Here is a 56614-nt window from a genome sequence, read left to right as displayed (position 1 = left end):
AAGGCAGCGGCGAGCCGATCATCCTGATTCCCGGCCTGGCTACCTCCGGCGAAGTATGGAAAGATACCGCTGCCCACATGTGCGTCAAGCACCAGTGCCATATCCTGACCCTGGCCGGTTTTGCCGGCGTGCCAGCCCTCTCCGGCGAACACCTGCTGCCAGCCGCCGAGCAGCAACTGGCCGATTACATCACCGCCAACAAGCTGGTCAAGCCAACCGTGATCGGCCACAGCCTGGGCGGTTTCCTCGGCATGAAACTGGCCAGCGATTATCCGGACAAGGTCGGCCGCCTCGTCATCATCGACAGCTACCCGGCACTGGGCGCCACGCGCAACCCGGCCGTCACCAAGGAACAATTGCAGGCAGCAGCTGCCCAAATGCGCGACGGCATGAGCAAACAGGATGACGCCAGCTACGCCGCCGTCCAGCAGCGCATCACCGCCAGCATGGTCACCGCACCGGAAAATGCGCAGCGCATCTTCGAGTGGGGCAAGCAGTCCGACCGCGCCACGGTCGCCGATGCCTTCTACGAGATCATGGCCACCGACCTGCGCGAGGACATCAGCCGCATCAAGGCGCCAACGCTGGTACTGGGCTCCTGGTCGGCCTACAAGGCATACGCACCGAAGGAAGCGGTCGAAGGCCTGTTCAAGTCGCAGTATGCCAAGCTGCCCGGCGTGAAAGTGGAATTGGCCGACACCTCTCGTCACTTCATTATGTACGACGAGCCTGAATGGATGTATGCTCGCATCGACCAATTCATCCAATAATCTGCAAACCATGGCACACACCACGCGTCCGCTGCTGGCAAGGCTTAACTGGTACTGGATCCTTCAGCTGCTTGGCTGGACGCTGGTCGCATGCTTGACCCTCCTGACGTTCGGCCGCCTTCTTGGCCTCGCCGCCGCGTGGGGCGGTGTCAGCGGATTACTGTTGTCGGATCTGTGGCACCGTTTCATCAAGGCTAGGCGCTGGAACACGGGGGCGATCAAATGGCGCATGCTGGCGGTTCCGGTACTGCTTCTTGCGCCTCTGCAGTCGCTCAGCATGGCGCTGGTGATCTACCTCGTGCTGCGCAAGGTCGACGGCCCGAGCGGCTGGCTGCCCGGCGCAATCGTCCTCTGGAGCTGCGTCTTCCTCGCATGGCAGGCCGCTTACCAGGCAGCGCTGGCACTGCGCCGCGCCAACCAGTTTGAAGCGACCGCCCTGCGCATGGAAGTCCAGGCCAAGGATTCCGAACTGCGCGCGCTGCAGGCCCAGGTCAACCCGCACTTCTTTTTCAATAGCCTGAACAGCATCCGCGCCCTGGTGTATGAAGAGCCGGATTCCGCGTCGCAGATGATCGACCAGCTGGCAAGCCTGATGCGCTATGCCTTGCAGTCCGGCCAGTCCGACACTGTGCCGCTGCACAAGGAACTGGCAGCGGTGGAGGCTTACCTCGCCATCGAAAAGATCCGTTTCGAAGAAAGACTGCGCGCCAGCATTGAAGTCGAGCCGGGCCTGGAAGACGTGAGAATTCCTCCCATGTCGCTGCAAACCCTGGTGGAAAACGCCGTCAAGTACGGCGTGGAGATGAGCACCACCGGCAGCGACATCCGCATCACTGCACGCCGTGCCGGCGACAATGCCCTGATCGAAATCGCCAATGCCGGCGCCATCCGCTCCATCGGCGATTCGACCAAGGTTGGCCTCACCAATACCCGCAAGCGCCTGGCCCTGTCGATGGGCGAGGAAGCCAGCCTGCAACTGAGCGAAAGCAGCGGCTGGGTGCGTGCCACCTTGCAATTCCCGGTGGCCGCATGATCCGCACCCTGATCGTCGACGACGAACGCCTGGCGCGCGCCGAACTGCGGCGCATGCTGGCCAAACATCCCGGCGTGGAAATCGTCGGCGAGGCGGCCAATGCGGCCGATGCCGCGCAGATGGTGGCGTCGCTCGACCCCGACCTGCTGCTGCTGGACGTACAAATGCCGGGCGGCAGCGGCTTCGACCTGCTGGCCGCGCTGGAAGATGCGCCGGAAGTGATCTTCACCACGGCCTTCGACCAGTACACCCTGCAAGCGTTCGAAGCCAGCGCGCTGGACTACCTGATGAAACCCATCGAACCGCAGCGCCTGGCCGCGGCGCTGGAACGCGCCGCCGCCCGCCTTGGCCTGGCCCCGACGCCGAGCAGCACGCCGCGCAAGCTGTTCATCCGCGACGGCGACCGCTGCTGGTTCGTGCGGCTGGAGGATATCCGCCTGTTCGAATCGGAAGGCAATTACACCCGCCTCTACTTCGACGGCGCCAGGCCGCTGCTGGCGCGCTCCCTGCTGCAGCTTGAGCAACGGCTGGACCCGCAGCAATTCTTCCGCGCCAGCCGCCGCCATATCGTCAACCTGGCCGCCGTGCGCGGCATCAATAACGAGGAAGGCGGCGGCCTGACCCTGCACCTGGCCGACATGGCGGTGGAAGTGTCGCGCCGCCGGGCCGCCGCGCTCAAGCAGCTGCAGGAATTCTGACTTTTACTTCAGGGCTGGAATGGCCTGCGGCTGCAGCGGCTTGACCGGCTGCTCCTTCAGCTTCTTCTGCAGCATCTCGATCGCCACTTCCAATTGGCGGTCCTGGCCCTGATAGGTGGCGTGCGGCAGGTTGTCCACTTCCACATCTGGCACCACGCCGACGCCCTCGATCAGCCACTGGCCGTCCGCTTCACTGAACTGGCCATTCTCCGCTACCCGCACCATGCCGTTGTCTGCCAGGCGATTGCGGTCGCTCAGCCAGACACCCGCGCCGGCCGTGCGCTTGCCCACCAGCGGCGCCAGTCCCAGCGCCTTGATCCCGGCAGCAAAGGTCTCACCGTCCGAATAGGTCAGCTCATCGACCAGAACCACCAGGTGGCCGCGGAAGGTGTTCTGCATATTCGGATAAGTGCTGCCCGACGGCGGCGCCCAGTAAGCCCAGGCCTTGCGCAGCAATTTCTCGATAATCCAGCTGTCGATATTGCCGCCCTGGTTGCGGCGCACGTCGATGATCAGGCCATCGCGGTTGACGTTGGCATAGAACTCGCGGGCGAAGGTGGCGATATCGTTCGGCCCCATGGCGCGCAGGTGCAGGTAGCCTATGCGGCCCTTGGACGCCTGGTCGACCTGGCGCGCCAGGCCCTGCTCCCAATCGCCGTAGCGCAGCGTGGCCTGGCGCGATTGCGCCACCGGCGTCACGATCACCGAACGCGCCATGCCTTTGGCGGTGGTCACGTTCAGCAGCACCTGCTTGTCGGCCTGGTTCAGCAGCAGGTCGGAAATATCGCGCGCTTCCAGCACCGGCTTGCCGTTGACGGCGGTGATCGTGTCGCCCTGGCGTACGTCGACGTCCGGCTGCGCCAGCGGTGCGCGGGCGTTGGGTTGCTCGGGCTCGGTGCGGTAGACATGTTCGACGCGGTAGCCTTTGTCGCTGCGGGCCAGCACGGCGCCCAGGCCAGCCGGCGTGCCTTCCGGTGCGGGACGCCGTATATCGCCCGGCGCCACCTGCGAATGCAGCGCACCAACTTCCGCCACCATCATGCCGAGAATGTCGTTCAGCTCGGCGCGCTCGCTCACGCGCTCCACCAGCGGAGTGTACTTGGAACGCACGGCATTCCAGTCCACGCCGCGCATTCTGGCGTCGTACAGGAAGTCGCGGTGCATGCGCCAGGCATCGTTGAACATCTGCGTCCACTCCAGGCGAGGATTGGAAATCAGCGTCCAGTCATCGACCCGCACCTTGGCCTTGCTGGTGTCGGAAGGGATTTTGGCGCCGGCTTCCACGATCATCATGTCGCCCGGTCCGCTGGCGGAGAAGGTGCGGTAATACACGTGCTTGTGGTCGGCCGACAGCTCGTAATTGCGCACACCCGCCACAAAAGTTTCCGGCTGCGGGCTGGTGCGGGCAATGGCCAGGGTTTTCAGTGCGAAGCGGCCCTCGTTGCCCTCGCGTTCGAGGAAGTACAGGCGCTTGTCGTCAACCGACAGGTCATCGTAATTGCCGGCTGCCAGCGGCACTTCATACACGCGCTCGGACAAGCCGGCGAACACGATGGCAGGAAGCCTGGCCGGCGCGGCGGACTTGCCGCCGGCCGGCTTCTCAATGGACTTCTCGGCCGCCTTGTCCACTGCTTTTTCCACGGCCTTCTCGGCGGCTTTTTCCTCCGGCGTCTCGGCCGGCTTGGCGGCAGCCTTGCTCAACTCATCGTCCGGCTTGAACGGGAAGCGGTTACCCGGCTGCAGCGCCAACGCAAACACGCCGACGCGCTTGTCGAACACCGGCCCCATGTTGCGGTCGCCCCATGGCGAGCCGTTGGCCAGGGCGAAATTGCGGGCCGACAGGAAGTACAGCCAGCGGCCATCCGGGGAAAACGCCGGCGAGGTGGACGGATAACGGTCGCCGGTAACGAAGGCCAGCTGCTTGTCCGCCACCGAGTAGAGGCCGATCTGGCTGCGCTGCGCGCTGGTATCGGAGCGTACAAAAGCCAGGTTGCGCCCATCCGCGGACCACACGGCGCTATCGTGCTGGTCCACGCCCGCTTTGCCGGCATCGTCGATCAGCGTGTTCGCGCGCGAGGCCAGGTCCAGCAGCCACATACGCCCTTTCTTGTCGGTGTGCGCCAGCCATTTTCCGTCTGGCGAAGGATACAGCGCCCAGCGATGGTTATTGCCGTCCGTGGTCAGGCGCTCGCCCTTGCCGGAACCGTCGGCGGCAAACTTCCAGATCTCGTTCTCGCCGCTGGTGTCGACAATTGCAAACACCGACTTCTCATCGTGGCTGAAAACAGCATCGCGGGCGCGCGCGCCTTCCGGAATCGCGATCTCCACCCGGCGCAGGCTGCCGGTGCCGGCAATGCTGACGCGGCCGCGCGCCGTGATCACCACGCGCTCCTCGCGCGCGGACAAGGCGGTGCTGGTCAGCGCTTCCAGCGGCGAACGGATCTGGCGCGTGCGCTGCTGGTCGAAATCCGACACCAGCGACACCTTGAGCGGCCGCGTAGCCCCGCTCGCCAGGTCCAGCACCTGCACGTCCGCACCAAGCTGGTAGACGATGCGGCCGTCTCCCAGCGCTGCATTGCGCACGTCCCAATCCTTGTGGCGCGTATGTTCGCGCAGGTCGCCGCCATTCGCGTCGCTGGACCAGATATTGTCGGAACCATCGCGGTCGCTGATGAAATACAGGCGCCCGTTCCACCACATCGGGCGCTTGTTGTTGCCCGCATCGGCGCCGAACACCTGGCGCGCCTCGCTGCCGCCGTCGATATCGTAACGCCAAAGCTGGGCGTGCGCGCCGCCGCGGTAGTGGCGCACATTATCGCCCGTCATCACCAGGCCGAGACGCGTGAAGTAGAGGGTCTTGCCCGCATCGTCCAGCACGGCGTCGTTGGCATCGGCCACCTGGAAAGTGCGGCGCGCCAGCGTGGCCGGCTTGACTGCCGATACTTCCCACTGATTGCGCGGTCCCACTTGCGCCGGCAGCGCCACCAGCACCTCGCCTTGCGCAGTCCAGCCCAGCACGCGCACGTTCTCATTGGCAAAAGTCAGGCGCTTCGGCAAGCCGCCGGAAACCGGCATCACATACGCTTCCGGCGTCCCCTCGTAGCTGCCGACGAAGGCCAGCCACCGGCCATCCGGCGAGATGGCGGCCATGGCCTCGGTGCCGGCATGGGTGGTCAGGCGCTGCGCTGCGCCGCCTTGCAGGCTGGTCTTCCATAGATCGCCTTCGGCGGTAAAGACCACGGTGTCGCCGCGCACGGCTGGGAAACGGAGATAGGGGTCGGCGGCGTGGGCCGCGCTGGCCAGGAGGCCAAGCGAGAGCATGAGGGATGTTTTCATGCCCGCGATTGTGCAATAAAAAACCCGCTCAGTGAGCGGGTTGTGCTGATTTTCGGTGCTGCAGTGCAGCGCTTCGATCAAGCCTTGCGGCGGCGGCCGTAGGCCAGTGCGATCGCGCCGATGCCGACCAGCGGCAGCGAACCTGGCAGCGGCACGCTCTGCGCTGGAGTGAGCTGCTCCAGGCCGTACGCCGCGACACCGCCGCGCACGTTGAAGGCATAGCGGCCGCTCAGGCCGACATTGCTGCCCTTGACCAGCGATTGCTTGCCGGAGTCGATCACCTTGCCAGGATTGCCCGAACCATCGAACTCGAAGTCTGCGGCAGTGCCCTGCAAATGGAAGCCAGCGTGCGCCTTGTCGGAATTGCTGGTCGAATCCCACTGGATCGAACCGTAGTTGTAGTAGAAGTCGAAATTGTTTGCGCCGGTATCGGAACGATCTACCAGCACCAGCTGGAAGGTATTCTGCAAATCGTTCTTCTTGTTGTAATAGCCGACGTTGGACCAGGTGACGGCCATTGCATTGTGGCCTTCGAACATGGTGTTGCCATAGCCGATGCTGCCATGGTTGTCGCGGATGTCGACGTCACCAAAGAACGGCGCCAGGAAATCGTGGCCAAACGAATCGCCATTGAATGCGCCCGGCGCATAGGTGCTCAGGCCCTGGCCGAAGGACACATTGCCATTGGTGTTGACGTACAGGCTGCTGTACGTCGCGCCGTTCAGGCCCAGCTTCAAGCCGTTGGCCAGGTTGACCAAGGTGCTGCCGTCATCCTCGGCAGCCACGGTGGTCTGGCTGAAACCGCTCAGGATCGGGGCAACGCCAGCATGGGCGGAGGCGCTGAAAGCCAGCGCGGCGGCGCAAAACAAGGTAGTCAGTTTGGTCACAGTCTTCTCTTCCAGGCAAAATGAGCTGCAATTATACAAACAAACTTAACTATTAGTAAATATCCTTTGCGCAAAAAAAGCCCGCTCGAGGGAGCGGGCTTCAGGTCTCGGCGGCGGGCCGCTTATTCGACTTCGACGGTTTCCGGCGGCGGGGTTGGCGCCGCGTCCGGTTCCGGGAACTCCAGCTTGATCGCTTCCGCATCGTCCAGGTCGACGATCACGCGGCCGCCGGAGACCAGGCGGCCGAACAGCAGCTCGTCGGCCAGCGCCTTGCGGATCATGTCCTGGATCAGGCGCGACATCGGCCGTGCGCCCATCAGCGGATCGAAGCCCTTCTTCGCCAGGAACTTGCGCAGTTTCTCGCTGAAGATCGCCTCCACCTTCTTCTCGTGCAGCTGCTCTTCCAGCTGCATCAGGAATTTGTCCACCACGCGCAGGATGATTTCTTCGTCCAGTGCGCGGAAGCTGATGGTTGCGTCCAGGCGGTTGCGGAACTCCGGCGTGAACATGCGCTTGATGTCCGCCATCTCGTCGCCCGCTTCCTTGCTGTCGGTGAAGCCGATCGAACGCTTCTGCAGGCTTTCCGCACCCGCATTGGTGGTCATGATGATGATCACGTTGCGGAAGTCCGCTTTGCGGCCGTTGTTGTCGGTCAGCGTGCCGTGGTCCATCACCTGCAGCAGGATATTGAAGATATCCGGATGCGCCTTCTCGATTTCGTCCAGCAGCAGCACGGCGTGCGGCTTCTTGGTGATCGCCTCGGTCAGCAGGCCGCCCTGGTCGTAGCCCACGTAGCCAGGAGGCGCGCCGATCAGGCGGCTGACCGCATGGCGTTCCATGTATTCCGACATGTCGAAGCGGATCAGCTCAATGCCCAGGATGAAGGCCAGCTGCTTGGCCACCTCGGTCTTGCCGACGCCGGTCGGACCGGAGAACAGGAAGGAGCCGATAGGCTTGTCCTGCTTGCCCAGGCCGGCGCGCGACATCTTGATTGCGGACGCCAGCGCTTCGATCGCAGGATCCTGGCCGAACACCACATTGCGCAGGTCGCGGTCAATGGTGGCCAGCTTGCTGCGGTCGTCCTGGTTGACGGTCTGCGGCGGGATGCGGGCGATCTTGGAGATGATTTCCTCGATCTCGGTCTTGCCGATGGTTTTCTTCTGCTTCGACTTCGGCAGGATGCGCTGGGCAGCGCCCGCCTCGTCGATCACGTCGATGGCCTTGTCCGGCAGGTGGCGGTCGTTGATGAAGCGCGCAGCCAGTTCGGCCGCGGTCGACAGCGCCGACGAGGAATACTTCACGCCATGGTGTTCCTCGAAGCGCGACTTCAGGCCGCGCAGGATCTGCACGGTCTGTTCCACGGTCGGCTCGTTCACGTCGACCTTCTGGAAGCGGCGGGAGAGCGCATGGTCTTTCTCGAATACGCCGCGGAATTCCGTGAAGGTGGTCGCGCCGATACACTTCAGCTGGCCATTCGCCAAAGCTGGTTTCAGCAGGTTGGACGCGTCCAGCGTTCCGCCCGACGCCGAGCCGGCGCCGATGATGGTGTGGATCTCGTCGATGAACAGGATGCCGTTCGGATTGTCCTTCAGCTGCTTGAGCACGGCCTTCAGGCGCTGCTCGAAGTCGCCGCGGTATTTGGTGCCGGCCAGCAGCGCCCCCATGTCGAGCGAGTACACGACCGCATTGGTCAGCACTTCCGGCACGTCGCCCTGCGTGATGCGGTACGCCAGGCCTTCGGCGATGGCGGTCTTGCCCACGCCGGCTTCGCCCACCAGCAGCGGGTTGTTCTTGCGGCGGCGGCACAGTACCTGGATCACGCGGTCCACTTCGTCCTCGCGGCCGATCAGCGGGTCGATCTTGCCTTCGGCGGCGGACTTGTTCAGGTTCTGGGTGAACTGGTCCAGCGGCGACTCCTTGGTCTGGCCTTCGGGCACGCTGCCCTCTTCCACGCCTTCGGATGCTTTGCCGGAATCCATTTGCTGGTCCTTGCGTACGCCGTGCGAGATGAAGTTGACCACGTCCAGGCGGGTTACGCCCTGCTGGTGCAGGTAGTAAACAGCGTGGGAGTCTTTCTCGCCGAAGATCGCCACCAATACATTCGCGCCGGTCACTTCCTTCTTGCCGTTGGAAGCCGACTGCACATGCATGATCGCGCGCTGGATCACGCGCTGGAAGCCCAGGGTTGGCTGAGTATCCACTTCGCCGGTGCCAGGCACGGTCGGCGTGTTATCGCCGATGAAGTTCGTCAGCGTCTTGCGCAGGTCCTCAATATTCACTGCGCAGGCGCGCAGCACCTCGGCTGCCGATGGATTGTCCAGCAGCGCCAGCAGCAAGTGCTCCACGGTGATGAACTCATGCCGTGCCTGCCGCGCCTCGACAAAGGCCATATGCAAACTTACTTCCAATTCCTGCGCAATCATACTTCCTCCATCACACATTGCAGGGGATGCCCCGCCTTGCGTGCATGCGTTAAAACAAACTCCACTTTGGTTGAAGCTATATCTTTAGAGAAAACGCCGCACACGCCTTTGCCATAGCGATGGACACTCAGCATAATTTGTGTGGCCGTTTCCCGGTCCTTATTGAAATACTCCTGGATGATCGCCACCACAAACTCCATCGGTGTGTAGTCGTCATTGAGCAACGCCACCTGGTACATAGGTGGCGGCTTTATCGCCTGCCTTTCCAGGACGGTTTCGGTGTCATGCTTGGTTGCCATACGCTTATATTCTAATGCTTTCAGACTGGATGCAACGCCCATTTAAGAGGGGCATTTCCATCAGTACTCATCTTACGCGTTTTCGCCGTTTGCCGCAGATGGCGGTCGACTTGGTTAAAATCAAGAGGCCGAAAAATAGCTGTTGCAAAAATCTCACCATGTGCTAGTGAAAGCGCTTGACATTAAAAATTGTTCCGCCAACAATGCGATATCGACTTTGTGCAGATCTGTACATGTTGGTAAGAAGTGAGTTGTCGAGGAGGGGGCAGGAAGCTTCTTGCTTTTATGGCTCGTGTGATTCGTTTTTATTGAAAGTTTTTTTAAAATGGCAACTGGTACCGTTAAGTGGTTCAATGACTCCAAAGGTTTTGGCTTCATCACTCCTGATGATGGCGGTGAGGATTTGTTCGCACACTTCTCCGCGATTAACATGAACGGCTTCAAGACCCTGAAAGAAGGTCAAAAAGTGCAGTTCGAAGTTACTCAGGGCCCTAAAGGCAAGCAAGCTTCCAACATCCAGACCAACTAATCCCTGGCCTCGGACAACGAAAAGCCCCGCCCCGCGGGGTTTTTTTTCGCCTCCTGCCGCCCAAGGACTATGCCGATTTCGTCATGCAAATTCGCACCCTCCGCCTAGCCGACGCTCCCGCCCTGCTCGAATTCGAGCTCGCCAACCGCGGCTGGTTTGAATCGCATGTCGATGCGCGGGCCACCGACTTTTACAGCCTGGGCGGCGTCACCGCACATATAGAAAGCTACCTGTCCGGCTTTGCGGCGGGCACCCTGCATCCCTGCCTGCTGCTGGAAGAAGATGGGGACATTATCGGCCGTTGCAACCTGAAAGATATCGACCACGCTGCACAGCGCGCCGAAGTGGGCTACCGCATTGCCTCCTACGCCTGCGGCCGCGGGCTGGCCGGCGCCGCGCTGTCACACCTGATGGAACTCGCCTACGGCCAGTGGCAGCTGACTGGCCTCGACGCCCACGTCACCATCGCCAACGCCGCCTCGGCCCGCGTCCTGGAGCGCGCCGGCTTCGCCCTGGCTGGACCCTCGCCTATCGTCGCCGTCGTGGCGGAACACCGGTTGGCTTGCCTGCATTACCGCCACAATTAGAAGAACCGGCTGGCCAGATTGGCAAACAAGATAACAACACTCAAGCTGAGGCCAACCATCCAGCGGCCAAAAGTATCCTGCCGCCGAGACATTTCCACAATGCGCGCCTCTTGACGCTTGTCCATCTCGAGCATCTGAGCCCGTAACTCGCTTGCCAGCGCTTTCATCACGTCTTCTTGCCGTCTAGCAGATTCCTCGAATCGATCCCGCATTTCGCTTTGAACCGCTGCAAATCGCTCAGCAAACTTGACGTCGGATTCGGCAAACCGCGCGGCCATATCGGACCGCATCAAAGCAAAGCCACTATCCATGTGCTGACGCAGCAGAGTCATTTCGCAGTTCACGGTATCCACCTTTTTCTCCAGCTGGCGAATTCGCGCTTCCTTATCATCTTCGGGCGGGGACGATTCAGCGTCAAGCAAGCTCTGCGACATGATGGGCTCCAGCATGGAACATTAACGGCCAATTTTCCGCCCGCCAGCAACACGTCATTTTGAGGTACCTCAGAACTCGGGAACATCTATTCGTGCGCACGGTCGAAGTCAGACATCAACCCGGGAGGCAATATGGAACAGAATCAAAGCCAGCTTGCAGATCGAATCTGCCGCCACATTGACCAGGCCGCAGATCGGGTCTGCGCTCAGCTCGAACGCGCTGACGATCGACAGCGGCGGGTCGAAGACGAAAAGCGAAGCGCCCGCATGCAATGGGTGTTCATCGTACTCACCATCATGGCCGGCGCTGTGCTCGGCATATCGCTGACCACATTCCTGACAAAATAAAAAACCCCGCCTCCTTGCGGATGGCGGGGTTTGCGGGGAAACGAACCCGGCTTACATCTGCTCGATCAACATATCCTAAAACATCGCAACACATTGATTTAAAAGACAATGCAGCCCAGCATCCAAACTAGGCACCTCACTAAATCCCTCACTAATCGGAGGCTCCACGAGTGGCAGTTTAGGCCGCCACCTGCGGACCGCCAACGGGCTCCCGTCGCGATACGTGCCGGCTAAGAGGAATGGAGACGCCAGGGTTATGAATAGCGGAACTTACAAGCGTTCGCACGACTTCCAGGTGCGCCACATAAATGTGCCCGCACGCGTCGTTCTCGCATCGGTAGGTAATCTCACGCATGGTCACTGATAGCTCTTTGCTGGTACGTGCAACCGCACGAGAAGCGCAGATAGGACATCTGATTGTAATTCGCATTGGCTTGTACTTTCTTAGTGTGGCAGCGGGGAGAAAGTCAGCGCACCTCCTCCCCAACGTTTCAGGACTTTAAGTTGCTGCAGCAAGCTGCGCCTTCAGTTGCGCAATTTGGGCCGGCGAAAGAATCTCGGCCTCCGAGAATTTACCCAAATGCGGCACTGGAATAAGGTCCTCATACGGCGTCGGGCTGTACCCATAGTTTTCGCAGAGGCGCTCAAGTTCGCGCAGCACAAAGCTACGGCAACGAACATGCCGCCGATCCTCAAGATCCTCGGCCACTGGATTTGGCACGCCTCGCATACGCACTGCCATTGCCAACGCGAGACGTTCACCACATTCCGCCAGCACACCAAGCGCATTCATTTCTGCCCAGGTCGCAACAGCACGATCATAAGCATGCAGATAGTTCCGCGCCGCGAGGGAAACCTCAACACGCACACCAGGGAACTGCGAGGCCACAATCGTTTCAAGCTCATTGAACTGGTCGACAAGGTCATCGGCTGTACGACGCGCTGCCAATGCTTCCTTCACATCATCTGACATGCGCCCCATCGTTGTAAGCATTGCCGCCGTCAACCGTTCTTTCGCTGCAGCCATAGCGTCCAATTGCTCTTGCTTAGCTTGCTGCAGCTCGTCGCTCTTCCCCTTTAAACCGGCATAGGTTGGTTCAACTTCGCCATAGGCCAGACCTGCACGCTCCAATTCAACCATAGCGATTTGATGGGCCTTTGTTGCTGCTTCGTGTTTCTGATTCAAGTTCATTGATTACTCCAATTTGATTACCGCCCCACCATGAGATGTAAGCGGCGTGGTTTAAATAACCAGCCAGTACAAACGTTTGCCCTGGCTTTCGGCCCGCCCCCAGGCCCACTTCACTACACTTAAGAGTTGCATTCGCCACATCACAAGGTGTTCTTCGTGTTCGTGGTGTTCATTCCTGCAGAATCAAAGCCTTGCATATGAACACTGTCCCGACTTATGGTGTTCAGGGTGTTCCGCAACACCAAAGAACACCTGCGAACACCTCACACATCAAAACAATTCCTCATACAAGCCATTGATTAATAAGGTGAGAACACTAGGAACACTAAAGAACACCAATTTCTAGTTCGCGTATTCATTTCAGACCTGCTTCACCTACTAGGCGCAGACTTCTAGCTTTGCCGGATCAATTACATAAAGACGCGTTCGTCGGCCGTCTGGCGTCGCCAGTGGCACAGAGTTCTTGCCGTTTGCCTTTCTCGCGATGGCACCGGCTGCATCCAAAGCGGCCAAGGAACGATTCAGGTCATATCCTTTAATCGCCTCTTTCATGCCTGCCGCAGTAAAAAGGTATAGCCTCCTTCCTGCTTCAGCCTTCCAGTAGCCCGCGCGATCACGAATCGGTAGCTGGGTCACAGCTAACGCCGAAATGTCTGAAAATCGCGCGTCACCACACCGATCAATGAAATCGGAAACCGCCTGGAGAATTCCAACGTGCTCCGCGCTATGCCCTGGTGCGCCTCGCTGGGCCTGCCATTGGCGAAACGCTTGAACGCCGGCCCTTATAGATTCGCCGGACGCCCATCCAGTAATCCCGAACTCTGTTGCAAGTTCACCGGCCAGGGAGGCAACCGCTAACACCCGCGCCGCTCGGCGTTCTTGTCCATCCGGCGCATCAAACTGCCCCAGGACTTCAACCAAACGAGTTGAGAGATCAATGCCCTTCTCGCGCGCCTCCGCTACGCTTGCAGCGAAACGCCGACCGGCATGACCATAGTTCTTTGTCGCTGCATCCCGAAGAGAGTCAGAAAGACGGGCGCCAGAGTCCATTCCGCAAAGGCTATCGAATAGGCCGTACTGCCCTGAAACAGGAAGGTCGAGAATTCGGAGTCCTTGACCCGCCTTCGATTCGATGCCGCCTGAGGAAATACGCGCCGCAATCGTCGTTTCACCAGTCGATAACACGAAGACCCGCCACTGCGCTGCCGAACGTGCCTCACCATGCTTATTTGCCCGGCTCTTGCCTGTTCCATTTGCAAGCGCATAGGCGGCCTCATAAAGGTCGCGCGGGGCGCACTCACCGATTTCATCGAGCGCCAGGAGAGTGTCCGTATGCATCGCTCCGGCACCTTCAAGGCCATTTGCTGTTGCTCGCCACTGACGACGAAACGAATGACCGCCCCACACTGAGATTCCGGCAACCAGGGCGGTGGTCTTGCCTGTGCTGGAATCGCCATATATGTGCAAGCCAGCGCCATCCATGCACAGCGGCGAAAGAAGTACGCCTGCAAATGCGGAGGCGATCGCCAGCATCACCATGGGATTTCCAATGGCCACGGCAGCAACACCCTGCTTCCAGCCTTCTAACGTACCAGCCTTGCCATAAGGTGCAGTCCTTCCCGCAGCCTGGAACCAAACGTCATCGTCGCCAATCACTTCGTCAGGTAAGACGAAGGCGCCATAGTTCCAACCGGTCGTAGTCGCCGCCCGCATATGCCGCTTCGGATGCTGACTGGCGATATAGCGCAGCACTTCCCGCTTCTTGTGCTGCGAAATTTCAACGCCGCCGGCCAGCAAAACACCCAAAGCATCGGCACCATCGCTGGCCAGCATTTCCGCCGGCATTGCCCACTTCTTCCAAACGCCGCGGCGCGACACGTACCTAAGCAAGAAGCCGTACTTGTCATCCTCCCGATCCGATGTGGTCGCATCAACGAACAACGGAGAACAGATCCACTCGTCTACTTGTACGGGCTCTTGTTCGTCGCGTTGCTTGAAGTTGTGGTGCCATACACCCGGCTTCCGCTTTAATCCATCCACTACTTGCCATTCCGAGTAGACACGCCAGCATGGGCGCTCCTCAAGCGTTGGCCAGGTTGCTGGAAGGGACTCGTCGATAAGTCCCTTTACCGCATCCAGCCCGTCACGGACGTGCAGGTCGTTCAGATCCATGCCGCGTGGGGGAACCGCCACTACGCCATTACAGGCGCGCGCAGCTTCCGTTGCGGCCTTGACGCCGGGATTACTTCCATCAGGCTTTGCGTCGTTGTCAGCGGCCAGCACAATGTTCACATCGCTGTGCATGGCGCGTACGGCCTGCGCGACAGCGCGAAGATTTCCCGCATCGAACGCTACGAAGGTGCAATAGCCCGTCGCTTCAAACGCTGACGCCGCAGTAGCGTAACCCTCCGCAATTACGATGACCTTTCCCGCTGCTCCGATCACATGATAGGAGCCGGACTTTACCCCCGCCGGCAAGAAGCGCTTCTCACCACCAGGCGAGACAAATTCCAACGAAGTGAGGCGGCCATCTGAGTTGTACAGCGGGACGACAATGGCGCCGTCACAGGACATGCCGTTGATCGCAAGATCTCCTTCGTAGCCTCTCAAGCCGTGAGGCTTAACGCCCTTTTTCTGCAAGTAGGCGTGGGACGCATCCACAAGAACGGCACTATCCCAAATGGCCTTCGCCCGCTCCGCTGCTCGCGCCGATCGCGCTTCACTTTCCCGACGTGCAGCTTCGGCGCGATCAAGATGGGCGGCGATTCGCTGGGCGGCCAAAACTGGATCGGACATCTGAGCGCCGGCTGCGGGCTCATAGCCGTAACGCTTCGCAAATTCGATCAGCGTTCCGATATGGATATCGGTGATCTTGTCCAACGAGCGCCACTTGGTCCGTACTTCCGCCTCTCGATAGCTAGGCGCTTGACTGCTCCAATCATCAAAGAGCGTGAAGCCAGCCTCTCCCAGCTCACTCTTTAACGCAGCACCAACACGCCACCAGTCTTCATAGCCGATATCTGACGGGATGACAGCAAGCGCCTCAGAGATGCGCTGATGCTCGAGGAAGGCATTCATTGTGCCGCCTCACGAATCTCTTCACGAAGCGCAGCGATCAGCGCAGAGGCATCAGCCAGGGCGTCGACCGAGTTCTCGATGCGCGCTACTAACTGAACGACGAGAGCCCCGATCTGCTTAGCCGGCATGTTCACCTGCATATTTGCATCGCCAAGGAACATCAATAAATCAGCAAAGGCGGTCGACAACAACTGAACTGAACTGAGGTCCTGTTCGGCAAGCGCGATTTGACCGGAAATGTGGTGAAGACCCTGCCCCGTTTCGTGCAGGCGAGCCAGCATGTGGCCGAGCTGAGAACGTTTATTCATCGCACACCTCGCGGAAACGGTCTGGATGAAGGACTGAAATTGCAAACTGCTCAAGCAGAGCGGTACTTTGGCGCATGAAGCGGCCTCCTTGGACGGGTTGTAGAACCCGCGTCCCCACTCTCAAATGGGGGGGGCGGGCAAATGGCAAGGTTGAGAGACCGGCGTCCAAGGGAACCGGCGTGCGCGAACGCACCCCCACCAAAGCCCGCCCATAGGAAACGGCGCGCAGAGGAATACAGACGAAAAAAAACCGCTTGGTCGCGGCTGTCCGCCCTGGAACTTTCCGGCTCTCACCCCGGATCACCTCTTTCTCGGTGATGAATTGAGTATATACGTGTGCCTCCAGTGTCGCAACTGGGTACTCGCTGAGGTGCGACTCCAATGGGGCGCCGAAATCAAAATGGAACATGGGCGACTTATCCAACGGCGGCCATGCTCTTGCCGTGAACCAGAGCATCGTTTTGTCCTTGAGCCTTTACCCAGGCTCGCACGTCTTCAACGCGCCAGGCGCAAATACGTGCGGATAGCCGAATCGGCTGTGGGAACGTCCCGGCCTTGCAACGGCGCCACAAAGTCGTCGAAGAGAAAGATGCGATATGCAACACTTGTGGCTGACGGATGAATCCTGTCTCTGGCAAACTGAATTGATGAATGTCGATCATTGGTATAGTTCCCTATGGGTCTGTCTGCAATTTCACGCATTTGCAGTGGCGTGAAGACGGCGCCATCTTGAACTGCGTATTTCAAGAAAACAAACCTCCCCACAGGCAAAACACGAAGTGAACGCCTTCTATCGGAACATCGCTCAAGTTCCAGCAAGAACAGATTAATTTCTGCTAAGTCACAAATCCCATCCACGAAGTCCCCTCGAAAATCCACGGATCGCGATAGGCCATCCACGAAGTCCTTTCCCTTCTCCACAAATTGTTACATTTTGTTACGAACTTTGAGGGAAATTTGGAGTCAGGTACTTAAGCACGGGCCCTGCCTGGGCAGCTTCTCGCGGCTCTACCGCCCCCCCCTTCGCAGGCCCCTCCCGCCTGCGGGCTTCAATGGAACGGATGAGATTGATGCACATGCCCAGGGAAGCAAATCCCCGCACGGATGCGGTACTGCGGGCGATTGAGCCTGCAAAAAAATGATGCGTTTTGATGCACGCAGAGGGCCTGCGCACAAAGTGCATATTGCCAGCAAAGCGGCGCAGAAATACAGTTTCAGCACCAACAATTCAAGCCAATAGAATGGAAGTTTCGCCCAAAGTTTTGAAGCAGATGAGGCTGTCGCGTGGGCTAACCGCTCAAATGGCGGCCAAATCAGTGCGCGTGGCGCTGCGCACCTGGCAGTCCTACGAAGCAGAATCGCGCCAGTCCTTTCGGCCAATTCCTGCTGGCCGCCTGGAACTCTTCTGCACAAAACACGATTTACCGTACCCACCAACTCGCCAAGATGGAACTATGCCCAAGCAAAATGCCCGAATAATCTCTCTGCTATCTGGAACTGGCGGCAGCGGAAAGACTTCGATCTCTCTTGAACTGGGACGTGTCTTTGCGCTTGAAGGCAATAAAACCCTGGTCATCACCAACGGCACGGGCGTCGTACCAGAGCGGTTTACGTTTGACAATCCATCCATTCTGTCTGAGCTGAACGTCCAGCTGCATCCCACAGAAACCCGCGAGCTGCGAGATGATTTGATTCGAAAAAAAGTATTGGATTCCACTGGCCAGATACAAGTAGCCGGCGTCGAACGATTTATCGCGGCCGGCGATCTGCAACGTCTTCAATCCAAAGAATGTGCGGAAGCCCAGCTTGAGGGCCTGGCGGGCGAATTCGAAGTCATCGTATTGGACGATTCTGTAGAACTGGACATGGCGCTAGCGCTGAGCGACCTAGTTATGATTGTCTTCGACTCACAGCATTGGGGCGCATACTTGTGCGCCCAAGCGGGGTTTGGCGGAATATTGAAAAAAAATTGGGAACCCAACGGGCTTCCTCAAATTCGGTCACTACTGGTGAATGTTGACACCAACGAAAAAGCCGACTGGGGAATTCACAATCGCTTGCCGGACTTCGGCCCCCCGGCATTTCATACCGTTCTAACCAATGCCCATCGGGGCGCACGCGCCGAAGTCGGCCACGCCTATACTCCAGACGCGAAATATAACCTCTTGATGGACTCCGCGCCGACGTCCCTCGCCGCTTTTGAATATCGCTCACTTGCGCGCGAAATTAAACGCGAACTAAGCAAGCTCAAGCGAGCTGAGCAACAATGACTTAATTCGCGCCGAGTAATTAGATACGCATCCAGTCAGAGGGCCTACATGGCCCTCTGACACTATTGATTTTGAAGCAGAAGCACCGGCGAACAACGCGGTCTTGGATTTCCAGCCGTAGCGCTAAAGTTTACTCGCTGGCCTGCCTGCGGCCTCGCTCCAGCTCCGTAGAAATTGCTCGAATGGAAAAAGGCGGTGCCACCGCTGTCCATTTCGATGAGGCCTGCCTGTGCTGTTCCACCACTTGCGTAGGTAAGGGGGTAAGTTTCAATTACCCCCGTCCCTCTTGGTGCAGCTGAGTAACAAAGAGCTTCGCATTTTTGCACAACCTCATCAGCCTTTGGTCGCAATGATGGGTCAACCTGCAAACATCTTTCCACCAAAGCCCAAAGCTCCTTCTCAAGCAACGCCGTTTCCTGATGTTGGCCGAACCATTCAGGCGCGCTTAGTTCAACTTTCCCAGCAAGTTGTGCCTGTGCCATTTTCATGATGGCACCTTTACCGCCGCCGAAGGGCGGCTTTCCTAGCAAAAGATGACACGCGATTGCTCCTAATGCCCAGATATCGGCTGGCTGCCCTGCGCTTGACCAGTCGCTCCAGCACTCGGGTGCCAAGTATGGGACGGCGCCAAGAAGTGTACTTGATGAAGTCAAGGTGTTTTCATCTTGCTCAAACTTCTCAATCTCAACTTCCATCTCCATCTCGGCAAGCTTCGCGATACCGAAGTCAGTCAGCTTGATAATGTCCATATGGCCATCGGCTGAAGTCATAATGTTGCTTGGCTTCAGATCACGGTGACAAATACCAACGCCGTGCGCGGCCTGTAACCCCTTGGCGATGTTATGTACTACCCATGCCGACAGCGACGGATCCAAAAAGAGGAAGTCACTCGCGAGGCGCCGGCCAAGGTCTTTCCCATCAATGAACTCCTCCACTAAACAACGATTCGCGTCTTCCTCGACGTAATCAAGGGTAGCAGCAACATTAGGATGCACGACGCGTGCGCCCATCTGCGCACCTCTACTAAAACGTTTATCGACAATTCCTTCGCGCGGGGTCTTCACCGCAACAATGCGATCCAGCGCGTTGTCGTAACACCGATATACTTCTTGCATCCCACCTTCAAGGTGGAAAGCCTCAACAACGTACCGTCCGGCGATAACATCTCCAGCATTGAACTTCATAATACGACCTCCGGGTGCGACGAGAAGAAGGTGACCCACTGCCTACTCGCGCCTAGCGCAGCCTCTCCAAATCCAATCACGCATGAATCATGCAGAACGTGACCCACCTCGGCCGGCACATTGTTTATGCTGACCGATCCATCAACTTCTGCCACCGTAAATCGAAGACCGTCGTAATTCACTTTCAACTGCCCCAAGACGCCGATCTTCAACGTAACAGACGTGTGAGCCGCAGACAATTCAAAAACTCTCGTCATGCCTTGCACGAATAGGCCACGGTGCTTATTCCGACTTAGATGCAAAGCCAGCAAAGAGCTGATCTTCTTCGCAGTTGGCCTATTACGCGGATTGGGGTCAAGACAGGCATCTAGAATGTCGACTACCTCCTGGTGCAGGCCATCAACATGCGCATGGACATTTGGCATCACCGCGCTAATTGATGGTGCTCGCCCGGATGTCTGCGGTGGTCTTTCCAACAGCTGCGCGGGAAATTTGGAATGCGCAAGCGCCCACGCACAAACTCCCAGCGCGTAAATATCCATCTCCGGCGTAATCGTGGCACCTGCGACATACAGCTCAGGCGCCGCATAAGTGAGCGTGCCTTTGTTTTCTTTAGTCTTGTAGCCACCATCGGGTGACGAGATGCCAAAATCAAACAGCTTAACGATACCCGCAACCGACTCTTTGAAGTTGTCGAGCTTTAGGTCGCGGTGAATGATTCCAACAGCGTGCAGGTCACGAAGCGCGCATGCAAGCTGATAGAGGATCTTGATGTAAAGCTGCGGATTGCTCCCCGCTTCTTCGTGAAAATCCAGAAAATCTCTACCACGGAGACGCTCTAAAACGATGCCGGTGATGCCACCTTTTTCATTCTTAATGACGTCGTACACTTCGACGACATGCCGAGAACGGGCCTTACAGAGGCCTTTGACTTCGTTTTGAAGTTGCTCGTTGTTGGCAGAATCCTGCATGACCTTCAGCAGGACAACTCTTCGAAGGAATGTGTCCTCGAGTGGGATGACCGTTCCAAATCCACCCGACAAAACACTTTTAGTTACGGCCTTGTATCTAGGAGGTAATTTCAACCTAACTCCTTTTTCTTGGATTACCAATTCTTCTTGGGTTCTTCGTTGATCGTTACTTCAATCTTCGGCCTCGCTCCGGTGGAATCGACAGCCTCAAGTTCCAGCTGCAGCCCCGCTTCCGGCTCACGGCTTTCTTTCTTCTTCGACTTTAGCTTTTGTTTTTCTTGCTTTTCTTGCTTTGCTCGGGGCGGCGGTGCCGGCCGACTTTCACTTATCCAATTACCCGTCAGAATCTTGACTTTAGATGACGGCAACCACAGTTCGATTTCTTTTGGGCGCCTACCAGTTGGAGGCCGTCCTTGCGAAACACCGCACAGCTGCTCGACGTCGGTGATAGCAATCATGGAAGAGTTGTCCACGCCACCGACCCAGTTCGCTAAAACAATCGCCCTTCGAACGGCATCCGTAGGCGTTGGCGAATTCCCTACCAGGGTTTCGAAGTCTTTCGCAGCACGCCACAGACCATCTGAGCCCAAAACCGCGCCTGGGCTAAAATCTTCTTTGTCAAAGGACTGGACTCGCAAATCGTCGGCCGATCTTCCGCTCTCACCAATTGCCTGTGATAGACGACCTTGCAAACCACGCGCGTTAATCAGACCAACCCCTTGATCTGGCAACCCTTTAAGCTCATTCTCAAATGTATCGTCGGTCGTAATTTGAACTAATTGGGTTATCCTGGGCCTTGGGTCCCAGCTATACGCACGGCTATCGCCCACGTTAGCACCAACTACTTCACCTTTTGTCGTTGCAAGAAGCATTACCAGAGTGGTCGCACCTCGCCCTTGCAGGTTTTTTCGAACAAGATCATCGGCTCGCCGCACCAACAACGAAGCGAGGTCCTTCAGCGTGGGGTAACTTTGCTGCTGCTGGGCGAGGTCACATATGATGCTCGCAATAGCAAGAGCTGCCGCTTGGTCACCAGCCTCCGAACCACCAACGCCATCGCAAACCAGAGCGACCGTATATGTTTCCATGTCGGGTGCAGCAATACGTGCGACTGCGACGCGGTCTTCGTTCCGTTCTCGCTTGAGACCGACATGTGTCGCCATTGCTAGGCCAAGTTCTTCAATCGATGCTTGAGAAGCCTGCGATCCGACAATCTGATCCAAGATCATGGCTAGGAACTCTTGCGCTCCTGGGGAATTTTGGTACGTATTTGAAATCATCATGCGCGTATGTTACCTTGAACAGCTGATTCTAAGCGGAGAGATTACACGACGCCAGGGATCGTTTCCTACCGTTCGCCGTAGGAGTCACTTACGGCACGATCCGAACTGACGAGTCAGCCACCTTCATCTCCCTCTGGCGCAACATTTCCTCCAAGTTTTTTTATGTTTTCGTGAAGTTCCTGAATTCGAACCGGTAGCACGAAAAGGTATTGAAGGAGGTCTTCACAGAGTTCCAACATAAGCGTAGCAACATGCTGATCAGGTTCCTTTTCCAAGTCAAAGTGCGCGCCAAGATTTCCCCCTTTACGAACAGCGTCGGCTAACTCAAGGATTGGCCCCGCAAGATCACGGTGTTTGGGGAGTTCACTGAGTTGTTTGTGGAGCGACAGCTTCTGAAGCTCAACAGGGAGAATGGTCTTCGTGATTCCTTCCAGGAGCCTGCGACATAACACAGCTGAAGCATTCCATTCAGCCGAATTGATGACGTTGACCGTAGATTTATAGGCACCCTTTAGCGGATCGCTCAGCTCGGAGTTCTCTAACACTTCCGAAATCGGTGTACGAACTCGTCCAGCAGGAAACATGAAAAGACTGCCGCCAGCTAAAGAGTCGTGCCCAGTTCCCTGATTGAGTACAAAGAACTGGATCTTGCTTCGGCATCCTGGACAGCTGCCAGCGCCGTGAAAATTGGGCTCACCTAACGAAGTCCACTGCGGAACAGAAATTGAGACCAGCCGATGGCATCCCGAACAGAACCAATCAATAAGACTTGGGTGGCTTCGCGTGCCACGACTAGTCCAAGAAGCAACGCTGGACTCCGGGAGTTTTTGCATGCCAGATGTTCCTATGTTCAACCTTAACCATAATGATCACAAGTTCGACTGTTTAACAATTTGCGGAAGCTCAAAACTTGCTCCAGCCCACCTAATCAGCGCAACAAAGGATAGCATCTTGTCTGGATGAAAAATAGTTGATTTTGCAATCAAGCAACGTTGTCCAGGCACCTCCGGAAGCTATGCTGCCAGCTGAGCCTTATCTGACGCAGCCAATAGATCTAGTTGATCCGCCCAGAATTGAAGTGCCCGGCGGCGTTCGTCTTCAAGCTCGTGATGATGGTACGACGCCGTCACCTGATTACGCTCCTTGTGCGCCAAGAGCAATTCCACCACGTCCCTGCTAAAGCCATGTTCGCGAAGATAAGTAGCTGCCGTCGCACGTGTCCCGTGCGGAGAAAAGCTATCCACTCCAAAATCCAGACGCTTAAATAGGTGGTTCAGTGTCGCGTCGGCGAGTGGGACCGTGACTCCTTGGACTGAATGAAACGCATACTCGCCTCGGCCTGTTAGCTCCTGAAGTAGCTTGAGCATTTCCACGGCTTGCTTAGACAGGTAGACTCGATGGGGCGTCCTTGCCTTCATCCTTTCAGCAGGGATATCCCATATCGCGGCCGGAATATCGAATTCCTTCCACCGGGCCCGCAACACTTCCGATTTTCGGCACATCGAGAACACCAGGAGCTTCGCTGCCGCAAGAGTAATGAAGTGCGCGCGTTGTCGCGCAAGAGAACGCCAAAACGCGCCAATCTCATTTCCAACAAGATGACGATGATGTTCAACTGGGGGCCGTTCGATCACACCACGCAAGGGCAATGCAGGGTTTACTTCAACAACCAACTTTTGTATCGCATAGTCAAAAACGCGTTGAATGTAACCACGAATGCGCTCAGCTGTTACCGGAGTTTCACGGCGCTTCTCAATAATCTTCAATATGTCCATTGGCTTGACGTCGCACAGCCGCTTCGCGCCAATTTCAGGCCAGACAAACCGCGCAAGCATCGACACAGCCTGAGTGCGATATGTCTCCGATTTATTCTGTAATTTTTCCATGACCCAAACTTTTGAAAACGCCTGGAAGGAATCCGCGTCGTCAGATTTGCCCTGACGAACGCGCTTCTCCTCTTGCTTGTGTTTCGCGGGATCGATCCCCTTCTCAACCAATGCCCGGTATTCCGCGTGGCGCTCACGCGCCTCGACAACACTAATTTCCGGGTAGCCGCCAATAGTGACCTCTGGCCGTTTCCCATCCAACGCGTACTGATAGCGCCAGGTCTTTTTACCTGTAGGCGCCACTGCTATATACAGGCCGCCGCCATCCGTCAACTTGTAGGGCTTTTCCTTGGCGCGCGCATTGTTAATGCCGGTCGGAGTAAGCGTGTAATTAAAGTGCCGCATTCAGATCCCTCATGACCTTTGCATTTATGAGGGATGACCACTTGCCACCCCTCGCATTTACCCTCACAAACTGAGGGATGCCATGATAGCGCATGAAATGATCTGAAATGCAAAAAAGCCCCACTCTCCTATGAGAATGGGACTTATGAAATGATGTGAAGGCTTCTGAAATGCCGTTACATCTGTTCGATCATAACGTCGCCGAAGCCGGAGCACGACACCTGGGTCGCGCCTTCCATCAGGCGGGCGAAGTCGTAAGTGACCTTCTTCGAGGCGATGGCTTTTTCCATGGCGGTGATGATCAGGTCAGCCGCCTCGGTCCAGCCCATATGGCGCAGCATCATTTCAGCGGACAGGATCAGGGAGCCCGGGTTCACATAGTCCTTGCCGGCATACTTGGGCGCAGTACCGTGGGTCGCTTCAAACATGGCCACGGAATCGGACAGGTTGGCGCCCGGCGCGATGCCGATGCCGCCCACTTGTGCCGCCAGCGCGTCGGAGATGTAGTCGCCGTTCAGGTTCAGGGTGGCGATCACCGAGTACTCCGCCGGGCGCAGCAGGATCTGCTGCAGGAAGGCGTCGGCGATGGAATCCTTGACAGTGATTTCGCGGCCGCTCTTCGGATTCTTGAATTTGCACCATGGGCCGCCGTCGATCAGCTGCGCACCGAATTCTTTCTGCGCCAGTTCGTAGGCCCAGTCACGGAAGCCACCTTCGGTGTACTTCATGATGTTGCCCTTGTGGACGATGGTCACGGATGGCTTGTCGTTGTCGATCGCATACTGGATCGCCTTGCGCACCAGGCGCTCGGTACCTTCGCGCGACACCGGCTTGACGCCAATGCCCGAGGTGCCAGGGAAGCGGATCTTCTTCACGCCCATTTCCTTGGTCAGGAACTCGATCAGCTTCTTGGCGCCTTCCGAACCCTCCTGCCATTCGATGCCGGCGTAGATGTCTTCCGAGTTCTCGCGGAAGATCACCATATCGGTCTTCTCAGGCTCGCGCACCGGCGAAGGCACGCCCTTGAAGTAGCGCACCGGGCGCAGGCAGACGTACAGGTCCAGCTCCTGGCGCAAGGCCACGTTCAGGGAACGGATGCCGCCGCCAACCGGCGTGGTCAGCGGGCCCTTGATCGACACAACATAATCCTTCAGTACCTTGAGGGTCTCTTCCGGCAGCCATACGTCCGGGCCGTAGACCTTGGTCGACTTCTCGCCGGCGAAGATCTCCATCCAGCTGATCTTGCGCTTGCCGCCGTACGACTTGGCCACTGCCGCATCGACCACCTTGATCATCACCGGGGTGATGTCGACGCCGGTGCCGTCGCCTTCCAGGTAAGGAATGATCGGGGTGTCAGGCACGTTCAGGGAAAAGTCGGCGTTGACGGTGATTTTCTGGCCGTCGGCGGGTACGTTGATATGTTGGTACATCGTGTTCTCCGAAGAAGGGTTTTTGCAGTCTTCTATAAGACATAAGACACAAGCGTTCCACATTATGCACCAGTATTTTACTGGGCGCTATACTAGCTACCTATGCCTCTGATACTTTTTAATAAACCTTTTCAGGTATTGTGCCAGTTTTCCCCCTCCGGAGATAAGGAAACGCTGGCCGACTACATCAAGATCCCGAACGTTTACCCGGCCGGCCGCCTCGACTACGACAGCGAGGGCCTGATGCTGATGACCGATGACGGCAAGCTGCAGCACCGGATCGCCCACCCCGACCGCAAGGAAGCCAAGACCTACCTGGTGCAAGTGGAAGGCGTGCCCGAGGCCGCCGCCATGGCGCGCCTGCAGGCGCCGCTCGACCTGGGCGACTTCACCACCCTGCCCTGCCAGGCGATGCGCATCGCCGAGCCGGGCTGGCTGTGGCCACGCAACCCGCCGATCCGCCAGCGCGCCGACCAGCCGACCTCCTGGCTGGCGATCACTTTGCAAGAGGGGAAGAACCGCCAGGTGCGCCGCATGACGGCGGCCATCGGCCACCCCACCTTGCGCCTGGTGCGCTCGGCCATCGGCGGCATTTCCCTGGCCAGCCATCCACTGCTTCCCGGCGAGTGGATGGAAGTCTCGCCGGACGACTTCAAGACAAAATAAGTCAACCAGGCAAGTTCCAGCAGCGTTGATGAATCAGGTTCACCTGAACCTGCATCCACTATAAAAGGAGTTCGTCATGTCTAAGACTACTGTCGTGCTGCTTGCCTCCCTGCTTTCCTTCTCCGCCTACGCTGCCGACCATCACATGAAAGGTTCGGCCTCGGCTTCGGCCGCAGCTTCGGCAGCCTCGATGGCTTCGGCGGCGCCAATGGCTTCCGCCGCCTCGGCCGCGTCGGCCGCTGCTTCGGACGCTGCCGCCGCCAAGAAATCGGCCAAGAAAGCCAAGAAATCCGCCTCCGCCGCAGCCTCCGCTGCCGCATCGGCAGCTTCTTCCGCCTCGATGGCCGCTTCCATGGCTGCTTCGATGAAGTAAGCAGAAAGCGAAAAACCCGCTATGGCGCAATGCCATGCGGGTTATTCCGGTACACCTGTTTGGCGGCTAGTGCCGCCAGCACACGAACTTAGGCGGACAGTGCCTTCAGGGCAGCTGCCAGACGGCTCTTGTGACGAGCAGCCTTGTTCTTGTGGATGATTTTCTTGTCAGCGATCGAGTCGATGGTCGACACGGAAGCCTGGAAGATGGTGGTAGCAGCAGCTTTGTCGCCAGCCTGGATAGCCTTGCGAACAGCTTTGATAGCGGTACGCAGGGTCGAACGCTGAGCGGAGTTGTGAGCGTTTTGCTTGACTGCTTGACGAGCGCGTTTGCGCGCTTGTGCGGTATTTGCCATTTGAGAATCCTAATTCGTTGTCAAAGTTCGTTTGCAAACAATAGCGTTTGCCAAACCGGTGCGGTGTTTTCAGAGCCGGCTGAACGTCGCTGCCTGCCTTACTGAATTCTGTACAGCCTTAAATTATAACGGGGTTTTGCTGCCAGGGCAATTCAAAATGTCGGGCCGTTGCTGGTTTCGCTATAATCTGCGCCCATGAACTTGCTCAGAACACTAGCTGCTATTTCCAGCATGACAATGTTGTCCCGCATCACGGGACTATTGCGAGAAATCCTGTTTGCCCGTGCCTTCGGCGCCGGCGCCTACACCGACGCTTTCAACGTCGCCTTCCGCATCCCCAACCTGCTGCGCCGCTTGTTCGCCGAGGGCGCATTCTCCCAGGCCTTCGTGCCGTTGTTGGCAGAATATAAAAACCAGCAGGGCGAAGAAGCCACCAAGTCGCTGGTCGACCATGTGGCCACGGTCCTGGTCTGGGCTACGCTGCTGACCGCTGTTGTCGGCATTATAGCCGCCCCGGCCTTTGTCTTCCTGCTGGCCTCGGGCCTGGACAAGACCGGCTTCAGCGCAGCAGTCTGGATGACGCGCCTGATGTTCCCGTATATCACCTGCATGTCTTTCGTGGCCCTGGCCAGCGGCGTGCTGAATACCTGGCGCCAGTTCAAGATTCCGGCCTTCACGCCGGTGCTGCTGAATATCTGCTTCATCCTTGCGGCAGTCTTCCTGGCGCCCTACCTGAAGCACCCAGTTTATGCCCAGGCCATCGCGGTCGTAGTCGGCGGTGTGCTGCAGATCGCGATCCAGATACCGTCGCTGGTGAAGATCGGCATGCTGCCCACGCTTTCGTGGAATCCACGCGTAGGCCTGGCCGATCCCGGCGTGCGCCGCGTGCTGAAAAATATGGGGCCGGCGGTATTCGCCGTGTCGGTGGCCCAGATCAGCCTGATGATCAACACCACCTACGCGTCGTGGATGGAGACGGGCAGCATTTCCTGGCTCACCTATGCCGACCGCTTGATGGAGTTCCCGAATGCCCTGCTGGGCGTGGCGCTCGGCACCATCCTGCTGCCAAGCCTGTCCAAGGCCAGCCAGGAACAGGACCATGGCGAATATTCGGCCTTGCTGGACTGGGGCTTGCGCCTGACCTTCCTGCTGGCGATGCCTGCGGCAGTTGGCATTGCCGTGCTGTCGCTGCCATTGATCGCCACCTTGTTCCACCACGGTGAATTTACCGATGCGGCCGCGTATGGCTCGGCAAAGCCGCTCGTTGCCTACGCGGTTGGCTTGGTCGGCATCATCCTCGTCAAGTCGCTGACGCCGGCCTTTTATGCGCGCCAGGACGTGCGCACGCCGGTGCGCATCGGCCTTGTGGTACTGGTAGCGACACAATTGATGAACCTGGTATTCGTATGGAAGTTCAAAGTGGCAGGCCTCGCCTTGTCGATCAGCGTCGCGGCCTGCATCAATGCCGGCCTGCTGTTCTACTTCCTGCGCAAGAAAGGCATCTACGCCCCGCAGCCGGGCTGGCCGAAGTTCTTTGCCCGCCTGGTCGCTGCGGTGGCCCTGATGGGGGGCGCGGCCTGGTTCGGTGCGCAGCAATTTGACTGGCTGGGCATGCACGGCCATGGCTTCCTGCGCGCGGGCGCCCTGTTCCTCGTTATCGGCGCCTGCATGGCCGTGTATTTCGGCACCCTGTTCGCGCTCGGTTTCCGCCTGAAAGACTTCAAGCGCCGCGCGAAGTAATCAACTGCGCTTCGATGGCGCAGGCGCCTCGTCGCGTGCCGGTTCATCAGGCTGCGCCGGCGCCGGCGATGGCTCAGGCGGCGCCTCTTGCGGTTCCTGCGGCGGCTCCTGGGGTGGTTCCGGCTCGGGCGCCGGCGCCGGCTGCGGCTCGGCAGGCTTGGATTGGTCCTGTTGCGGCGTTCCTGGCTTGCCGCCAATCGGCGTGCCTGGCTGCGTGCCGCCGGTCATCGGACTTGGCGGCATGCCGGCGCCAGGCTTGTTCGGCTGGCCCGGCTGCTGGCCCGCTTGCTGGCCGTCGCCGCCTTTCGTGCCCGGCAACTGCACACCCTCGCCGCTGAATTTCCAGTCGGCGTAGCTGGTCCGGCCTTCGAACGCCGAGAAACGCGCCGGGAAATTGCCGATCTTGATCGGCACCGCCTTCGACAGGCTGTAGATCGACAGAATCCCGCCGCTCTCGGTCGCTTTCACAATCCCCCACTCCGCCTTGCCCGTCATCGGGTCGACGTAGACGCGGCGCAAATGGCGCTTCAATTGCGGAAAGCGCGGATCCTTCAGCAGTTCGGCGAAAGACTTGGGGTAGTTGGGCTGGCCCTGCGGCGTGGCGGCCGCATAACTGGCCAGCGCATTGCTGTATTCGATGCCGATGTCGAGCAAAGCCTGTTCGGCCAGGGCGCGCTGGATGGACGTGCCAAGCCGCAGCGAAAGCGCCCCAACCAGGCCGATGATGGTCACCAGGATCACTACGCTGACGTAGGTGAACCCCTGCGAGCTACCATTCCGAATAGGGCTTGCCGTTGCGGTCATTGCCGGGCGCTCCGCTCTTGATGTCTGCCACGCTGCCTTTGGTTACGTCGTCCGGCGGCACGATCACCCAGCTGTCGCTCTTTTCGGTGATCGGGTCGATCGGCAAAGCGCGCAGGTATTTTTTCTCTACCAGCTGCTCCAGGCTGTCCGGGAACTTGCCTGTATCGCCGTAGTACTGGTCGATGATGGCGCGCGTACTGCGCAAATTGTCGGCCAGGATGGTTTCCTTGGTCTTGTCCACGCTGGGGAAATAACGGGGCGCAGCGAGCGTCAGCAGCAAGGCGATAATGCCCAGCACCACCAGCAGCTCGATCAGCGTAAAGCCCTTCTTGTTCACCATTTCTTGTAAGGCACGCCGTTCAGGCCTACCTGCTCCGAAGTCGAATACACGTCGAACACATCCTCGCCCTCGCGCGGGTCGTCGGCCTCGCTGGCGTAGCTGCGCTTGCCCCAGGTCGCGCCATTGCCGGCATTGCTGTCGGTATTGAACGGGTCGCGCGGGATGCGGCGCAGGAAGAAGATTTTGGTGCGTTTTGGATTGCGCTGGTCCACCACGCCTTCCACCAGGGTTTCCAGCGTGCGCGGATAGCCGTTGCCGGTGATCGATTTGGCGATCCGGCCTTCGTCGTAGGCTACCTTGTAGTCATCCAGCGCCTTGCGGATCACATGCAGCGCGCTGCGCAGTTCCTGTTCGTTGCGGCGCTGGACCACGGTCTGGCCGACCGGAATCGCCAGCGTGGCGAGCAGGCCAAGGATGGCCAGCGTCACCAGCAATTCGATCAGGGTGAATCCACGCGCGCGCATGCTTATTCCTTGCTCTCCGTGCCGTTTTGCGCCGGCGCCGGGCGCGGCTTGGTCACGCTCGATGCTGGGCCGGGCTGGGGCGTCGACAGCGGCAGGCCCTGCACGGCCGGCGGCGCCGGCGGGATGGCCTCTGCAGCCGGCGTGGCGACCGCGGCCGGCACTGCTGCGGGAACGGCGCCGGGCGCCGGCTGCACTGCTCCGCCGGCAGGACGGGCGCCTGGTAACACGACGGTCTGGCGCGGCGTCACGTCCGGCTTGCGGCGGAAGTTGGCTTCCGTGCCGGCCGAGAATTCGGCGGCCGACACTTCCGGACGCTGCAGGTTGCGCACCAGGTGCGGCGTGATCGACAGCACGATCTCGGTCTTTTGCTTGTCGTCCGTCTGCGAGCCAAACAGGCGGCCCAGCACAGGGATATCGCCCAGGCCCGGCACGCGGTTGGCCGAGCTGCGCTCCTCGTTGTTGATCAAGCCGGCCAGCACCTGGTTTTCGCCATCCTTCAGCTGCAGGAAGGTGGAGGCCTGGCGCGTGCCGATCTGGTAGGCGGTGGTGCCCGATGCGGTCTGCACCTTGCCGAGCAGGCTGGATACTTCCAGCGAAATGCGGATGCCCACTTCGTTATTGAGGTAGATGGTCGGTTCCGCATTCAGGGTCAGGCCCACGTCGACATAGCTCACAGATTCGAAAGCGAAGCCCTGCGTACCCGGCGACACGGTGGTCGTAATCACCGGCACCTTCTGGCCGATCACGACTTTCGCCTTCTCCTTGTTGCGCACACGGATGCGGGGACTCGCCAGCAGGTTGGTGTCGCCATCGGTCCGGTTGGCGTTGATGGTCGCGCTCAGCGGACTGATGCCGATATAGTTGCGGTTGATGAAATCCAGGTCGCGCAAGGTCAGCGGGGTGGACTTCTTGTCGCTGTTCAGGATCGTCAGGCCAACGGAGCTTGGCCATTCCACGCCCAGGTCCAGCAGCCGGCTGCGATTGATTTCCAGGATCTCCACGTCCAGCATGACTTCGGGCTCGGACTGGTCCTGCATGGCCACGATCTTCTCGGCCAGCTTCACTGCATCGGCGCTGTCGCGCAGGATGACGAGGTTGAGCTTTTCATCCGCCACCACATCGCGCGACTTGAGGATGGTCTTGAGCGTGTTGGCAACGGTCTTCGCCTCGGCATTGGACAGGTAGAAGGTACGCACTACCGTTTCCTGGTACTCCTTCAGCTTGGCCGCGGAATTGGGGTAGATCAGGATGGTGTTGCTGTCCATGACCTGCTGCTCCAGCTGGTTGGTCATCAGCAGGAAATAGATGGCCGATTCCACCGTGCTGTTTTTCAGCAGGATGGTGGTGCGGGCGTCGCTCTTGACGTCCTTGTCGAAGATGAAGTTCAGGCCGGAACGGCGCGAGATGACGTCGAACACCTGCTTCAGCGGCGCCTCGCGGAATTCGATCGTGATCGGCGTCTTGTACGCCTTGGACAGTCCCGTCTCAGGCGACGCCTGCGGCATCTGCTCATTGATCGTGCGCATCAGGGCACGGCCGCGCACATTGTCCGGATTCTCAGACAGCACGGTGCCGACACGGCTCTTGGCCGCATCGAAGTCCTTTTGCTCCAGCGAGGCGCTCGCCTGCGCCAGCAGCTTGTCGTGGCGGTCGGCCATTTCCAGTGCGCGCAAGCCGGCGCGCGCCCGTTCGTTCTGCGGGTTCATTCCCAGCACGCGCTGGTAATTCTGCCCTGCCGGTCCGTATTTGCCTTCATTGACCATGCGGTCGGCCTGTTCCAGCAGGCGCGTGCTGGCACGGTCGCGCGCGTCCAGGTAAGCCTTGCGATAAAGGGCGTTGTCCGGATCGTGTTTGATCGCTTCCTGGTATTTCAACAGGCCGGCTTCCACCTGGTCTTTCTCGACCAGCTCGCGGCCATCGCGATAGGCCATGTCGGCGGCGCAGCCGGACAGCGCCAGCACCATGACCGACAGGGTCAGCGTTCTCAGACTTGGCTTCACTCAATCACTCCAATATTTAGCTGCTGCACCTGGTTCATGGGCAGGTAGGTCAAAGTCAGGGTTGGCGGGGCAATCGCATCTACGCGGTAGACGCCTTCGATCTGCTCGCCTTTATGCACCACGAAAGTCTGTTCGCCGCGGCCAAGGTAGACTTCCCACTGGCCGTCGGCGGCCGCCTTGCCGAGATACTGGAACGGCAGCGGCGGCGCGGTGGGCGGTGGCGGCGGCGCCGGATGCAGTTCCGCTGCGGTTGGCGGCGGTGGCGGCGGGTTCCACGACTGGCCCCCAAAGACCCCGTCCTTGCTCTTGAAGGAGCCTTCGCCGGCATCGCCGATTAATTCCTCGCGCGGCACCAGGCGCAGGATCGACGTTTCACCGGGTCGCGCCGCGGCGGATGCCGGCGCGGCCATCACGGTCGTCGCAGCCGCCGCGGCGCTTGGCGCGCGGGGCGGGCGTCGGTCGACTGCTTCCGCCACGGTATTGCTGGGCGACTTGTCGCCAAAGACTACCAGCGCAGCGGCGCCAGCCAGCGCCACGCCCATCAGGATATGGCGCGGCTTCATGGCTTATCCTTCAGGTACAAGGTGAAACGCAAACGCGCCTCCACGACTGGCTCGCTGATCGTCTCGCGGCGGAAAGCGATATCGTCCAGCGATGCGAAGGGAATCGCAGTCAACGCCTGCAGGCTGAATTGCCAGATATTCTGGTAGGCGCCTTTCACCGGCAGCGTGACCTGGTAGGCAGCCACGCGGCTGGCCTTGTCCACGCTGAATTTGTAATCGCCCTGGTCCAGCGCCAGCCCGGTCTTGGCGGCGATATCGAACAGCTGCTTGACCTGCTGCTCGGCATGGCGTTTCTCGCCCAGCGTGTCGTAGAAGTGGGCCAGGTTTTCGTTGGCAGTCGGCGGCGGCGCCGCTTGCGTCAGCTGGGCCGGTGCCGGCGGCAGGGGCTCATAAGCCAGCTGGCGCGCCTTGAGCGACCACGCCAGTGCCGCGGCGCCAGCCAGCAGCACCGCCAATGCTATGCAACCGGCTGCGCCGAGGCGCATGGCGGCAATGCGTACGCGCAGCATCAGGGCGGCGGCGTTCATCGCGCTCTCCATTGCACTTCGACCTGGAACCGCAAAGGATGGTTCGGGTCCTGCTCATTGACTTCATGGCGCAGCAGGGACGCGCCGCTAAAGAACTCCTGCTGCTTCAATTGCTCGATGTAGCCGACCATATCGTCGCTGTTCTTTGCCTCGGCCGTGATTTTCAGCGTCTGCTTGCGTGGATCGGGATCCAGCGCCAGCAAGGCCACGGCGGGCGTGTTGGCGGCTGCAATCGCATCCTGCAGCTGGCGCCAGGGCAGGTTCAGTTGCAGGATGGCGGCGTTGACGGCCACTGCCTGCGCTTCGGGAATCGCTGTTTCGGGCTTGCGTTCAGGGATGCGCGCAGCTGCGGCCTGCATGCGCTGCTGGGCGCGCAGGCTCTCCTCGCGTGCCGCCTGCTTCTTTGTAGCCTGCACACCGGTTGCTGCGCCAGTTACCAGCAACAGCGCGCCAAGGACGCCCGCCGCCAGCACGGCGGGATGGGCGCGGTACAGCACGGCGCGCCAGCCCGGCGTGGCGAAATCGATCCGCATCGGCTTCATGCTGCAGCTCCCAGGGCTGCGGTGGCGATATGCTTGTCGCTGCTGGCAGGCTTGGCCAGGGCGGCCGGCACTTCGCCGCTCAGCTGGATCAGCGATGGCGGCTCCAGCCCAAGCAGCAAGGCTTCGCGCTGTGCGGCCTGCGTCAGCCAATAATGATCGGCGCCGTGCGGGATCGCGATATGCCGCAATGCCCGCAACTGCCCACCCTCGCAGGCGGCCAGGGCCAGCACATTGGCTTGCGCCACGCCGAACCATGCGCCGTTTTTCAGGTCGCCGGCATGGCGGTTCCAGGCCGCCACGAAATTCGGCAGCACGGCGGTGACAGTCAGTCCATGCTGGGCGGCGCTGTTGTCAATGACGCTTTTCAGCAGGCGCGGGATGGCGGCGGCCATGAAGGGAGCGGCGGCGTTCCAGTCGGCGCTGACGTGCCAGGCGGCCGGCGTCTCGCCGTACAGCGTGTGGAAGCGCAGCGCCGTGGCGCCTTCCAGGTCGGCCAGTCGTGCCGCCTGCACCGGCGGTGTCACCTGCCACAGGCGCACCAGTTCGTCGGACAATACAAAGCAAGCGGCCGAGCCGGCGGCTTGCTGGCCCGCCAGCAGGGCAGCCAGCGCACCAGCAAACACCTCGGCTACTGCGTTCGGCGACAGGCTCGCTGCGGTGGCCACTGAACCCACGGCAAACGCGCTGCCGGGGCCAGGCGCAAACGGCTGTTCTGCCAGCAGCTCCGGCGCCGCCTTGCTCCAGCGCCGTACCCGCAGCAGGCGCAAGGCTTGCGGCGTCACGTCGATGCGCAGCGACTGTGTGAAGTTCTTAAGCATGCAAAGTCACCCGCTTGATTTCCGCCAGGGTGGTATCGCCGCGCCGCACCAGCTCCAGCGCGGCGTGGCGCAGGCTGCGGGTGCCGTTGGCATAGGCGGCGGCCTTGATCTGGCGGATTGGCCGTTTTTCCACGATCAGTTCGCGGATTTCATCGTTAAGGGTCAGGATTTCCGCGATCGAGCGGCGTCCCTTGAAGCCGGTGCCGCGGCAGTCGCCGCAACCCTTGCCTTCCTTGAAGCTGTATTCGTAGACATCGCCGCGCGCCAGGCCGACGCTGGCCAGCTCCTCGTCGGAAGGCGTCACCTCCACCGCGCAATGCGGGCAATTGATGCGCACCAGGCGCTGCGCCCAGATGCCGTTCAGCGCCGACACGAAGGCATACGGATCGATGCCCATGTGGGTGAAGCGGCCGAACACGTCGAACACGTTGTTGGCGTGAACGGTGGTCAGCACCAGGTGGCCGGTCAGCGCGGACTGCACGGCGATTTCCGCCGTCTCGCGGTCGCGGATCTCACCCACCATGATCTTGTCCGGGTCGTGGCGCAGGATCGAGCGCAGGCCCTTGGCGAAAGTCAGGCCTTTTTTCTCGTTGACCGGGATCTGCAGGATGCCCGGCAGCTGGTACTCGACCGGGTCTTCGATCGTGATGATTTTTTCGCGGCCGTTATGGATTTCGGTCAGCGCCGCGTACAGCGTGGTGGTCTTGCCCGAGCCGGTCGGCCCGGTCACCAGCAGCATGCCGTACGCTTCTTGCGCCAGCGAGCGCAAGGTGGCCAGCGAAGGCGCATCGAAGCCCAGCGCCTCCAGCGTCAGCGAACCATAGGACTCGATCATGGCGCGCTTGTCCAGGATACGGATCACTGCATCTTCGCCGTGAATGGACGGCATGATCGACACGCGCAAGTCGATTTCGCGCCCCATCGATTCGACGCGGAAGCTGCCGTCCTGCGGCACGCGCCGTTCCGCGATATCCAGCTCGGCCAGCACCTTCAGGCGCGAAATGATCTGCTCCGCCACGTCGATGCCGTTGACGGCCGTTGCATGGTCCAGCACGCCGTCAACGCGGTATTTCACGGCCAGGCCGCCCGCCGTCGATTCCAGGTGGATGTCGGAAGCGCCGGCTTTCAAGGCATCGTACAGGGTCGAATTGACCAGGCGCACCGCCGGGCTGGCGCCTTCCGACACCGAGGCAAAAGACAGCACCGCCGCCGTTTTACCATCGCGCCGCTGCCCTTCCGCACCCGACACCAGGGTATCGACTGCACGCGCCGATTCTTCCTGCTTGGACAGGTAAGCCTGGATGTCGGACTGCAGCGCCAGCCGCAATTGCAGCGGCGAAGACGCCGAGCAGCGCGCCTGCGTCGCCAGCCAGGTTTGCAGGTCCAGGTCGAAAGGATCGGCAATCACGCCCACCGCCGCCCCATCGTAGGAACGCAGCAGCACGCAGTGGCGCGCCATGGCCTGCGACAGCGGCATCAGGTCGAAGGCCGGCTCGAAAGCCAGCATGTCCGCCGTCTCCAGCACGGCCAGGCCGAAAGGCTGGGCCAGCGCCCGCACCGCCAGGCGCGGCTCGATGCCGGACAAGGCCTCCAGCTCCTCCACCAGGCTGCGCTTGGAGTGCACGCATTGGGCGCGGGCCTTGGCCAGCACGCTCGCTTCAAGTACCGGAAGGGTCATGCCATTTCTCCGGCCAGGTCAAAAATAGGCATATATAGCAGAACCACGATTGCACCGACCACGATGCCGATGGCCGCCATCAGCAGCGGCTCGAAAGTGCGGGTGAAACGGTCGATCCAGCGCCCGATCTCGCCGTCGTAGAAGGCTGCCGACTGCGTCAGCATCGCCCCCATCTCGCCGGTGCGCTCGCCCACGCGCAGCATGCGCAGGGAAATCGGCGTGGTCAGGCCGTTCGCTTCAAAGGCCGACGACAGCGGCAAGCCCGCCTCGATCATGGCGCGCGCGCCCTGCAAGCCTTCCTTCACATTGGCCGACACCATGGCCTGCACGGTATCGACCGCGTTCAGGATGGTGATGCCGCCCTCGCTCAGCATGCCCAGCGTCAGGTACAGGCGCGACAGCTCGTATATCTTCACGCGTTCGCCAACGCCCGGCAGGCGCGCCAGCAGGCGCGCCAGGCCGCCGCTGCGCACCAGGCGCCGCACGCCGAACACCGCGCCGCCGATCACGGTGGCGATGCCGGCCAGCAGCGGCGTGGTATGGGCCGCTGCGAACTGGCCCCAACTTAACATGAGCTGCGACATCCACGGCAGGTTGCGGCCCGCGCCCTGGTACACCTCGGCGAAGCGCGGCACCACATAGGAAATCAGGAAGAGCGATACGCCGCCGCCCACCAGCAGCAGGATGCAGGGATAGATGGCCGCGCTGACCAGCTTGGTGCGCACCAGGTCCACCCGCTGCTGGTAATCGATGAAACGTTCGAGGGAGCGCGGCAAGTCGCTGGTGCCTTCCGCCGCCTTGACGATGCCCACATACAGCGGGGGGAACAACTGCGGCTGCTCCGCCAGCACGGTGGAAAAACGCTGGCCCTCGCGCAGGCCTGCTAGCAAGCGTTCCAGCACGCCGCGGGTGGCCGGCGCCGCTTCCTTTTCCAGCAGCGCTTCCAGTCCTTCCACCACGCCCAGGCCTGCATTCAACAGTGCGAGCAGCTCCTGGCTGAACAGGACCAGCGAGAGCGCCTTGGCCTTGCCGGTGCCAAGGGCCGCACGGCGCGGCGTGATGGCGCTGACGAACAGGCCGCGCGCCTCGACCTGGCGCCGAGCGTCCGCCTCGTCACGGCCGTCGACCACCAATTGGCCGATCGCCATGTCGGGCGACAGGGTGCGAACTTCGAACTGCATGAACGTCAGGCCGCGCTGTGATTACTGGACGCCGATGTCGGCGTTCTCGCCTTCGCCGCCCGGCTGGCCATCCTTGCCGAGGGAGATGATTTCGTAGTCAGCCTTGGCGCCGGGCGCCTTGTACTGGTATGGACGGCCCCACGGATCCGGCGGCACGCCTTTCTTCAGGTAAGGGCCGTTCCATTTGGCCCCGGCGGTGGGCGGCGCCACCAGCAACGCATTCAGGCCTTCTTCCGTGCTCGGGTAGCGGCCCACGTCCAGGCGGTAGGTATCGAGCGCTTTGTCGAAGGCTTCGATCTGCGCCTTGGCGACCGTGACTTCCGACTTGCCCAGCTGGGAGAAATATTTAGGGCCGACATAGGCGGCCAGCAGTCCGATGATGACGATCACCACCAGCAATTCGAGCAGGGTGAAGCCCTTGCTGGCCTTGCTATGAATCCGCGCTGCAAACATCCGAAAAACCTCCGCATGAATAGAACGCAGAGGCTACCACGCAGGTTTGGGTTTCGACAATTTTTTCTACCGTGTGCAAGCGCCTTGTCTCAGGTGAGACATTTTTCGCTCGTTTGTTATCAAAAGTGTCGCGAATTGTTCACAAGTAAAACCGAAAGGCCGAAAGCTTCCCTCATAGGATTTGCCGAACTTTATTTGTTCTTCCTTTATTAAAATTAAATTTTTGTCATTGAATTTTTAACCACATTCAATCGTGCCGTTGCTATATTTCTTGCAACCTGTGCAACACAGGGAAAGCCGCTTTCCACCATTTAAAAGAGCAAGGGAACGCAACATCATGAACCGCTATTTCACCCGCATCAAACTGGCTGCCTGCACACTGGCCGGAGCCGCCGCCATGCTGGCCGCACCGGCCCACGCCGATGTCGCCAGCTTCGACTCGCTGGCGCCCATGGTCTACAACCATGGCGAACAATTCCACGACGGCGGCCTGACTTTCACCTCCCGCATTTCGGCCTATGTCCAGTCGCTGGGCGTCGTCGACGGCCTGGGCGGCGAAATCCTCAGTGGCAGCAATCCCAATAGCTGCGGCGCGGTGATCGATTGCCCGTCCGGCAACAGCAGCATGTATTACGCCGGCTGGAATGATGGTTCGCTTGACGTCACCCGCCCTGGCGGCCTGTATTCGCTGCACTCGCTGCGCTTCTCGTTCTTCGCACCGGTCGGCGGCCAGCCGGACGGCAGCTACGGCCAGCTGGTGCTGAACGCCATCACCGCAGATGGCAGCAGCGTGCAGCGCCGCGCCGATTTCGCCGGCCAGGACGCCGACGGCCACTTCATGTTCTCCACCTGGAACCTGGACGGCGACTTCGCCGGCCTGCAGCTGCGCAGCATGAACATCAGCGCCTGCCTGTTCGACGGCTTGGGCGGCTGCTTCAATATGGCCGACTGGGCGCCTTACGCCGCACAGTTTGCCATCGACGACCTGGATGTCGCTGTGCCGCTGCCGGGCACCGCCCCGCTGCTGTTGCTGGGCCTTGCCGGCCTGGCCGCCACCCGCCGCCGCCGCGCCCCACGCGCCTGATCACCGGATCCCAAAAGGATAAGAACATGAAACTGCGTCCCCTGACCCTGGCCGTTATCGCCGTGCTGTCCGGCCTGTCCCTGCAAGCCGGCGCCGAAGAAGCGCGCCACTCCTATATCGTGCAACTGGCCGATGCGCCGGTCGCCAACTACACCGGCGGCGTGAACGGCCTGGCCGCCACCAAGCCGGCCGCCGGCACCCGCCTCGATGTCACTGCCCAGAACGTGCAGGACTACATCGCCTACCTGGACCAGCAGCAGAACAGCGCGACGGCCGTGGTGCCGGATGCCCAGATCATCCACAAGTACAAGCTGGTGCTGAACGGCTTCGCCGCACGCCTGACCGATGCCGAAGTGCGCGCCCTGAAAAAATCCAGCGCCGTCGCCAGCATCAGCGCCGACGAGGCGCGCTCCCTCGACACCAACTACACGCCGAAATTCCTCGGCCTGGACGCGCCGGGCGACGGCCTGTGGGCCAAGGCGGGCGGCGTCGACAAGGCCGGCGAGAACGTCATCATCGGCGTGGTCGACGGCGGCGTCTGGCCTGAGCACACTTCCTATGCCGACCGCGTCGACGACCAGGGCAAGCCCACCTTCGACGTCAGCGGCACCCTGGTGTACGACGCGCCAACCGGCTGGAACGGCGCCTGCGTCACGGGCGAAGGCTTCACCGCCTCCCATTGCAACAACAAGCTGATTGGCGCGCGCTACTTCAACGCCGGCTTCCTGGCCAGCGGCAAGCCGCTGCACTGGACCGACTTCGTCTCGCCGCGCGACTCGATCGCGGGCGCCACCGGCCATGGCGGTCACGGCGACCACACCTCCACCACCGCCGGCGGCAACTTTGGCGCCGTCGGCAAGCTGTCGGGCATCCCGATCGGCAGCATGTCGGGCATGGCGCCGCGCGCCCGCCTGGCCATGTACAAGGTGTGCTGGACCTATCCTGACGCCACCGCCACCGACGGCACCGGCAGCAAGAACTCCTGCTTCAACTCCGACAGCGTGGCCGCCATCGACCAGGCCGTGGCGGACGGCGTGCACGTGCTGAATTTCTCCATCAGCGGCTCGCAGACCAGCGTCACCGACCCGGTTGAAATGGCCTTCTTCAATGCAGCTGCGGCCGGGGTCTTCGTCGCCGCGTCGGCCGGCAACTCCGGCCCGACCAATGCCGTGGCCCACCTCTCGCCATGGCTGACCACCGTGGCGGCCTCCACCCACAACCGCGCCAGCATCGCCACCGTCAGCCTGGTGGGCGGCTCCAGCTACACCGGCGCTTCCTACAACCAGACCCCGCTGCCGGATACCCCGACCATCCTGGCGCGCGACGCCGCCATCAAGCCATATGCCCAGTTGAGCACTGCCGACAAGGCCGCCGCCCGCCTGTGCTACACCGCAGCCGACCGCGTCACCTACGGCGGCGGTCCGGACGCCGCCCTCGACCCGGCCAAGGCCAGCGGCAAGGTGCTGCTCTGCGAACGGGGCAACAGCGCCCGCGTCGACAAATCGCGCGCCGTCAAGGAAGCCGGCGGCGTCGGCATGATCCTGATGGACACCTCCGCCACCCAGGCGCCGGTGGCCGACCCGCACAGCATCCCGGCCGTGCACCTGAACTTTGCCGACGGCAGCGCCGCCCGCACCTGGATTGCCGGCCACGCCGATGCCGCCAGCAATATCGGCAAGTCGGTGCTGACCACCAGTGCCGTACCGGCGCCGCAAATGGCCAGCTTCTCCTCGCGCGGCCCGAACAAGCATAACGCCAACATCCTCAAGCCGGACCTGACCGCGCCTGGCGTGGACATCCTGGCCGCCGTCACGGCCGACTACAACAACCCGGCCGACCGCGACGCAATCGCCAACGGCACCCTGGTCCCGGATGCCAACTGGGCCAGCTACCAGGGCACCTCGATGTCCAGCCCGCACGTAGCCGGCCTGGGCGCCCTGCTGCGCCAGGCCCACCCCGACTGGTCGCCGGCCGCCATCAAGTCGGCACTGATGACCACCGCCTACGACACCTTTGCCGACGGCCAGCCAGGCATGGCGGCCGGCACCCTGCCATGGGGCCAGGGCGCAGGCCACGTTCGCCCGAACAAGGCAACCGACCCGGGCCTGGTGTATGACTCCGGCCCCGTCGACTGGATCCGCTTCATGTGCGGCATCCCGGGCACCCTGTCGGCCAGCTTCTGCTCGCCGTACGGCACCATCCAGCCGTACAACCTGAACCTGGCTTCGCTGACTGCATCGGCCGTGCTGGGCAAGCTGACCATGACCCGTACCGTCACCAACGTCGGCAGCCAGGAGGCGACCTACACCGCCAACGCGAGCCTGCCCGGCTTCACCGTGGTGGTCAGCCCATCCAGCCTGACGCTGGCGCCAGGCGCCAAGGCCAGCTTCACGGTCAGCCTGACCAATGTCAGCGCAGCGGCCAATACCTGGTCGTACGGCAGCCTGACCTGGGCCGACAACGCCGGCCACGTGGTACGCAGCCCGCTGACCGCGCGCCCGGCCATGATCTCGGTGCCGTCCAAGGTGTATAACGAAGCCGCCACCGGCAGCACCTCCTTCACCATCGGCGCCGGCTTCACCGGCCCGCTGGCAGCGTCGAAAGGCGGCCTGAAACCGGCCACCCGCAGCGCGGCAACCGTCAGCACCGACGCCTCCGGCGACGGCGGCCTGGCGGCCTGCAAGGCTGGCGGCAATGCCGGCGTCCGGACGCACACCGTAACCGTCCCGGCCAACGCCCTGGTGGCGCGCTTCGCGCTGTACGACGTGGACACTTCCGGCTACCAGGCCGGCGACCACGACGACCTGGACCTGCTGGTATTGAACAGCGCCGGCACCCAGGTTGGCAGCAGCGGCGGCTCGACCTCCAACGAAATGGTGACCCTGAACCAGCCGGCAGCCGGCGACTACAAGGTATGCGTGGTTGGCTACGCCCCGCTGGGCGGCAGCGCCAACTACACGCTGTCTTCGTGGACCGTGGCCAAGGATGAAATGGGCGGCAACCTCAAAGTCGGCCTGCCATCGATGGTGTTCACCGGCGCCACCGCCACCATCGGCGCCTCCTGGTCCGGCCTGGGCAGCGCCAAGCACCTCGGCGCTGTCGTGTTCACCGCCCCGGGCGGCACTACCACCAGCACCCTGCTGGAAGTGGACACCACCGTCCCGATCCCTGAGCAAACCCAGGAACGCAACGTGGCTGGCGCCCGCAACTAAGCCGACGCCATGCCTTCAGGACGCCGCGCCAGCCGCGGCGTTTTTTTATTGGGGCTGTCAATGCTCGTGGGGCTTGCCGCCTTTGGTGTCCGGCACCGTGACAGTGACGGTTTCCCCCGTCAGTATCTTGTGGTTCGGGTCAGCCAGTTCGAGCAGGAACTTGTGCTGCCCTGGCGTCAATCCAACGACAATCACCGGGTCGCCGCTCGTATGCGCCCAGGTGCCATGCCAGTCATCGACAGTGACGTGGATGTGGCCCACATGCGGCGAAACATCCACTGCCTTGGCGCCAAACACCGGCATGATCCGTAAGTTCTCCGTCCGGAACTGGAGGATCACAACACCCCTTGCCAGCGCATCCGGCTGTGGCGGATAGACCACCAGCTTCGCCGGCGCTTCGGACGCCAGCGGAATGACTGCCGGAGGATGATCGGCTTGGGCAGAAGCGCAAGAACACAGGAGCGCGCCGGCCACTCCCGCAGCGAGGCTCTTCCAGAAGTCAGGCATGACTTTTCTCCCTCGAAAGATTGAGCGCCATCATTCAATTTCGTCCTGCGCTTTGCAAATGTCAAGCTGAGACGGCACGAATCCGCCGGTTCGCCAACTGGGCAAATACAAATGCGAACATGATGGGTACGCTGGCAAGAAGCCCAAGCAGATGGCGATCTACGAATGCGATGCCGGTTGCGCCAAGCACGCCTGCAGTGGAAACGCCAACATAAAGGGCCGCCGAATTCAGCCCCATCAATAAGGGTGCGGCAGCGGGCGCTATGCCAATCAGGCGCGCTTGCTGTGGAACCAGCAGGCCCCAGCCGCAGACGGCCCAGATCGCAATGGCCATTGCGGCAGTCGGAAGTGACGCACTGGACCAAGGCAGTGCCAGGAAATCAAGCACCAGTACTGCAAGCGTACTGTTGATGATCACGCGGCTTCCAAAGCGGTCCGCCAGCCGGCCTACGCCCAGGTTGCCGACCGTAGCCGAGATGCCCCAAAGTAGCAGCAGCGCCGACAGAAGTTCGGGCCGGCCGCCGGTGGCCCGGTCGAAAGTCACGCCGAGGTAAGTGTAGACGGCGAACAGGCCTGAATACGCTGTAAGTGTCGTCAGCAGAGTCAGTACGACGCGCCGATCGCTTAGCGGCGACAGGCGCTGCCGAAGGGAAACAGCTGGCAGGGCCGGAATGGCCGGCAGCATCGAGCCCACTGCGCCGGCTGCAATCACGCCGACAGCGGACACGAACCACAAGGTATCGCGCCAATTGCCCAGGCCCCCAATGTATGCGCCCAGCGGAGAACCCAGGGCGGTGGCCGTGGACAATCCTGCGATCACAACAGCCAGTGCACGCGCCCTTTTCTCTGGCGCAGCCAACGCCGCGCCGGTGGCCGTCGCGGTCGGACTGTACATCGCAGCGCCTACGCCCGCAATGAAGCGGCTGAACAGCACCCATCCCAGCCCCGGCGCCATTGCCGTCAGGGCATTGCCCACTACAAAAACCGCCAAGCCGGTCAAGAGCAGGCGCTTGCGCGGCCAGTGCGCCGCCAGCGCGGCGATCGCCGGCGACAGCAGCGCATAGCTCAGGGCGTAGACAGTAACCATCTGGCCAGCGACGGATACTGAAACGCCCAGCGATCGGGCGACTTGCGGCAGGATGCCTGCGACCACAAAGCTGTCTGTTCCGACCGCGAACATCCCTGCAGCAAGGGCTAGCAAACGACGATCCATTTCAATCCTCAGTTGAATTTGCGCTTTGGCGCCTTGGCGGCCGGCCTTGGGGACCGGCCGCCGCCAGCATTTACACCACCACCGTTGTTGCGATGGCGACGTTGCCGTGCAGTGCTTTGGAGTACGGACAGGTCTGGTGGGCAGCGCTGACCAGCTCTTCTGCGGCGGCGGCTTCCATTCCTGGCAGGCTGACGCGCAGGCGCGCCTGCAGGAAGTAGCCCTTCGCATCGGTCTTGCAGAGGTCGATTTCGGCATCTACCGAGATATCGGCGGGCACAGCCAACTTGTTCGCCGCGGCGGCAATGCCGATGGCGCCGATAAAGCATGCCGACCAGCCAGCCCCCAGCAACTGCTCGGGATTGGTGCCCGGATCCTTGCTGGCGGGTCGGGACAGCTTGATGTCCAGTTGACCATCGTCGCTGCGGGCGAAGCCATTGCGGCCGCCAGTAATATGGGTTTTGCCTGTGTACAGCACGTCATTGTTTACGGACATATGATTTCTCCAGGTGAGTTTGGCTTATCGGATTACCATTTGCCGTTGTGGGCGCCGCCATCGACACGCAGGATTTCGCCGGTGACGTTCTTCGCTTCGGTCAGGTAGAGCACCGCTTCGGCGATCTCTTCCGGGCTGGAGATGGTGTTGAGCGGCGCCAGCGACTTCATGAAGTCCTTTGGCGTGTTCGCATGCAGCGGGGTGTCCACGGCGCCTGGCGCCACCACGTTCACACGAATGCCTGCGTGCGCGTATTCGGCGGCCAGGTTCAGGCTCGCAGCATCGATACCGCCTTTGGTGAACATCGGCACTGCGCAAGTCAGCGATGCATGCGGGTTGCGGGTCAGGACACTGCTGATGCTGGTAATGCTGCCGCCCCGTTTCTGGGCAAGCATTTGCCTGATCACCAGCTGCGTGATGTACAAGTAGCCCTCGAGATTGGTGTGCACCAGCGCATTCAAGTCTTCACTGGTGTAATCGATGAAGGGCTTCACGATGAAGATGCCGGCATTATTGACCAGGCCATCGATACCGCCGAACCGTTGAATGGCCACTTCCACGATCCTGGCTGCCGTAGCAGGAGTGCCGATGTCGCCATCGACCAGGGCAAGGCGCTCCGATGCCTGGAATGGACCGGCTTGGCTGATGTTGCGCGAATTAGCGACGACGTTATAGCCGCGGTCCAGGAAGGAGCGCACGACGCTGGCGCCGATACCTTGAGAAGCACCGGTAACGATGATGGTTTTTTGCTGGGTTGTCATATCAGGTTCCTACAGTTGATTGGGAGTGACCAACTATAGGATCGCTAGCTGCAAAGATAAACGTAGCGCCACGCGATTTAGTAGTTACCTGGTGTAATTAATCGATTTTTTGCGCTGAAGCCGTCACTGGGTGGTCACCCCATTTATTACATCAGGTAGCAAGAGAAGTGCTCGCACCGACCTTTATCGGCGACTGAGCGGGGCCTATAGTCCAGTGAACGGACACCCCGTCATCCAACTGAAAAGGAGATTCACCATGCCGTACGTAAATATTCGAGTCACGAATGAAGGCGTCACGCCAGAACAAAAACTGGAACTGATCAAAGGCTCAACCGAGTTGCTCGTGCGCGTCCTGAACAAGGATCCTGCCACCACCTTCGTGATCATTGACGAGGTCGAAACGGACAACTGGGGTGTCGGCTACGAAAACATCACCACGCGCCGCCAGAAGGAAAAGCAACGATGAAACTGATTTATGTTGGCGACCCGATGTGCTCCTGGTGCTATGGCTTCGGCAAGGAAATGACTGCCCTGAAAGCCATGCATCCGGACCTGCAGATAGAAATCGTGCTCGGCGGCCTGCGCGCCGGCGGCACCGAACTGCTGACGAATGAGGGCAAACAATTCCGGCTGATGCATTGGGCACGCGTAGAAGCTGCCAGCGGCCTGCCATTCAACCGCGAGGCATTCATGAAGCTGGAGAACTTCGTCTACGACACCGAACCTGTCTGCCGCGCTGTGGTAACCGCCCGCCGCCTGCACCCGAATGCGGACGTGCTGGCTGTGTTCCGCGCCCTGCAACACGCCTTTTACGCCGAAGGGCGCAACACCACCGACGGCAGGATCCTGTCCGAAGTCGGCGCTGAAGAATTACGACGCCAGGGTTTCGAAGTGAGCAACGACGCCTACTTCGCCGAGTTCAGCAAGCAGGCGACGATCGACGAAGCCCATCGCGATTTCAGCAAGGCCCGCAAGCTTGGCGTGAGCAGTTTCCCGGCGCTGCTGCTGGATACCGGCAAGGAAATTGTTGAAGTCAGCCCTGGCTATGCGCATGCCGAACAGCTGGATCAACAGCTGCGGACAGCCATGGCGCGTTGACGCGTTGCAGTTATTGGGCCAGCGCGCCGTTGCTGCCGCCCAGTTGGCAAGTTCCGGCGCGGCATTGCGCGCCGGGATCCATCAGGAAACGGCAATCGCTCGCCAAGCCGCTCGCCTTGTTTTCAGCTTCTCGCTCCTTGCGGTAACGTTCGGCCAGCGCGTTGGCCTTGTCGGGGCTGACCTTGGCAGTGGAGTACGCCATATAGGACTCCGGTCCGCCGCAGGATTTTGCCCCCACTGGCACCGTCTTGCACTGCTGGTCGGAACTGCAATCGGCCACGCTGCCCAGGGCGCGCAGTTCCGCCAGCGTCTTGGAGCCGCTCGCCGCATGCCCGCAAGCGCCGGCAAGCAGGCAGGCCAGCAGAAGGGAAAATCGTTTCATATCGAGACTCCGGGAAAGGATGGCGCCATCATCGCGCCGCCGGCGCCAGCGGTCAACCCGTGCTGCGCGCTACCGCATGGGTGCGGTTGCTGACGCCCAGTTGGCGGTACAGCCGCTGCAAGTGGTTCTTCACGGTCAGGGCGCTGATGCCGAGCAGGCGGCCGATTTCCTCATTGCTCTTGCCTTCACGCAGCCATTGCAGAATTTCCGCCTGGCGCGGCGAGACGGATGGCGCCGAAGCCGGCCGCTGCGCCGCGCTGGCGATGCGCTGCACCGCCAGGTGCAGGTAGGGCAGCAGCAATTGCACTAGCCAGCTTTCGCGCGTGGCCGCCACCGCGGGCATTTCCAGCAGCACGAAGGCGCTGCCCCCACCTGCCAATGCGCCGCTGCCATGCACCAGCCCATGTCCCCTGTCGCCGGCCTCCAGCGACAGCGGCTGGCCGCCGCCCTCCTGCCATTGCCGCAGCCAGGCCGGCACAGGCCCTTGCGCCGGATCGCATAACAAACTGCGTTCGGACGGCGCCAGCACGCTGCCATGCAGGCATTCGACGTGGCGCGCCCGGCCCTGCTCATCAAGCTGGATGCACAGCAGCACCCCATGCGGCAGCAGGGTTTGCAAAGCCCCCTGGCTCCACAGGAACAATTCGCGCTGGGTGGCGATGCCGTAAGCGCCGTCGATGGCATGCAGCAGGTATTCCTGCTCGCGCGCGCTGGGACTCAGCATTGGGCATGGAAACGGTAGCCGCTGCCGCGTACCGTCTGGATCGTGTCGTGCAGGCCGCTCGGCTGCAGCGCATTGCGCAGGCGGCCGACATGGGCGTCCACCGTGCGCTCGTCGAGGAAGACGTGGCTGCCCCATACCTGGTCCAGCAGCTGCGCGCGGCTATGCACGCGCCCCGGATGGTGCATCAGGTAGTTCAGCAAGCGGAATTCCACGCGTCCCAGGTTCAGCTGGCGCTCGCCCGCCGTCACGCTCAATGTATTGGGGTCGAGCCGCAAGCCGGCCATCTGCAAAGCGCCCGGCATGGCCGCCGGCCGGCGGCGCCGCAGGACGGCATGCAGGCGTGCGATGGTCTCGCGCGGGCCAAAGGGCTTGCAGATGAAGTCATCGGCGCCGCTTTCCAGCGCCAGCACCTTGTCCTGCTCGGCACAGCGGGCGCTCAGCATCAGGATCGGCAGCTCGCTGGTCTCGGGCGCAGCGCGCCAGCGCCGGATCAGCGACAAACCGGACTGGCCCGGCAGGTCCCACTCCAGCAGCACGGCTTCCGGCAAGCCGGCCTGCAATGCGCAAAGCGCTGGGTCGGCGGCGCCATGGCAGACGACCGTGTAGCCAGCCTGCCCCAGGTTATGGGCCAGCAGCTGCTGCACGGCAGGATCGCTGTCGATGACGAGGACGTGGAAGGACATGGCAAAACTATGAAGCATGCCAAGTCGTGCGCACTAATACAATTTTAATTAAGAATTAATATTCGGAAGGAATAAATGCCCGCTTTCGCTCTGTGACTTTCAAACGAAAAGGCATCCCGGGGCCGCAGCCCGCGAGATGCCTGTGGCATTTGTACAACTCGCAGCGCTTAAGCGCGGCGGCGCGCCAGGCCCAGCATCAGCAGGCCGAGTGCCAGCACGGCCAGGGACGCCGGTTCCGGCACGGCGGCTGCCGGCGCGTCGCCGACGGTCGCGATCGCATTATTGATGGTGAGGATCTGCAGGTCCGGGCTGCCATCCGGCAGGGCGACGAACATCAGGTCCAGGATCTGGCCCTTGATCTGGTTCAGCTGGTCGTCATACGCGATCACGCCGAAATCGGAATTGAGCAGCGCTGATGCATCGCCGGAAATCGTCAGCACAAAACTGAACACATTGCCGAATACGCCCTGGTACAGCACATCGTTCACGCTGACCGTATTGGACATCGCGAAGCCGCCGGGCACCGCGGCGGCGTCGCCCCATGGCGAGAAGTTTGCCGGATCCATGTCGAAGCCCTTGAGCTGGGACATGGTGGCGGTAGCTGCAGGCGCGCCATCCGCACCGCTGAAGGTAAAGTCCAGGTAGCCCGCACGGCCGGCGCCATAGACGGACGTATCCAGGGTCACCAGGCGCGCCATGTCGGCCATCGCATGACTGCTCACGCCAAGGGCCAGCATCAGCGCCAGCGCGCGCAGGAAGCGGGAAATCGATTTGTTTTGCATGGTTCTGGTCCTTAGAAACTGCCGTTATAGACTTTGGGCGTGTAGGTGATCGCTACATGGCCAGGGTTATTGAATTGCAGCTGCACGGTGGCCTGGGCGCCCGCGGCCAGCGAAGGCGCCGCCGTAATATAAGGCATGCGGTTGAAATAGCCCGTCGCGTTGTTCAGGGTGACGCCCTTCGGCAAGCCTTGCAGCACGTATTGCACCGATGCGCTCATGTCCGCGCCGCTGGTGTTGGTGATCCAGGCGGTGGCGGTGCCGACGTTGCTGAAGCGGCCCTGCACCAGGCTCGATCGCTGGATCTGCACGCTGGACGTGACGTCCACATACGCCGGCGCCAGGTTCAGGCTGATCACCACGGGATCGTGGTCGGAGGCGCGGTAAGGCAGCGGGTTGTACAGGTTCTGGGCGGCGGTGTTCTTGCCGTCCAGGTTGTAGTCCAGCACTTCCGGCTCGTCGGCATTGATGTTCCATTCCACGGCGCCGGCCACCTGCCCGCTCATCGACATGCTGGCCAGGGCGTGATCGAGGTAGCCGCTCTCGCCGCCGAACACATAGGAATGCGGGATGCCGTTCGGACGCACGAAGCGCTCCAGCTGGTTCTCGAACGGGAACTGGCGTTCCGCCGCCGTCGCGTACATGATCGGGTCTTCGAAACCGTAGGAGTTGAAATCGCCGATCAGCAGCACGTCAGGATCGCCTGCCGCCGCCACCACTTGCGGCACGAAGGTATCGACCAGTTCCTGCGCCTGCGCCACGCGGTCGGCGTTGTAGCAGCTCTGGCCGTCGCCCTGGTCGGCATTGGCGCCGCTGGCGCCGCTGCAGCGCTTGGACTTCAGGTGGTTCACGATCACGCTGAATGTCGCGCCATTGCCGGCCTGGAAGGTCTGCGCCATCGGCGGGCGGTCGTTGACAGCCGCCGCATCGGACAGCGCGCCGCCCACCAGCGCCACCTTGGCCGGCTTGTAGATCATCGCGACGCGGATTGCATCGGTGCCGGTGGCCGCCGGCTTGGGAACGTAAGCGTATTCCACATTGCCGTAAGCGGCGTTCAGGCTGTCGACCAGGTAGCTGGCGGCATAGTCGCCATTGTTCTGGATCTCCATCAAGCCCACCACGTCCGCATCGATCGCCTTCAGCTCGGCGACGATCTTGTCGCGCTGGCGCACGAACTCGGTCATATTATCGGCGCCGCGGCAATTGGCCTTGCTGGTGCCCGAGCCCAGGGTGCAGCCCTGCCCCGCCTGGCCCAGCACATCGGTACCGTCGGTGAAGGTGGTGAAGAAGTTCAGCACATTGGCGCTGGCCACGCGCAGGTTGCCCGCCACCAGTTCCGGTACTGCCGCGCGTGGATTGTCGCGCGAGAAGACCGGCGCTTCGGTCGGCTGCACCTTGAAGCCGGCGCCGCCGCTGCCCAGCGCGCCGAAATCGAGCACGCCGGTCAAGCCGCTGACGCTATAGCCGGCGCGCACGGTACCGTCCTGGTCCAGGTAAGGCACGGTGGCAGGCGTGACGAACAGGCCGTCGTCCAGCGTAAGCATATTGGCGGCGTTGGCGGCGGCCATCGCCACCGCGTCCGCGCTGCGTGCGGGATAGCGGTTGGTCGGCACCTCGCGGCGGCCAACGGCCAGCGTCAATTCGCCGCGGCTGCCCAGCGAATCGGTGGCGTTGACGGTCAGCTGGCCTGGGAAGCGCACCAGCATGCCTTCGTAATTGGCCAGGTTCACGTCCAGCAGGTCGATATTGGCCGGGGTGATGCTGTGGCCGCTGCCCTGGGTCACCACCGAGGTCACGTTCGACAGCTCGGTGTAGGAACGGGTCGCGCCGCCTGGCTTGAATTCAGTCACGGTGCCGGACACGCGCACCAGGTCGCCCACCGCCACATTCACCGGCGTCGAGGCCATATACACGAACATGCCGTCCGACGTGCCGGGATCGCCGTCGCCGGCTTCGTCCTGGATGAAGAAGCCGCTGCCAACCTTGGCCGTCACCACGCCTTCGGTGGTCAGCTTGACCCCATTGAACGGGCTGGTCGCGCCCGAACCCTGGATCTGCGGCACGCGCACCACGCTGGAGCCCACGTCGACGGTGACGTTGACCGTGCAGCTGGCCGACTGTCCCTGGTCATTCGTGAACTGGACCGCGACCGGGTAAATGCCGGCCATCACCGATGACGAAGCCACCAGCGACACGCTGGCATTGCCGCCCACGCCTGCGGCTGGAACCAGGTTGGCCAGGCTCATGCCCGGCACGGCGGCGGAAGTGATGACCGCGCCATTGACGATGCCGTCCGCATCCGAAGCCGAGAGCGCGATGCTGCCGCCGACGCCATAGGCCAGCGTCGCGCTGGCCGGACACAGCGGCACGATGGGCTGCGGCGCCGGACCGCTATGGCATGCATTGGCAGGCGAAGCGGCGCTGCGGAACGCCGGTGCCACGGCGCTGAAATCGGTGGCGTTGTTGTTCGCATCGGTGCAGCCGCCGTCCGCGCGCAGCAGGCTGGTGGTCGCGCTCATCGCAGGCGCCGCTGCGGTTTCAAAGAAGTTGGCCGTGCCGTAGCCGACCACGTCCTGGATCGCCGCGCTGCTTGGCTGCGCGCCCGACAGGGCCGTATTATTGTTCACCAGCGCCACCTTGCCGGAAGCGCCGCTCATATTCACGCTGCCGCTGTAAAAATCGGCCGGCACATCGGCGCCGACAGCGGTATTGCTGCTGGCCAGTTTGACCAGGAAATACTTGCCCGGATCGATGCTGGTGCCGGCCGGCAGCTCCGCCTTGCCCCAGCTGGTGCCGCTGGCGGACGCATACTGGATGGTCCAGCCGCCCACCGCCACCGTGCTGCTGCCGCGGTTGAACAGTTCAACGTAGTCGTAGCGCAGGGTAGCGCCGCTATTGCCGCCCGCGCCGTACATCTGGCTGATGACCACGTCGGCTGCGAATGCCGGCTGGCAGGCCATCAAGGCAGCCAGCGCGGTGGCGCGCAAAATAATGCGATTGTCCATGTGTTGTCCCGAAAGTGCTTTCACAGAAAAATTGTTCTTTACATATTAACTGTTTGGTATGACTACTCGGTGACAAGCCATTAGTCCGAACGGACTACATGCCTTCAGTGCTGGTAGGGCCGGGCCAGCGGTTCGCCTATGAAGACGCCTTGCGCGGGCCAGGCCACGCTGCGCCAATACGCTTCGATGGCCGTCGCGCCGCCGAGGTAATGGCGCAACAGGACTTCGGGATGGGGGAATTTTTGCCAATGGCTGCAAGGTTCGCTGACCGTACCGTAGCTGGCCGTGGCGCCCGCCTCCAGCCAGCGCAGGCTGCTCATCTGCGTGCTGCCCAGCAGGTCGCCGCCCCAGGATGTCAGGTGGTCGGCCAGCGCGCCAGGCAGGAAGTGCAGCGTCTCCAGCTTGTCCACGCGCGCGGCCCCGGTCTGGTAGAGGATGATGTCGTCCGCCCCTTCCAGCACGTCCTGCCGCAGCGTATGCACCTGCAGCCGCCGCGCGGGAAGGCTCCCGCTGCGCGGAAACAGGGCCGCCCGGGTATTGCGCGCCTTGTCGCTGGTGTGCAGGAAATAGGCGCCCGCCTGCGGCGTGCTGAAGCCGGCCACCCTGCCCCGGTCCACCACGGCGCGCGCCACCGCCTCCGGCGTGGTCGGCAGCAGCATCGACAGCCGCATCCCCGGCGGCAGCTGGCTGGTATTGAAATAGGGATTTGCGCGCCCCGGCCCGCAAGGCCTGCTGCATTGCGCCGCATCGAAGCCCAGCGTGTAGGCCGCCGTCAGCCCGTTGCATTCGACCGCATACGGCGCCGTCCACATGAACAGTACCGCGCGCACATCGGGCCCCAGCTGGCTGTCGACCTGCTGTTTCAGGGTGGCGAAGGCCGCAGCATCGAGCTTGTGCGGGGCATCGGGCAGGCGCACATGCGCCACATGCTGCGCTGGAATGCCGCGCGCCTGCCGATAGTACTCGGCAATGGCGACACTGGATGGATCGTCATCGTTGACCACCAGCCCGAGCTGGGCCGGCAGGATCTGGGCGCGCGCCCCGGCTGCCAGCAGCAGGAGCGCGGCAAAGGCGCAGCGCTTAGCCGCGGTGATAGACATCCTCAAAGCGCACGATATCGTCTTCGCCCAGGTAGCTGCCCGACTGCACCTCGATCAGGTGCAGGGGAAGCTTGCCCGGATTTTCCAGGCGATGGTTCATGCCGATCGGGATATAGGTCGATTCATTCTCGGTCAGCAGCATCACCTTGTCGCCGCAGGTCACGCGCGCCGTACCCGACACCACCACCCAGTGTTCGGCGCGGTGATGGTGCATCTGCAGCGAGAGCTTGCCGCCCGGGTTGACGATGATGCGCTTGACCTGGAAGCGGTCGCCCATATCGATGCCTTCGTAGCTGCCCCAAGGGCGGTACACCTTGGTGTGATGCAGGTGCTCGGTGCGGCCATTGGCCTTCAGATGGTCGACCACCTGCTTCACGCGCTGCACCTGGTCCTTGTGCGCCACCAGCACCGCATCGGACGTCTCCACGATCACCAGGTCCTGTACGCCGATCGCGGCCACGATGCGGCCTTCGGCGCGCACCAGGCAGTTGCTGGCGTGATCTGTGTACACGTCGCCGCGCGTCACATTGCCATTGCCGTCGGCCTCCAGCACATCCACCAGCGCCGACCAGGAACCCACGTCGTTCCAGCCGATCGACGCCGGCACCACGACTGCCAGCCTGGTGTGTTCCATCACTGCGTAATCGATGGAGTCCGATGGGCAGGCTGTGAATGCCGCTTCATCCAGGCGGCAGAAATCGAGGTCGCGGTAGCCCTTGCTCACGGCCTCTTCACTCGATTGCGCCATCGCCGGCTGGAACTGGGCCAGCTCCTTCAGATAGGCATCGGCGCGGAACAGGAACATGCCGCTGTTCCAGAAGAAGTTGCCGGAGTTGATAAAGCCCTGCGCCGTTTCGCGGTTCGGCTTCTCCACAAACTTGGCGACCTTGAAGCAGCCTTCGGCCTGCAAGGCTTCGCCGCTCTGGATATAGCCATAGCCGGTTTCCGGCGCGGTCGGCACGATGCCGAAGGTGGCCAGGGCGCCCCCCTCTACCTGCGTCGCGGCGCGCTGGATGGCGGCGTAAAACGCATCCACATCCTGGATGACATGGTCGGCCGGCAGCACCAGCATCACCGCTTGCGGATCAATCGCCTTCAGGTAATGGGCCGCGGCGGCAACGGCCGGCGCCGTATTGCGGCCCACCGGTTCCAGCAGGATGCCCAGCGGATTGACGCCGATCTCGCGCATCTGCTCGGCCACCAGGAAACGGTGCTCATTGCCGCACACTACCAGCGGCGCCATCATGCCCTCGCGGCCGGCCAGGCGCCGCACAGTCTCCTGCAGCATCGTCTTGTCCGACACCAGCGGCAGCAGCTGCTTGGGCAAGGCCGCGCGCGACAATGGCCACAGGCGGGTACCGGCGCCGCCGGACAGGATGACTGGGTATATTTTCATATTTAAAGTTGTTTATTTAGCAACGTTTTCAGCGATGCGGCGGGTCGAGCGGCGGTCGCGCGCATTCATCCATCCGCCGCAGTCGGCCTGCGAAACATGCCGCATCTCGCCAGCCCGGTCAACGCTGTAATCTTTAAATACGATCAATTCGTCGAGTGAGCCTTCCGGCAAGACTCGAGTATATTCGAACAATACGCTGCGCACTACCCGTGCGCCGCTGCAAATGTGGCTGCCGTGCCCGATCCAGGTCGGCCCGATGATGGTGGCGCCGGCTTCGATGCGGCAGCCGGAGCCGATATACACCGGCCCGACGATCCTGGTGCCGTTCCAGTCGATGCTGGTATTCAGGCCCACCCACACGCCTTCCTCCACCTGCACGCCAGGCACCACCATATTGCCCACGCCGCCGGTCAGCACGCCCTGCAGCACTTCCCAGTAATCCTTGACGCTGCCGATGTCGATCCAGTTGAATTTGCGGGTCTGGCAGTAGAACGGCAGGCCGCGTTCGGCCAGCAGCGGGAACAGCTCGGAGCCGATATCGAACACCTGGCCCGACGGGATCAGGTCGATCACCTCAGGCTCGAACAGGTAGATACCGGTACTGGCGCAATTGGACTTGGCCACGTCGCGCGACGGCTTTTCCTGGAATTCCAGCACGCGGCCGTCGGCATCGCTCACCACCACGCCATAGCTGTTCACCTTATCCCACGGCACTTCACGTGTAATGACGGTCGCCATCGCCCCCTTGCGGCGGTGCTCGTACAGCGCCGATTTGATATCGAGGTCGATCAGCGCGTCGCCGCACAGCACGACCACGGTCTCGTCGAAGAACCCGCCGAACTCCTGGATCTTCTTGATGCCGCCGGCCGATCCAAGCGGCTCCGGCACCACTTCGCCCTGCTCCGTCGTATAGCCCTCGAAGGAATAGCCGATCTGCACCCCGAACTGGTGCCCCTCGCCGAAATACTCCTCGATCTTTTCATGCAGGTAGCTGACGTTGACCATGATCTCGCTCACGCCGTGGCGCTGCAAATGCTCAACCAGGTAAGCCATCACCGGTTTTCCGAGGATAGGGATCATCGGCTTCGGCAGTTCATAAGTCAAAGGACGCACCCGCGTGCCTTTCCCGGCCGCCAGAATCATCGCTTTCATAGGTTGTCCTCTTCAAGTATCAGTGCTGGTGCGGAATACAAGCGTTCATAAGCTGCCAGCAGCTTCGGGGCCTCGTACTCCCATTCCAGTTCATTGACCACCCGGTTGCGGCCATACGCGCCCATGCGCGCCCGGCGTTCCGGATCGTCCAGCAATTCAATCATTTTAAGCGCCAAATCGACAGGATCGTTTTTTGCTGCATAGAGTGAAGCCTCCTGCGCCGACACCCTCCCCTCCGTGAGGTCGAACTGTACTATAGGTTTGCCCAATGCCATATACTCCATGATCTTATTCATGGTCGATTTGTCGTTCATTTCGTTGGCGACGTCGGGATTTACACATACATCGGCCGTATTCAGCATTTCCAGCAGCTGCTGGTCGGGCACCCGGCCGGTGAACGTCACGTAATCCGCCACCCCCAGTTCGCACGCCAGTTCCTTCATCTGCTCCAGCGACGTGCCGCCGCCCACCAGGCCGAAATGCACGTCGTGCCGCCCCATCTCATGCACCACGAAGCGCACGCTTTGCAGCAGCAGGTCGATGCCCTCCTGCGCGCCCATCACGCCCACGTAGCCGACCAGGAAGCGCCGCCCCTGCTTCAGCTCCGGCACCGCAGGCAGGACCCGCAGCCGGTCCAGTTTCGGGCCGCTGCGCACCACATACACCTTGTCCGGGTCCATGCCGCCGCGCCCGACCGCAATGCGCTTGTACGAATCGTTGGTGGCAATTGAAACGTCGGCAGTGCGGAAGGTCAGACGCTCCAGCCACACCATCAGCCTATAGAAGAAATCGCGCCGCCCGAATTTGGCCTCGTAAAGCTCCGGATTGATGTCGTGGTGGTCGAACAGGAAGCGCTTGCCCAGCAAAAATTTGAAAAATGCGCCCACCACGAACAGCAGGTCGGGCGGGTTGCAGGCATGGATCACGTCAAAGCCATGGCGGAACAGCACTTTCCAGGCCAGCCGCGAACTATGGAACAGCGCCGCCGAATACTCGATGGCATAGCCGAGGGCGCCCTCCGCCTCCATCGGCAGCTTGTAGCGGTAGATATGGATGCCGTCCAGTTCCTCGTAGCGCGCCTCATATCCCTTTCCGGTCGGGCAGATGATCGCTACCTGGTAGCCGTTGGCGTGCAAGGTCGTCGCCTCCTGCCATACCCGCCGGTCAAACGGCGATGGCAGGTTTTCGACGATGATGAGGACACTGCGCTTACCAGCAAATGCCATCGTA

56 protein-coding genes (2 of these 56 running past the window's edge) are annotated in these 56614 nt (G+C 61.1%); 14 read left to right on the top strand and 42 right to left on the bottom strand.

What is annotated here, in order from left to right; translation table 11 throughout:
* The 3 genes in view from GM658_RS09100 to GM658_RS09090 are tightly spaced (at most 10 nt apart) and all read left to right on the top strand, a layout consistent with a single transcriptional unit that may run on beyond the window.
* On the top strand, positions 1–770 hold the 3' portion of the coding sequence (locus GM658_RS09100; protein ID WP_155453685.1) for an alpha/beta fold hydrolase. 94 nt of this gene lie to the left of the window's left edge; the window shows 770 of its 864 coding nt (coding positions 95–864); its start codon lies beyond the left edge, outside the window; it ends in the stop codon at positions 768–770.
* 10 nt (positions 771–780) lie between these two features.
* Positions 781–1803 (top strand): sensor histidine kinase, encoded by a 1023-nt coding sequence (locus tag GM658_RS09095; protein WP_155453684.1) that lies wholly within the window; start codon positions 781–783, stop codon positions 1801–1803.
* Positions 1803–2501: a LytR/AlgR family response regulator transcription factor gene (locus GM658_RS09090; RefSeq protein ID WP_170298751.1), complete on the top strand. Its 699-nt coding sequence runs from the start codon at positions 1803–1805 to the stop codon at positions 2499–2501. Before GM658_RS09095 ends, GM658_RS09090 begins: the two co-directional genes overlap by 1 nt.
* A 3-nt stretch (positions 2502–2504) precedes the next feature.
* Here GM658_RS09090 and GM658_RS09085 read toward each other — a convergent pair whose 3' ends face one another.
* The 4 genes from GM658_RS09085 to clpS all read right to left on the bottom strand — a co-directional run bounded on the left by GM658_RS09085 (position 2505) and on the right by clpS (position 9446).
* Positions 2505–5837, bottom strand: a complete 3333-nt coding sequence (locus GM658_RS09085; protein ID WP_155453682.1) for a S41 family peptidase — start codon at positions 5835–5837, stop codon at positions 2505–2507.
* Positions 5838–5914: 77 nt separating this feature from the next.
* A complete protein-coding gene (locus GM658_RS09080; protein ID WP_155453681.1) occupies positions 5915–6724 on the bottom strand; it encodes a nidogen-like domain-containing protein in 810 nt (269 codons plus the stop codon).
* A 122-nt stretch (positions 6725–6846) separates the two neighbouring features.
* Positions 6847–9147 (bottom strand): ATP-dependent Clp protease ATP-binding subunit ClpA, encoded by a 2301-nt coding sequence (gene clpA, locus GM658_RS09075; protein WP_155453680.1) that lies wholly within the window; start codon positions 9145–9147, stop codon positions 6847–6849.
* Positions 9144–9446, bottom strand: a complete 303-nt coding sequence (clpS, locus tag GM658_RS09070) for an ATP-dependent Clp protease adapter ClpS (RefSeq protein WP_055937573.1) — start codon at positions 9444–9446, stop codon at positions 9144–9146. The genes clpA and clpS overlap by 4 nt, the downstream gene beginning before the upstream one ends.
* 325 nt (positions 9447–9771) lie before the next feature.
* Here clpS and cspE point away from each other — a divergent pair, with 325 nt between their 5' ends.
* Positions 9772–9975: a transcription antiterminator/RNA stability regulator CspE gene (gene cspE / locus GM658_RS09065; protein WP_130314874.1), complete on the top strand. Its 204-nt coding sequence runs from the start codon at positions 9772–9774 to the stop codon at positions 9973–9975.
* Between the two features lie 83 nt (positions 9976–10058).
* On the top strand, positions 10059–10562 hold the full coding sequence (locus GM658_RS09060; protein ID WP_155453679.1) for a GNAT family N-acetyltransferase: 504 nt from the start codon (positions 10059–10061) through the stop codon (positions 10560–10562).
* On the opposite strand, the gene GM658_RS09055 is transcribed toward GM658_RS09060, so the two are convergent.
* Positions 10559–10996 carry a hypothetical protein gene (locus GM658_RS09055; protein WP_155453678.1) on the bottom strand — a complete coding sequence of 146 codons (438 nt, stop codon included), beginning with the start codon at positions 10994–10996 and terminating at the stop codon, positions 10559–10561. The genes GM658_RS09060 and GM658_RS09055 overlap by 4 nt on opposite strands.
* A 132-nt stretch (positions 10997–11128) precedes the next feature.
* On the opposite strand from GM658_RS09055, the gene GM658_RS09050 reads away from it, so the two are divergent.
* Positions 11129–11344, top strand: coding sequence for a hypothetical protein (locus GM658_RS09050; RefSeq protein WP_155453677.1), 216 nt, complete (start codon positions 11129–11131; stop codon positions 11342–11344).
* Positions 11345–11522: 178 nt separating this feature from the next.
* On the opposite strand, the gene GM658_RS09045 is transcribed toward GM658_RS09050, so the two are convergent.
* From GM658_RS09045 to GM658_RS09025, 5 genes are all read right to left on the bottom strand, one after another.
* Positions 11523–11774 (bottom strand): Ogr/Delta-like zinc finger protein, encoded by a 252-nt coding sequence (locus GM658_RS09045; protein ID WP_155453676.1) that lies wholly within the window; start codon positions 11772–11774, stop codon positions 11523–11525.
* Positions 11775–11843: 69 nt separating this feature from the next.
* Positions 11844–12536, bottom strand: coding sequence for a hypothetical protein (locus tag GM658_RS09040; protein WP_155453675.1), 693 nt, complete (start codon positions 12534–12536; stop codon positions 11844–11846).
* 378 nt (positions 12537–12914) lie between these two features.
* Entirely contained in the window at positions 12915–15614 is a 2700-nt protein-coding gene (locus GM658_RS09035) for a DUF927 domain-containing protein (RefSeq protein WP_155453674.1), read from the bottom strand.
* Entirely contained in the window at positions 15611–15922 is a 312-nt protein-coding gene (locus GM658_RS09030; RefSeq protein WP_155453673.1) for a hypothetical protein, read from the bottom strand. Before GM658_RS09030 ends, GM658_RS09035 begins: the two co-directional genes overlap by 4 nt.
* 416 nt (positions 15923–16338) lie before the next feature.
* Complete coding sequence (locus tag GM658_RS09025; RefSeq protein WP_155453672.1) at positions 16339–16584, bottom strand: helix-turn-helix transcriptional regulator; 246 nt, start codon at positions 16582–16584, stop codon at positions 16339–16341.
* A 579-nt stretch (positions 16585–17163) separates the two neighbouring features.
* Between GM658_RS09025 and GM658_RS09020 the strand changes: the two genes are divergently transcribed.
* Positions 17164–18192, top strand: a complete 1029-nt coding sequence (locus GM658_RS09020) for a ParA family protein (RefSeq protein ID WP_170298743.1) — start codon at positions 17164–17166, stop codon at positions 18190–18192.
* Between the two features lie 62 nt (positions 18193–18254).
* Here GM658_RS09020 and GM658_RS09015 read toward each other — a convergent pair whose 3' ends face one another.
* From GM658_RS09015 to icd, 6 genes are all read right to left on the bottom strand, one after another.
* Positions 18255–19376 carry a serine/threonine-protein kinase gene (locus tag GM658_RS09015; RefSeq protein WP_155453670.1) on the bottom strand — a complete coding sequence of 374 codons (1122 nt, stop codon included), beginning with the start codon at positions 19374–19376 and terminating at the stop codon, positions 18255–18257.
* Positions 19373–20461, bottom strand: a complete 1089-nt coding sequence (locus tag GM658_RS09010) for a serine/threonine-protein kinase (protein ID WP_211841840.1) — start codon at positions 20459–20461, stop codon at positions 19373–19375. Before GM658_RS09010 ends, GM658_RS09015 begins: the two co-directional genes overlap by 4 nt.
* 20 nt (positions 20462–20481) lie before the next feature.
* Positions 20482–21630 carry a PP2C family protein-serine/threonine phosphatase gene (locus tag GM658_RS09005; RefSeq protein ID WP_155453669.1) on the bottom strand — a complete coding sequence of 383 codons (1149 nt, stop codon included), beginning with the start codon at positions 21628–21630 and terminating at the stop codon, positions 20482–20484.
* 113 nt (positions 21631–21743) lie between these two features.
* The gene (locus GM658_RS09000) at positions 21744–22463 is read right to left on the bottom strand and encodes a DUF4145 domain-containing protein (RefSeq protein WP_155453668.1); all 720 of its coding nucleotides are present in this window, start codon (positions 22461–22463) and stop codon (positions 21744–21746) included.
* Between the two features lie 180 nt (positions 22464–22643).
* Positions 22644–23861, bottom strand: coding sequence for a tyrosine-type recombinase/integrase (locus GM658_RS08995; RefSeq protein ID WP_155453667.1), 1218 nt, complete (start codon positions 23859–23861; stop codon positions 22644–22646).
* A gap of 176 nt (positions 23862–24037) precedes the next feature.
* Positions 24038–25291 carry an NADP-dependent isocitrate dehydrogenase gene (icd, locus tag GM658_RS08990; protein ID WP_155453666.1) on the bottom strand — a complete coding sequence of 418 codons (1254 nt, stop codon included), beginning with the start codon at positions 25289–25291 and terminating at the stop codon, positions 24038–24040.
* A 102-nt stretch (positions 25292–25393) separates the two neighbouring features.
* Here icd and GM658_RS08985 point away from each other — a divergent pair, with 102 nt between their 5' ends.
* Positions 25394–25957 (top strand): pseudouridine synthase, encoded by a 564-nt coding sequence (locus GM658_RS08985; RefSeq protein ID WP_155453665.1) that lies wholly within the window; start codon positions 25394–25396, stop codon positions 25955–25957.
* 76 nt (positions 25958–26033) lie between these two features.
* Positions 26034–26330, top strand: coding sequence for a hypothetical protein (locus tag GM658_RS08980; protein ID WP_155453664.1), 297 nt, complete (start codon positions 26034–26036; stop codon positions 26328–26330).
* Positions 26331–26418: 88 nt separating this feature from the next.
* Here the strand turns inward: GM658_RS08980 and rpsT are convergent, their stop codons facing one another.
* Complete coding sequence (rpsT, locus tag GM658_RS08975) at positions 26419–26685, bottom strand: 30S ribosomal protein S20 (protein ID WP_055937377.1); 267 nt, start codon at positions 26683–26685, stop codon at positions 26419–26421.
* A gap of 195 nt (positions 26686–26880) precedes the next feature.
* Between rpsT and murJ the strand changes: the two genes are divergently transcribed.
* On the top strand, positions 26881–28425 hold the full coding sequence (gene murJ, locus GM658_RS08970; RefSeq protein WP_155453663.1) for a murein biosynthesis integral membrane protein MurJ: 1545 nt from the start codon (positions 26881–26883) through the stop codon (positions 28423–28425).
* Here murJ and GM658_RS29070 read toward each other — a convergent pair whose 3' ends face one another.
* From GM658_RS29070 to gspG, 11 genes are read right to left on the bottom strand one after another with little or no spacing between them, the layout of a single operon-like run.
* Positions 28426–29229, bottom strand: a complete 804-nt coding sequence (locus GM658_RS29070; RefSeq protein WP_211841839.1) for a type II secretion system protein — start codon at positions 29227–29229, stop codon at positions 28426–28428.
* Positions 29195–29569: a type II secretion system protein gene (locus GM658_RS08960; protein ID WP_155453662.1), complete on the bottom strand. Its 375-nt coding sequence runs from the start codon at positions 29567–29569 to the stop codon at positions 29195–29197. Before GM658_RS08960 ends, GM658_RS29070 begins: the two co-directional genes overlap by 35 nt.
* Positions 29563–30033, bottom strand: coding sequence for a type II secretion system protein (locus tag GM658_RS08955; RefSeq protein ID WP_155453661.1), 471 nt, complete (start codon positions 30031–30033; stop codon positions 29563–29565). Before GM658_RS08955 ends, GM658_RS08960 begins: the two co-directional genes overlap by 7 nt.
* Positions 30034–30035: 2 nt before the next feature.
* Positions 30036–32033: a secretin GspD/PilQ domain-containing protein gene (locus GM658_RS08950; RefSeq protein ID WP_371865066.1), complete on the bottom strand. Its 1998-nt coding sequence runs from the start codon at positions 32031–32033 to the stop codon at positions 30036–30038.
* Positions 32030–32596, bottom strand: a complete 567-nt coding sequence (locus GM658_RS08945) for a hypothetical protein (protein WP_155453660.1) — start codon at positions 32594–32596, stop codon at positions 32030–32032. The genes GM658_RS08950 and GM658_RS08945 overlap by 4 nt, the downstream gene beginning before the upstream one ends.
* A complete protein-coding gene (locus GM658_RS08940) occupies positions 32593–33123 on the bottom strand; it encodes a hypothetical protein (RefSeq protein WP_229416824.1) in 531 nt (176 codons plus the stop codon). The genes GM658_RS08945 and GM658_RS08940 overlap by 4 nt, the downstream gene beginning before the upstream one ends.
* Positions 33120–33665: a hypothetical protein gene (locus GM658_RS08935; RefSeq protein WP_155453658.1), complete on the bottom strand. Its 546-nt coding sequence runs from the start codon at positions 33663–33665 to the stop codon at positions 33120–33122. The genes GM658_RS08940 and GM658_RS08935 overlap by 4 nt, the downstream gene beginning before the upstream one ends.
* Positions 33662–34483 carry a hypothetical protein gene (locus tag GM658_RS08930; RefSeq protein ID WP_155453657.1) on the bottom strand — a complete coding sequence of 274 codons (822 nt, stop codon included), beginning with the start codon at positions 34481–34483 and terminating at the stop codon, positions 33662–33664. Before GM658_RS08930 ends, GM658_RS08935 begins: the two co-directional genes overlap by 4 nt.
* Positions 34476–36161 (bottom strand): GspE/PulE family protein, encoded by a 1686-nt coding sequence (locus tag GM658_RS08925; RefSeq protein ID WP_155453656.1) that lies wholly within the window; start codon positions 36159–36161, stop codon positions 34476–34478. The genes GM658_RS08930 and GM658_RS08925 overlap by 8 nt, the downstream gene beginning before the upstream one ends.
* Entirely contained in the window at positions 36158–37342 is a 1185-nt protein-coding gene (locus GM658_RS08920; RefSeq protein ID WP_155453655.1) for a type II secretion system F family protein, read from the bottom strand. Before GM658_RS08920 ends, GM658_RS08925 begins: the two co-directional genes overlap by 4 nt.
* A 21-nt stretch (positions 37343–37363) precedes the next feature.
* Entirely contained in the window at positions 37364–37795 is a 432-nt protein-coding gene (gspG, locus tag GM658_RS08915; protein WP_155453654.1) for a type II secretion system major pseudopilin GspG, read from the bottom strand.
* A 337-nt stretch (positions 37796–38132) separates the two neighbouring features.
* Between gspG and GM658_RS08910 the strand changes: the two genes are divergently transcribed.
* Together GM658_RS08910 and GM658_RS08905 are read left to right on the top strand one after the other, a co-directional pair.
* Positions 38133–38879, top strand: coding sequence for an NF038120 family PEP-CTERM protein (locus GM658_RS08910; protein WP_155453653.1), 747 nt, complete (start codon positions 38133–38135; stop codon positions 38877–38879).
* Between the two features lie 26 nt (positions 38880–38905).
* Complete coding sequence (locus GM658_RS08905; RefSeq protein ID WP_155453652.1) at positions 38906–42091, top strand: S8 family serine peptidase; 3186 nt, start codon at positions 38906–38908, stop codon at positions 42089–42091.
* Between the two features lie 57 nt (positions 42092–42148).
* Here GM658_RS08905 and GM658_RS08900 read toward each other — a convergent pair whose 3' ends face one another.
* From GM658_RS08900 to GM658_RS08885, 4 genes are all read right to left on the bottom strand, one after another.
* Positions 42149–42598, bottom strand: coding sequence for a DUF6130 family protein (locus GM658_RS08900; RefSeq protein WP_211841838.1), 450 nt, complete (start codon positions 42596–42598; stop codon positions 42149–42151).
* 61 nt (positions 42599–42659) lie between these two features.
* Positions 42660–43811, bottom strand: a complete 1152-nt coding sequence (locus GM658_RS08895) for an MFS transporter (RefSeq protein ID WP_155453651.1) — start codon at positions 43809–43811, stop codon at positions 42660–42662.
* Positions 43812–43881: 70 nt separating this feature from the next.
* Positions 43882–44304, bottom strand: a complete 423-nt coding sequence (locus tag GM658_RS08890; protein ID WP_155453650.1) for an Ohr family peroxiredoxin — start codon at positions 44302–44304, stop codon at positions 43882–43884.
* Positions 44305–44336: 32 nt separating this feature from the next.
* Entirely contained in the window at positions 44337–45065 is a 729-nt protein-coding gene (locus GM658_RS08885; protein WP_155453649.1) for an SDR family NAD(P)-dependent oxidoreductase, read from the bottom strand.
* A 256-nt stretch (positions 45066–45321) separates the two neighbouring features.
* Here GM658_RS08885 and GM658_RS08880 point away from each other — a divergent pair, with 256 nt between their 5' ends.
* Both GM658_RS08880 and GM658_RS08875 read left to right on the top strand, forming a co-directional pair.
* Positions 45322–45531, top strand: a complete 210-nt coding sequence (locus GM658_RS08880; protein ID WP_155453648.1) for a tautomerase family protein — start codon at positions 45322–45324, stop codon at positions 45529–45531.
* Positions 45528–46163, top strand: coding sequence for a DsbA family protein (locus GM658_RS08875; RefSeq protein WP_155453647.1), 636 nt, complete (start codon positions 45528–45530; stop codon positions 46161–46163). Before GM658_RS08880 ends, GM658_RS08875 begins: the two co-directional genes overlap by 4 nt.
* Before the next feature lie 10 nt (positions 46164–46173).
* Here the strand turns inward: GM658_RS08875 and GM658_RS08870 are convergent, their stop codons facing one another.
* From GM658_RS08870 to GM658_RS08825, 10 genes are all read right to left on the bottom strand, one after another.
* Positions 46174–46545 (bottom strand): hypothetical protein, encoded by a 372-nt coding sequence (locus GM658_RS08870; RefSeq protein WP_155453646.1) that lies wholly within the window; start codon positions 46543–46545, stop codon positions 46174–46176.
* Positions 46546–46597: 52 nt separating this feature from the next.
* Positions 46598–47269, bottom strand: a complete 672-nt coding sequence (locus GM658_RS08865) for a LuxR C-terminal-related transcriptional regulator (RefSeq protein WP_155453645.1) — start codon at positions 47267–47269, stop codon at positions 46598–46600.
* Positions 47263–47952: a response regulator transcription factor gene (locus GM658_RS08860; RefSeq protein WP_155453739.1), complete on the bottom strand. Its 690-nt coding sequence runs from the start codon at positions 47950–47952 to the stop codon at positions 47263–47265. The genes GM658_RS08865 and GM658_RS08860 overlap by 7 nt, the downstream gene beginning before the upstream one ends.
* A gap of 167 nt (positions 47953–48119) precedes the next feature.
* Positions 48120–48734: an NF038129 family PEP-CTERM protein gene (locus tag GM658_RS08855; RefSeq protein ID WP_155453644.1), complete on the bottom strand. Its 615-nt coding sequence runs from the start codon at positions 48732–48734 to the stop codon at positions 48120–48122.
* Between the two features lie 11 nt (positions 48735–48745).
* On the bottom strand, positions 48746–51736 hold the full coding sequence (locus GM658_RS08850; RefSeq protein WP_155453643.1) for an ExeM/NucH family extracellular endonuclease: 2991 nt from the start codon (positions 51734–51736) through the stop codon (positions 48746–48748).
* Between the two features lie 104 nt (positions 51737–51840).
* On the bottom strand, positions 51841–52836 hold the full coding sequence (locus tag GM658_RS08845; RefSeq protein ID WP_155453642.1) for a TIGR03790 family protein: 996 nt from the start codon (positions 52834–52836) through the stop codon (positions 51841–51843).
* Complete coding sequence (locus GM658_RS08840; protein ID WP_155453641.1) at positions 52817–54232, bottom strand: mannose-1-phosphate guanylyltransferase/mannose-6-phosphate isomerase; 1416 nt, start codon at positions 54230–54232, stop codon at positions 52817–52819. The genes GM658_RS08845 and GM658_RS08840 overlap by 20 nt, the downstream gene beginning before the upstream one ends.
* Positions 54233–54244: 12 nt before the next feature.
* Positions 54245–55384, bottom strand: coding sequence for a nucleotidyltransferase family protein (locus GM658_RS08835; protein ID WP_155453640.1), 1140 nt, complete (start codon positions 55382–55384; stop codon positions 54245–54247).
* Positions 55381–56610 (bottom strand): glycosyltransferase family 4 protein, encoded by a 1230-nt coding sequence (locus tag GM658_RS08830; RefSeq protein ID WP_155453639.1) that lies wholly within the window; start codon positions 56608–56610, stop codon positions 55381–55383. Before GM658_RS08830 ends, GM658_RS08835 begins: the two co-directional genes overlap by 4 nt.
* On the bottom strand, positions 56594–56614 hold the final stretch of the coding sequence (locus tag GM658_RS08825) for a nucleotide sugar dehydrogenase (RefSeq protein ID WP_170298742.1). It continues 1290 nt past the right edge of the window; the window shows 21 of its 1311 coding nt (coding positions 1291–1311); its start codon lies off the right edge, out of view; it ends in the stop codon at positions 56594–56596. Before GM658_RS08825 ends, GM658_RS08830 begins: the two co-directional genes overlap by 17 nt.

The organism is Massilia eburnea (assembly GCF_009720745.1).
GTDB lineage: Bacteria > Pseudomonadota > Gammaproteobacteria > Burkholderiales > Burkholderiaceae_D > Rugamonas > Rugamonas eburnea.
This window is presented reverse-complemented; position numbering and strand designations above follow the sequence as displayed.

Coding starts and splice junctions, on each gene's coding strand:
- GM658_RS09095 (WP_155453684.1), top strand. CDS start 781: ATGGCACACACCACGCGTCCGCTGCTGGCAAGGCTTAACTGGTACTGG.
- GM658_RS09085 (WP_155453682.1), bottom strand. CDS start 5,837: ATGAAAACATCCCTCATGCTCTCGCTTGGCCTCCTGGCCAGCGCGGCC.
- clpA (WP_155453680.1), bottom strand. CDS start 9,147: ATGATTGCGCAGGAATTGGAAGTAAGTTTGCATATGGCCTTTGTCGAG.
- clpS (WP_055937573.1), bottom strand. CDS start 9,446: ATGGCAACCAAGCATGACACCGAAACCGTCCTGGAAAGGCAGGCGATA.
- cspE (WP_130314874.1), top strand. CDS start 9,772: ATGGCAACTGGTACCGTTAAGTGGTTCAATGACTCCAAAGGTTTTGGC.
- GM658_RS09060 (WP_155453679.1), top strand. CDS start 10,059: ATGCAAATTCGCACCCTCCGCCTAGCCGACGCTCCCGCCCTGCTCGAA.
- GM658_RS09055 (WP_155453678.1), bottom strand. CDS start 10,996: ATGTCGCAGAGCTTGCTTGACGCTGAATCGTCCCCGCCCGAAGATGAT.
- GM658_RS09050 (WP_155453677.1), top strand. CDS start 11,129: ATGGAACAGAATCAAAGCCAGCTTGCAGATCGAATCTGCCGCCACATT.
- GM658_RS09045 (WP_155453676.1), bottom strand. CDS start 11,774: ATGCGAATTACAATCAGATGTCCTATCTGCGCTTCTCGTGCGGTTGCA.
- GM658_RS09040 (WP_155453675.1), bottom strand. CDS start 12,536: ATGAACTTGAATCAGAAACACGAAGCAGCAACAAAGGCCCATCAAATC.
- GM658_RS09035 (WP_155453674.1), bottom strand. CDS start 15,614: ATGAATGCCTTCCTCGAGCATCAGCGCATCTCTGAGGCGCTTGCTGTC.
- GM658_RS09030 (WP_155453673.1), bottom strand. CDS start 15,922: ATGAATAAACGTTCTCAGCTCGGCCACATGCTGGCTCGCCTGCACGAA.
- GM658_RS09025 (WP_155453672.1), bottom strand. CDS start 16,584: ATGATCGACATTCATCAATTCAGTTTGCCAGAGACAGGATTCATCCGT.
- GM658_RS09020 (WP_170298743.1), top strand. CDS start 17,164: ATGGAAGTTTCGCCCAAAGTTTTGAAGCAGATGAGGCTGTCGCGTGGG.
- GM658_RS09015 (WP_155453670.1), bottom strand. CDS start 19,376: ATGAAGTTCAATGCTGGAGATGTTATCGCCGGACGGTACGTTGTTGAG.
- GM658_RS09005 (WP_155453669.1), bottom strand. CDS start 21,630: ATGATGATTTCAAATACGTACCAAAATTCCCCAGGAGCGCAAGAGTTC.
- GM658_RS09000 (WP_155453668.1), bottom strand. CDS start 22,463: ATGCAAAAACTCCCGGAGTCCAGCGTTGCTTCTTGGACTAGTCGTGGC.
- GM658_RS08995 (WP_155453667.1), bottom strand. CDS start 23,861: ATGCGGCACTTTAATTACACGCTTACTCCGACCGGCATTAACAATGCG.
- icd (WP_155453666.1), bottom strand. CDS start 25,291: ATGTACCAACATATCAACGTACCCGCCGACGGCCAGAAAATCACCGTC.
- GM658_RS08985 (WP_155453665.1), top strand. CDS start 25,394: ATGCCTCTGATACTTTTTAATAAACCTTTTCAGGTATTGTGCCAGTTT.
- GM658_RS08980 (WP_155453664.1), top strand. CDS start 26,034: ATGTCTAAGACTACTGTCGTGCTGCTTGCCTCCCTGCTTTCCTTCTCC.
- rpsT (WP_055937377.1), bottom strand. CDS start 26,685: ATGGCAAATACCGCACAAGCGCGCAAACGCGCTCGTCAAGCAGTCAAG.
- murJ (WP_155453663.1), top strand. CDS start 26,881: ATGAACTTGCTCAGAACACTAGCTGCTATTTCCAGCATGACAATGTTG.
- GM658_RS29070 (WP_211841839.1), bottom strand. CDS start 29,229: ATGACCGCAACGGCAAGCCCTATTCGGAATGGTAGCTCGCAGGGGTTC.
- GM658_RS08960 (WP_155453662.1), bottom strand. CDS start 29,569: ATGGTGAACAAGAAGGGCTTTACGCTGATCGAGCTGCTGGTGGTGCTG.
- GM658_RS08955 (WP_155453661.1), bottom strand. CDS start 30,033: ATGCGCGCGCGTGGATTCACCCTGATCGAATTGCTGGTGACGCTGGCC.
- GM658_RS08945 (WP_155453660.1), bottom strand. CDS start 32,596: ATGAAGCCGCGCCATATCCTGATGGGCGTGGCGCTGGCTGGCGCCGCT.
- GM658_RS08940 (WP_229416824.1), bottom strand. CDS start 33,123: ATGAACGCCGCCGCCCTGATGCTGCGCGTACGCATTGCCGCCATGCGC.
- GM658_RS08935 (WP_155453658.1), bottom strand. CDS start 33,665: ATGAAGCCGATGCGGATCGATTTCGCCACGCCGGGCTGGCGCGCCGTG.
- GM658_RS08930 (WP_155453657.1), bottom strand. CDS start 34,483: ATGCTTAAGAACTTCACACAGTCGCTGCGCATCGACGTGACGCCGCAA.
- GM658_RS08925 (WP_155453656.1), bottom strand. CDS start 36,161: ATGACCCTTCCGGTACTTGAAGCGAGCGTGCTGGCCAAGGCCCGCGCC.
- GM658_RS08920 (WP_155453655.1), bottom strand. CDS start 37,342: ATGCAGTTCGAAGTTCGCACCCTGTCGCCCGACATGGCGATCGGCCAA.
- gspG (WP_155453654.1), bottom strand. CDS start 37,795: ATGTTTGCAGCGCGGATTCATAGCAAGGCCAGCAAGGGCTTCACCCTG.
- GM658_RS08910 (WP_155453653.1), top strand. CDS start 38,133: ATGAACCGCTATTTCACCCGCATCAAACTGGCTGCCTGCACACTGGCC.
- GM658_RS08905 (WP_155453652.1), top strand. CDS start 38,906: ATGAAACTGCGTCCCCTGACCCTGGCCGTTATCGCCGTGCTGTCCGGC.
- GM658_RS08900 (WP_211841838.1), bottom strand. CDS start 42,598: ATGCCTGACTTCTGGAAGAGCCTCGCTGCGGGAGTGGCCGGCGCGCTC.
- GM658_RS08895 (WP_155453651.1), bottom strand. CDS start 43,811: ATGGATCGTCGTTTGCTAGCCCTTGCTGCAGGGATGTTCGCGGTCGGA.
- GM658_RS08890 (WP_155453650.1), bottom strand. CDS start 44,304: ATGTCCGTAAACAATGACGTGCTGTACACAGGCAAAACCCATATTACT.
- GM658_RS08885 (WP_155453649.1), bottom strand. CDS start 45,065: ATGACAACCCAGCAAAAAACCATCATCGTTACCGGTGCTTCTCAAGGT.
- GM658_RS08880 (WP_155453648.1), top strand. CDS start 45,322: ATGCCGTACGTAAATATTCGAGTCACGAATGAAGGCGTCACGCCAGAA.
- GM658_RS08875 (WP_155453647.1), top strand. CDS start 45,528: ATGAAACTGATTTATGTTGGCGACCCGATGTGCTCCTGGTGCTATGGC.
- GM658_RS08870 (WP_155453646.1), bottom strand. CDS start 46,545: ATGAAACGATTTTCCCTTCTGCTGGCCTGCCTGCTTGCCGGCGCTTGC.
- GM658_RS08865 (WP_155453645.1), bottom strand. CDS start 47,269: ATGCTGAGTCCCAGCGCGCGCGAGCAGGAATACCTGCTGCATGCCATC.
- GM658_RS08860 (WP_155453739.1), bottom strand. CDS start 47,952: ATGTCCTTCCACGTCCTCGTCATCGACAGCGATCCTGCCGTGCAGCAG.
- GM658_RS08855 (WP_155453644.1), bottom strand. CDS start 48,734: ATGCAAAACAAATCGATTTCCCGCTTCCTGCGCGCGCTGGCGCTGATG.
- GM658_RS08850 (WP_155453643.1), bottom strand. CDS start 51,736: ATGGACAATCGCATTATTTTGCGCGCCACCGCGCTGGCTGCCTTGATG.
- GM658_RS08845 (WP_155453642.1), bottom strand. CDS start 52,836: ATGTCTATCACCGCGGCTAAGCGCTGCGCCTTTGCCGCGCTCCTGCTG.
- GM658_RS08840 (WP_155453641.1), bottom strand. CDS start 54,232: ATGAAAATATACCCAGTCATCCTGTCCGGCGGCGCCGGTACCCGCCTG.
- GM658_RS08835 (WP_155453640.1), bottom strand. CDS start 55,384: ATGAAAGCGATGATTCTGGCGGCCGGGAAAGGCACGCGGGTGCGTCCT.
- GM658_RS08830 (WP_155453639.1), bottom strand. CDS start 56,610: ATGGCATTTGCTGGTAAGCGCAGTGTCCTCATCATCGTCGAAAACCTG.